Origin of the sequence: Aeromonas sp. R2-3, from assembly GCF_040908375.1 — a bacterium.
GTDB classification, from domain to species: Bacteria; Pseudomonadota; Gammaproteobacteria; order Enterobacterales; family Aeromonadaceae; genus Aeromonas; species Aeromonas veronii.
Map to the genome: position 1 here is coordinate 56,312 of NZ_JBFODP010000019.1, position 55,505 is coordinate 111,816.

General features: G+C 59.2%; 53 protein-coding genes and 7 tRNA genes (2 of these 60 running past the window's edge). 31 read left to right on the forward strand and 29 right to left on the reverse strand.

What is annotated here, in order from left to right; all coding sequences use genetic code 11:
* From AB5Z02_RS08615 to AB5Z02_RS08625, 3 genes are all read left to right on the forward strand, one after another.
* Positions 1–572: the 3' portion of a luciferase-like monooxygenase gene (locus AB5Z02_RS08615; RefSeq protein ID WP_368215862.1), read on the forward strand. 418 nt of this gene lie to the left of the window's left edge; only the last 572 of its 990 coding nucleotides appear in the window; its start codon lies off the left edge, out of view; the stop codon is at positions 570–572.
* 3 nt (positions 573–575) lie between these two features.
* The gene (locus AB5Z02_RS08620) at positions 576–1,022 is read left to right on the forward strand and encodes a bleomycin resistance protein (RefSeq protein ID WP_368215863.1); all 447 of its coding nucleotides are present in this window, start codon (positions 576–578) and stop codon (positions 1,020–1,022) included.
* Between the two features lie 123 nt (positions 1,023–1,145).
* On the forward strand, positions 1,146–1,646 hold the full coding sequence (locus tag AB5Z02_RS08625; RefSeq protein ID WP_021231934.1) for a 2TM domain-containing protein: 501 nt from the start codon (positions 1,146–1,148) through the stop codon (positions 1,644–1,646).
* A 119-nt stretch (positions 1,647–1,765) separates the two neighbouring features.
* On the opposite strand, the gene AB5Z02_RS08630 is transcribed toward AB5Z02_RS08625, so the two are convergent.
* The 6 genes from AB5Z02_RS08630 to lptD are packed head-to-tail and all read right to left on the reverse strand — an operon-like array spanning position 1,766 to position 8,527.
* Positions 1,766–2,587 carry a symmetrical bis(5'-nucleosyl)-tetraphosphatase gene (locus AB5Z02_RS08630; protein ID WP_042031768.1) on the reverse strand — a complete coding sequence of 274 codons (822 nt, stop codon included), beginning with the start codon at positions 2,585–2,587 and terminating at the stop codon, positions 1,766–1,768.
* 6 nt (positions 2,588–2,593) lie between these two features.
* Positions 2,594–2,956 (reverse strand): Co2+/Mg2+ efflux protein ApaG, encoded by a 363-nt coding sequence (gene apaG, locus AB5Z02_RS08635; RefSeq protein ID WP_335831408.1) that lies wholly within the window; start codon positions 2,954–2,956, stop codon positions 2,594–2,596.
* 4 nt (positions 2,957–2,960) lie between these two features.
* Entirely contained in the window at positions 2,961–3,773 is an 813-nt protein-coding gene (gene rsmA, locus AB5Z02_RS08640; RefSeq protein WP_005339016.1) for a 16S rRNA (adenine(1518)-N(6)/adenine(1519)-N(6))-dimethyltransferase RsmA, read from the reverse strand.
* Positions 3,763–4,758 carry a 4-hydroxythreonine-4-phosphate dehydrogenase PdxA gene (pdxA, locus tag AB5Z02_RS08645; RefSeq protein ID WP_368215864.1) on the reverse strand — a complete coding sequence of 332 codons (996 nt, stop codon included), beginning with the start codon at positions 4,756–4,758 and terminating at the stop codon, positions 3,763–3,765. The genes rsmA and pdxA overlap by 11 nt, the downstream gene beginning before the upstream one ends.
* Positions 4,758–6,056 (reverse strand): peptidylprolyl isomerase SurA, encoded by a 1,299-nt coding sequence (gene surA, locus AB5Z02_RS08650; protein ID WP_042054946.1) that lies wholly within the window; start codon positions 6,054–6,056, stop codon positions 4,758–4,760. Before surA ends, pdxA begins: the two co-directional genes overlap by 1 nt.
* A 26-nt stretch (positions 6,057–6,082) precedes the next feature.
* Positions 6,083–8,527: an LPS assembly protein LptD gene (gene lptD / locus AB5Z02_RS08655; RefSeq protein WP_106842269.1), complete on the reverse strand. Its 2,445-nt coding sequence runs from the start codon at positions 8,525–8,527 to the stop codon at positions 6,083–6,085.
* Between the two features lie 174 nt (positions 8,528–8,701).
* On the opposite strand from lptD, the gene AB5Z02_RS08660 reads away from it, so the two are divergent.
* Genes AB5Z02_RS08660 through djlA form a run of 3 tightly spaced genes read left to right on the forward strand, consistent with a single transcriptional unit; the run spans position 8,702 to position 11,230 of the window.
* Positions 8,702–9,712 (forward strand): aminoglycoside phosphotransferase family protein, encoded by a 1,011-nt coding sequence (locus tag AB5Z02_RS08660; RefSeq protein ID WP_144713741.1) that lies wholly within the window; start codon positions 8,702–8,704, stop codon positions 9,710–9,712.
* Positions 9,709–10,377, forward strand: coding sequence for an N-acetylmuramate alpha-1-phosphate uridylyltransferase MurU (gene murU, locus AB5Z02_RS08665; protein ID WP_368215865.1), 669 nt, complete (start codon positions 9,709–9,711; stop codon positions 10,375–10,377). The genes AB5Z02_RS08660 and murU overlap by 4 nt, the downstream gene beginning before the upstream one ends.
* A 19-nt stretch (positions 10,378–10,396) precedes the next feature.
* A complete protein-coding gene (djlA, locus tag AB5Z02_RS08670) occupies positions 10,397–11,230 on the forward strand; it encodes a co-chaperone DjlA (protein WP_167557721.1) in 834 nt (277 codons plus the stop codon).
* 81 nt (positions 11,231–11,311) lie between these two features.
* On the opposite strand, the gene AB5Z02_RS08675 is transcribed toward djlA, so the two are convergent.
* Complete coding sequence (locus AB5Z02_RS08675) at positions 11,312–12,763, reverse strand: aminoacyl-histidine dipeptidase (RefSeq protein WP_167557720.1); 1,452 nt, start codon at positions 12,761–12,763, stop codon at positions 11,312–11,314.
* A 947-nt stretch (positions 12,764–13,710) separates the two neighbouring features.
* Between AB5Z02_RS08675 and gpt the strand changes: the two genes are divergently transcribed.
* The 5 genes from gpt to AB5Z02_RS08700 all read left to right on the forward strand — a co-directional run bounded on the left by gpt (position 13,711) and on the right by AB5Z02_RS08700 (position 18,644).
* Positions 13,711–14,178: a xanthine phosphoribosyltransferase gene (gpt, locus tag AB5Z02_RS08680; RefSeq protein ID WP_005339007.1), complete on the forward strand. Its 468-nt coding sequence runs from the start codon at positions 13,711–13,713 to the stop codon at positions 14,176–14,178.
* Positions 14,179–14,350: 172 nt separating this feature from the next.
* Entirely contained in the window at positions 14,351–15,619 is a 1,269-nt protein-coding gene (gene frsA / locus AB5Z02_RS08685) for an esterase FrsA (RefSeq protein ID WP_005349360.1), read from the forward strand.
* A gap of 62 nt (positions 15,620–15,681) precedes the next feature.
* On the forward strand, positions 15,682–16,074 hold the full coding sequence (gene crl / locus AB5Z02_RS08690; protein WP_088870066.1) for a sigma factor-binding protein Crl: 393 nt from the start codon (positions 15,682–15,684) through the stop codon (positions 16,072–16,074).
* A 178-nt stretch (positions 16,075–16,252) separates the two neighbouring features.
* Positions 16,253–17,356 (forward strand): glutamate 5-kinase, encoded by a 1,104-nt coding sequence (gene proB / locus AB5Z02_RS08695; RefSeq protein ID WP_368215866.1) that lies wholly within the window; start codon positions 16,253–16,255, stop codon positions 17,354–17,356.
* 34 nt (positions 17,357–17,390) lie between these two features.
* Positions 17,391–18,644, forward strand: a complete 1,254-nt coding sequence (locus AB5Z02_RS08700; protein ID WP_368215867.1) for a glutamate-5-semialdehyde dehydrogenase — start codon at positions 17,391–17,393, stop codon at positions 18,642–18,644.
* A gap of 85 nt (positions 18,645–18,729) precedes the next feature.
* On the opposite strand, the gene AB5Z02_RS08705 is transcribed toward AB5Z02_RS08700, so the two are convergent.
* The 5 genes from AB5Z02_RS08705 to rsgA are packed head-to-tail and all read right to left on the reverse strand — an operon-like array spanning position 18,730 to position 21,564.
* Positions 18,730–19,119, reverse strand: a complete 390-nt coding sequence (locus AB5Z02_RS08705) for a hypothetical protein (RefSeq protein ID WP_368215868.1) — start codon at positions 19,117–19,119, stop codon at positions 18,730–18,732.
* 2 nt (positions 19,120–19,121) lie between these two features.
* The gene (locus AB5Z02_RS08710; RefSeq protein ID WP_005338984.1) at positions 19,122–19,373 is read right to left on the reverse strand and encodes a DUF2960 domain-containing protein; all 252 of its coding nucleotides are present in this window, start codon (positions 19,371–19,373) and stop codon (positions 19,122–19,124) included.
* Positions 19,363–19,632: a VF530 family DNA-binding protein gene (locus tag AB5Z02_RS08715; RefSeq protein ID WP_005349372.1), complete on the reverse strand. Its 270-nt coding sequence runs from the start codon at positions 19,630–19,632 to the stop codon at positions 19,363–19,365. Before AB5Z02_RS08715 ends, AB5Z02_RS08710 begins: the two co-directional genes overlap by 11 nt.
* On the reverse strand, positions 19,629–20,501 hold the full coding sequence (gene asd, locus AB5Z02_RS08720; protein WP_026034874.1) for an archaetidylserine decarboxylase: 873 nt from the start codon (positions 20,499–20,501) through the stop codon (positions 19,629–19,631). The genes AB5Z02_RS08715 and asd overlap by 4 nt, the downstream gene beginning before the upstream one ends.
* Positions 20,502–20,529: 28 nt before the next feature.
* Complete coding sequence (gene rsgA / locus AB5Z02_RS08725; protein WP_368215869.1) at positions 20,530–21,564, reverse strand: small ribosomal subunit biogenesis GTPase RsgA; 1,035 nt, start codon at positions 21,562–21,564, stop codon at positions 20,530–20,532.
* Positions 21,565–21,655: 91 nt separating this feature from the next.
* Here rsgA and orn point away from each other — a divergent pair, with 91 nt between their 5' ends.
* From orn to AB5Z02_RS08765, 8 genes are all read left to right on the forward strand, one after another.
* On the forward strand, positions 21,656–22,201 hold the full coding sequence (orn, locus tag AB5Z02_RS08730; protein WP_368215870.1) for an oligoribonuclease: 546 nt from the start codon (positions 21,656–21,658) through the stop codon (positions 22,199–22,201).
* A gap of 178 nt (positions 22,202–22,379) precedes the next feature.
* A tRNA-Gly gene (locus tag AB5Z02_RS08735) sits at positions 22,380–22,455 on the forward strand.
* Positions 22,456–22,492: 37 nt separating this feature from the next.
* Positions 22,493–22,568: transfer RNA gene (locus tag AB5Z02_RS08740), tRNA-Gly, on the forward strand.
* 33 nt (positions 22,569–22,601) lie between these two features.
* Positions 22,602–22,677: transfer RNA gene (locus AB5Z02_RS08745), tRNA-Gly, on the forward strand.
* A gap of 25 nt (positions 22,678–22,702) precedes the next feature.
* Positions 22,703–22,778 (forward strand) — tRNA-Gly (locus AB5Z02_RS08750).
* A gap of 24 nt (positions 22,779–22,802) precedes the next feature.
* Positions 22,803–22,878: transfer RNA gene (locus AB5Z02_RS08755), tRNA-Gly, on the forward strand.
* 24 nt (positions 22,879–22,902) lie between these two features.
* Positions 22,903–22,978: transfer RNA gene (locus AB5Z02_RS08760), tRNA-Gly, on the forward strand.
* A gap of 24 nt (positions 22,979–23,002) precedes the next feature.
* Positions 23,003–23,078: transfer RNA gene (locus AB5Z02_RS08765), tRNA-Gly, on the forward strand.
* 382 nt (positions 23,079–23,460) lie between these two features.
* On the opposite strand, the gene AB5Z02_RS08770 is transcribed toward AB5Z02_RS08765, so the two are convergent.
* From AB5Z02_RS08770 to AB5Z02_RS08780, 3 genes are all read right to left on the reverse strand, one after another.
* Positions 23,461–23,670, reverse strand: a complete 210-nt coding sequence (locus AB5Z02_RS08770; protein ID WP_005338972.1) for a cold-shock protein — start codon at positions 23,668–23,670, stop codon at positions 23,461–23,463.
* 274 nt (positions 23,671–23,944) lie between these two features.
* Positions 23,945–24,613 (reverse strand): LysM-like peptidoglycan-binding domain-containing protein, encoded by a 669-nt coding sequence (locus AB5Z02_RS08775; RefSeq protein ID WP_005349384.1) that lies wholly within the window; start codon positions 24,611–24,613, stop codon positions 23,945–23,947.
* A gap of 99 nt (positions 24,614–24,712) precedes the next feature.
* Entirely contained in the window at positions 24,713–26,815 is a 2,103-nt protein-coding gene (locus AB5Z02_RS08780; protein ID WP_368215871.1) for a methyl-accepting chemotaxis protein, read from the reverse strand.
* 274 nt (positions 26,816–27,089) lie between these two features.
* On the opposite strand from AB5Z02_RS08780, the gene gltX reads away from it, so the two are divergent.
* Positions 27,090–28,505 carry a glutamate--tRNA ligase gene (gene gltX, locus AB5Z02_RS08785; RefSeq protein ID WP_368215872.1) on the forward strand — a complete coding sequence of 472 codons (1,416 nt, stop codon included), beginning with the start codon at positions 27,090–27,092 and terminating at the stop codon, positions 28,503–28,505.
* A 174-nt stretch (positions 28,506–28,679) separates the two neighbouring features.
* Here the strand turns inward: gltX and AB5Z02_RS08790 are convergent, their stop codons facing one another.
* From AB5Z02_RS08790 to ettA, 3 genes are all read right to left on the reverse strand, one after another.
* Positions 28,680–30,023, reverse strand: a complete 1,344-nt coding sequence (locus AB5Z02_RS08790; protein WP_368215873.1) for an NCS2 family permease — start codon at positions 30,021–30,023, stop codon at positions 28,680–28,682.
* Positions 30,024–30,284: 261 nt separating this feature from the next.
* A complete protein-coding gene (locus AB5Z02_RS08795; RefSeq protein WP_021230418.1) occupies positions 30,285–30,614 on the reverse strand; it encodes a hypothetical protein in 330 nt (109 codons plus the stop codon).
* Positions 30,615–30,707: 93 nt separating this feature from the next.
* The gene (gene ettA, locus AB5Z02_RS08800) at positions 30,708–32,375 is read right to left on the reverse strand and encodes an energy-dependent translational throttle protein EttA (RefSeq protein WP_005338959.1); all 1,668 of its coding nucleotides are present in this window, start codon (positions 32,373–32,375) and stop codon (positions 30,708–30,710) included.
* A 242-nt stretch (positions 32,376–32,617) separates the two neighbouring features.
* Between ettA and AB5Z02_RS08805 the strand changes: the two genes are divergently transcribed.
* Positions 32,618–33,193, forward strand: coding sequence for a Crp/Fnr family transcriptional regulator (locus tag AB5Z02_RS08805; RefSeq protein ID WP_368215874.1), 576 nt, complete (start codon positions 32,618–32,620; stop codon positions 33,191–33,193).
* 57 nt (positions 33,194–33,250) lie between these two features.
* Positions 33,251–33,814: a YgjV family protein gene (locus AB5Z02_RS08810; protein WP_368215875.1), complete on the forward strand. Its 564-nt coding sequence runs from the start codon at positions 33,251–33,253 to the stop codon at positions 33,812–33,814.
* 8 nt (positions 33,815–33,822) lie between these two features.
* On the opposite strand, the gene AB5Z02_RS08815 is transcribed toward AB5Z02_RS08810, so the two are convergent.
* The 5 genes from AB5Z02_RS08815 to AB5Z02_RS08835 form a co-directional block, all read right to left on the reverse strand.
* Positions 33,823–34,677, reverse strand: a complete 855-nt coding sequence (locus tag AB5Z02_RS08815) for a lytic transglycosylase domain-containing protein (protein ID WP_258720804.1) — start codon at positions 34,675–34,677, stop codon at positions 33,823–33,825.
* A 155-nt stretch (positions 34,678–34,832) separates the two neighbouring features.
* Positions 34,833–35,021, reverse strand: coding sequence for a hypothetical protein (locus AB5Z02_RS08820; RefSeq protein ID WP_042054915.1), 189 nt, complete (start codon positions 35,019–35,021; stop codon positions 34,833–34,835).
* A gap of 204 nt (positions 35,022–35,225) precedes the next feature.
* Positions 35,226–35,831 (reverse strand): DUF2076 domain-containing protein, encoded by a 606-nt coding sequence (locus tag AB5Z02_RS08825; RefSeq protein WP_368215876.1) that lies wholly within the window; start codon positions 35,829–35,831, stop codon positions 35,226–35,228.
* Positions 35,832–35,941: 110 nt separating this feature from the next.
* A complete protein-coding gene (locus AB5Z02_RS08830) occupies positions 35,942–36,955 on the reverse strand; it encodes an NAD-dependent epimerase (RefSeq protein WP_368215877.1) in 1,014 nt (337 codons plus the stop codon).
* On the reverse strand, positions 36,952–38,331 hold the full coding sequence (locus AB5Z02_RS08835) for a UDP-glucose/GDP-mannose dehydrogenase family protein (RefSeq protein WP_110303409.1): 1,380 nt from the start codon (positions 38,329–38,331) through the stop codon (positions 36,952–36,954). Before AB5Z02_RS08835 ends, AB5Z02_RS08830 begins: the two co-directional genes overlap by 4 nt.
* Positions 38,332–38,574: 243 nt before the next feature.
* On the opposite strand from AB5Z02_RS08835, the gene AB5Z02_RS08840 reads away from it, so the two are divergent.
* Positions 38,575–39,186, forward strand: coding sequence for a YitT family protein (locus tag AB5Z02_RS08840; RefSeq protein ID WP_005349421.1), 612 nt, complete (start codon positions 38,575–38,577; stop codon positions 39,184–39,186).
* A gap of 120 nt (positions 39,187–39,306) precedes the next feature.
* Here AB5Z02_RS08840 and AB5Z02_RS08845 read toward each other — a convergent pair whose 3' ends face one another.
* The 5 genes from AB5Z02_RS08845 to AB5Z02_RS08865 all read right to left on the reverse strand — a co-directional run bounded on the left by AB5Z02_RS08845 (position 39,307) and on the right by AB5Z02_RS08865 (position 45,463).
* Positions 39,307–40,338: an ABC transporter ATP-binding protein gene (locus tag AB5Z02_RS08845; protein WP_110303408.1), complete on the reverse strand. Its 1,032-nt coding sequence runs from the start codon at positions 40,336–40,338 to the stop codon at positions 39,307–39,309.
* On the reverse strand, positions 40,335–41,393 hold the full coding sequence (locus AB5Z02_RS08850; protein ID WP_236340973.1) for an ABC transporter ATP-binding protein: 1,059 nt from the start codon (positions 41,391–41,393) through the stop codon (positions 40,335–40,337). Before AB5Z02_RS08850 ends, AB5Z02_RS08845 begins: the two co-directional genes overlap by 4 nt.
* 31 nt (positions 41,394–41,424) lie before the next feature.
* Complete coding sequence (locus tag AB5Z02_RS08855) at positions 41,425–43,242, reverse strand: extracellular solute-binding protein (protein WP_064338688.1); 1,818 nt, start codon at positions 43,240–43,242, stop codon at positions 41,425–41,427.
* 149 nt (positions 43,243–43,391) lie between these two features.
* On the reverse strand, positions 43,392–44,435 hold the full coding sequence (locus AB5Z02_RS08860; RefSeq protein ID WP_013724081.1) for an ABC transporter permease: 1,044 nt from the start codon (positions 44,433–44,435) through the stop codon (positions 43,392–43,394).
* Between the two features lie 2 nt (positions 44,436–44,437).
* The gene (locus tag AB5Z02_RS08865; protein WP_005349436.1) at positions 44,438–45,463 is read right to left on the reverse strand and encodes an ABC transporter permease subunit; all 1,026 of its coding nucleotides are present in this window, start codon (positions 45,461–45,463) and stop codon (positions 44,438–44,440) included.
* A 739-nt stretch (positions 45,464–46,202) separates the two neighbouring features.
* On the opposite strand from AB5Z02_RS08865, the gene AB5Z02_RS08870 reads away from it, so the two are divergent.
* From AB5Z02_RS08870 to AB5Z02_RS08905, 8 genes are all read left to right on the forward strand, one after another.
* Complete coding sequence (locus tag AB5Z02_RS08870) at positions 46,203–48,728, forward strand: TonB-dependent receptor (protein ID WP_058057271.1); 2,526 nt, start codon at positions 46,203–46,205, stop codon at positions 48,726–48,728.
* A gap of 108 nt (positions 48,729–48,836) precedes the next feature.
* A complete protein-coding gene (locus AB5Z02_RS08875; RefSeq protein ID WP_231719500.1) occupies positions 48,837–49,601 on the forward strand; it encodes a DUF3450 domain-containing protein in 765 nt (254 codons plus the stop codon).
* Positions 49,598–50,971 (forward strand): MotA/TolQ/ExbB proton channel family protein, encoded by a 1,374-nt coding sequence (locus AB5Z02_RS08880; protein ID WP_107682561.1) that lies wholly within the window; start codon positions 49,598–49,600, stop codon positions 50,969–50,971. The genes AB5Z02_RS08875 and AB5Z02_RS08880 overlap by 4 nt, the downstream gene beginning before the upstream one ends.
* A 10-nt stretch (positions 50,972–50,981) precedes the next feature.
* The gene (locus AB5Z02_RS08885) at positions 50,982–51,509 is read left to right on the forward strand and encodes a MotA/TolQ/ExbB proton channel family protein (protein ID WP_040068665.1); all 528 of its coding nucleotides are present in this window, start codon (positions 50,982–50,984) and stop codon (positions 51,507–51,509) included.
* Between the two features lie 67 nt (positions 51,510–51,576).
* Positions 51,577–51,984, forward strand: a complete 408-nt coding sequence (locus AB5Z02_RS08890; RefSeq protein WP_005338933.1) for a biopolymer transporter ExbD — start codon at positions 51,577–51,579, stop codon at positions 51,982–51,984.
* Positions 51,985–52,000: 16 nt separating this feature from the next.
* Positions 52,001–52,636 (forward strand): energy transducer TonB, encoded by a 636-nt coding sequence (locus tag AB5Z02_RS08895; protein ID WP_005343441.1) that lies wholly within the window; start codon positions 52,001–52,003, stop codon positions 52,634–52,636.
* An 11-nt stretch (positions 52,637–52,647) separates the two neighbouring features.
* Positions 52,648–53,889: a lipopolysaccharide assembly protein LapB gene (locus AB5Z02_RS08900; protein WP_042054930.1), complete on the forward strand. Its 1,242-nt coding sequence runs from the start codon at positions 52,648–52,650 to the stop codon at positions 53,887–53,889.
* A 511-nt stretch (positions 53,890–54,400) separates the two neighbouring features.
* Positions 54,401–55,321 (forward strand): L,D-transpeptidase family protein, encoded by a 921-nt coding sequence (locus tag AB5Z02_RS08905; protein ID WP_005338927.1) that lies wholly within the window; start codon positions 54,401–54,403, stop codon positions 55,319–55,321.
* A gap of 92 nt (positions 55,322–55,413) precedes the next feature.
* Here AB5Z02_RS08905 and sppA read toward each other — a convergent pair whose 3' ends face one another.
* A protein-coding gene (sppA, locus tag AB5Z02_RS08910; protein WP_368215878.1) for a signal peptide peptidase SppA crosses the window boundary here: on the reverse strand, positions 55,414–55,505 show its 3' portion. Its footprint extends 1,753 nt past the window's final position; only the last 92 of its 1,845 coding nucleotides appear in the window; the start codon falls outside the window, past its right edge; the stop codon is at positions 55,414–55,416.

Sequence of the window (55,505 nt, forward strand, 5' to 3'; positions counted from 1 at the left end):
TGATGAGCTATTTTGGCGACGAGATCGGCGCGGTGCAGGCGGTGCCCGGCCAGGGGCTGCATCTGCCCATCTGGCTGCTGGGTTCCAGCCTTTACAGCGCGCAACTTGCGGCGGCGATGGGTTTGCCGTTCGGGTTTGCCTCCCATTTTGCGCCCGCCATGTTGCTGCAGGCGCTGGAGATCTATCGTAGCCAGTATCGCCCCTCTGCTCGTTGGCCCAAGCCCCATGCGGTGGTCTGCATCAACATGACCGCCGCCGACAGCGAGCGGGAGGCCCGCTTCCAGTTCACTACCGTGCAGCAGCAATTCTTGCGCCTCCATCGCGGTGATGCGGGCAAGCTGCCCGCGCCGGTCGTCCAGCTTGGCGACGAGTGGGCGCCCCGTGAGCTGATGGCGATGGAGCAGACCCTTGCGCGCTCTCTGGTTGGTGACCCTGAACAGGTTCGTCATGGCCTCAAGGCGCTGCTGGCGGAAACCCGTGCCGATGAGCTGATGTTCAATGGCCCCATCGTCGATCATCAGGCCCGACTGCGCTCCTTTGAAATTGCCGCCGAGCTGATGCAGAGCCTGTAAGCCATGACGAACCCTACTGTCGCGGTGGATGAGGTGTATTGGAACCCCATGGTGCCGGAGCTGTCTGTCACCGATCTGGCTCGCTCTCTGGCGTTCTACACCGGTTTGCTGGGCTTCTCAGTTCGCTATCGGCGCGATGACCCTCCTTTTGTTTATCTGGAGCAGCAACAGGTACAGCTGATGCTGGAACAGGTTCATCCGGCGGGTTGGCTGGTCGGGACGTTGGAGCCACCGTTCGGTCGGGGGATCAATCTGCAGATGGAGCTGACCGATATCCAGCCGCTACTCGACCGATTGCTGGCCGCCGGGATTGCACTTTTCCGGCAGCCCACTGAGGTCTGGTATCCAGTGGGCGAGATGCTGGCCGGGCAGCGCGAATTTTTGCTGCAGGATCCCGATGGTTATCTGTTACGGTTTGTGCAATATCTGGGGGAACGAGCGGCTGACTGACAAGATCAAAATCTTAACCATCTGATTTTAAAGGACTGTCAGATGTATGTCGGCTATCTGTCGTGTCACCTTTCGCGGCGTAAGCCCTATGCTGGCCCTGTCAATTACCACAAGGAGTTCGAGATGATCGTCAGGAAGTTGAGATTGCAACGGGGTTGGTCTCAGGATCAGTTGGCAACGTTGACTGGTTTGAGTGTCCGCACTATCCAGCGGATCGAGCAGGGGCAGCAACCCGGACTGGAATCTCTCAAGGCCCTGGCTGCCGTCTTTGAACTCGATGTGGCTCAACTGGATGGATCAGAGCAACAGGAGCGCGAGATGAGAGGAAGTGACACTATGGGGCAGGATGCGGTGCAGGTATCGGCAGAGGAGCGGGCGGCAATGCGCTATGTGGAGGAGCTCAAGGGCTTCTATCACCATGTCGCCAGCTACGTGGTGGTGATCTGCGGGCTGTTTGTTATCAACTACCTGAGCAATCCGGAGTACATCTGGGCATGGTGGCCAACCCTGGGCTGGGGATTGGGGCTTGCCTCCCATGCTGTTCGGGTGTTTCAGCCCTTCAAGCTGTTTGGCCCCGAGTGGGAGAGGCGCCAGATCGAGAAGCGGCTGGGGCGCAAGTTGTAACTTCATTCGCCGGAAAACAGGGAACCTAAAACAGCAAGCCCGGCAACCAGCCGGGCTTTGTTATTGGAGCGGGTTGTGGCAATCCGTGCGGCAGCGACCGCCAGATTGCTGTGTTCCCCCTAGCTGGCGTGAGTGGGGCAGGGGGTGGCAAAGAGGGCATCATCCTCGTAGCGCCACAGAGTGAGGCTGTTGCCCCAGACACAGCCGGTATCGAGCGCCTTGATATCGCTCTTGCCGGTGTTGCCCATCAGGGCCGCCCAGTGGCCGAATACCAGAATGGGATCATCCACGTGATGCTCGCGCTGCTCGAACCAGGGACGCAGGCCCGGGGTCGACTCCTTGGGGCCCTTCTTGCATTTGAAGTCGAGCCGGCCATCGAAGTAGCAGAAGCGCATCCGGGTGAAGGTGTTGATGATGTAGCGGTAGCGGTCGATCCCGACCAGATCATCTTTCCAGCCATCCGGCTGATCGCCATACATGTTGTGCAGTAGCCACAGGTACTGATCGCCACGCAGCAGGCTCTCTACCTCGCGGGCGCAGTTGCGGGCGGTGCGGGCATCCCACGCCGGAGAGATACCGGCATGCACCATCATGATGGGCAGGTCGGGGTGTTCGGCCAGTAGCGGGCGGTGGCGCAGCCACTCCAGCAGTTCGTCCCGATCCGGCGCATCCATCAGGCTCTGCAGCTTGTCTTTCTTCTTGAGCGGTGCAACGCCGTTGGCCACCGCCAACAGGTGCAGGTCGTGGTTACCGAGCACGGTAACGGCACGGTTGCCCAGATCCTTGACGAATCGCAATGTGTTGAGCGAGTCCGGGCCGCGGGCGACCAGATCGCCGCAGAGCCAGAGCACGTCATTTTCGGGATCGAACTTGGCAAGATCCAGCAGACGGCGCAAGTCGTCGTAACAGCCCTGGATGTCACCGACAAAACAGTTCGCCATGAAACCTCAGTTGATAATGTTGGGGATGGCCAGCGTGAAGGGGGCGACGGGCGCCTCAAACTGCTGGCCAGAGCCATCTTGCAGGGTGTAACTCCCCTCCATCACTCCGAGCGGTGTCGCCAGCGGCACGCCGCTCTGGTAGCAGTAGGTCTCTCCCTCGGCAATAAGGGGTTGCTCCCCGACCACGCCGGGGCCTGAGACTTCCTGCATCTTGCCATTGGCATCGGTGATGAGCCAGCGCCGATGCAGCAACTGCACCGGGCCGGGCCCCAGATTCTCAATCTCGATAAGATAGTGAAACTGGTAGGGGTCTTTGCTATCCGCCACATACGAGGGGGATGGGCGGACAACGATGTGCGGGAGTGCCACAGGATCAGGCCTGTTGCTGATCTGCCAGCCAGTTGGCGATCATGACAAACTGCTCGAGGGAGAGATTCTCCGGGCGCAGGTTGCCATCGATACCAAGCTCGGTCAGCTGGGCGTCGGTGATGAAGTTGGAGAAGCTGTTGCGGATGGTCTTGCGACGCTGGCCAAAGCCCTCGGTACAGACGCGATTCAGACAACGAATGTCTTTGGCGACTATGGTCGGATTCTTGTGCGGGATCAGGCGAACTACGGCAGAGTCCACCTTTGGCGCCGGTTTGAAGGCACCCGGGCCCACTTCCAGCACAGGCACCACCTGGCAGTAGTACTGGGTCATCACGCTCAGACGGCCATAAGCCTTGCTGCCCGGACCGGCGGCCAGACGCAACACCACTTCTTTTTGCAGCATGAAGTGCATGTCTTCTACCCGATCAGCGAACTCGCACAGGTGGAAGATGAGCGGGGTGGAGATGTTGTAGGGCAGGTTGCCGAAGATCCGCAGCGGCCCCTTGCCTTCACCCATCAGGGTGCCGAAGTCGAAACGCATGGCGTCCGCTTCGATGACGGTCAGCTTGTCTTTGAGAGTCGGGTGCTCGCGCAGGCGCGCAGCCAGGTCCCGGTCAAGCTCGACCACGGTCATTTTGTCCATCTGGGCGGCGACCGGCTCGGTCAGCGCGGCCAGACCCGGACCGATCTCCACCAGATTCTGACCCGGCTGCGGGTTGATGGCGGCGACGATTTGATCGATCACATACCGGTCGTGCAAGAAGTTCTGACCGAAACGCTTACGGGCCGTGTGGCCCATGTGCACCTTACTGCTCATATCTTTTTTTCTCTACCATCTTGATGGCGTGGTTAATCGCGGTGACAAGGCTGCCCGAATCCGCCAGGCCCTTGCCTGCCAGATCCAGCGCGGTGCCGTGATCCACCGAAGTGCGGATGAAGGGAAGCCCCAGGGTGATATTGACCGAACTGCCGAAGCCCTTGTATTTGAGCACAGGCAGCCCCTGGTCGTGGTACATGGCGAGTACCGCATCCGCATCCTTGAGGTATTTCTCCTGGAACAGGGTGTCGGCCGGCAACGGGCCGACCAGATCGATCCCCTCTTGGCGTAGGGTGGCCAGGGCGGGTTCGATCACGTCAATTTCTTCACGTCCGAGATGGCCACCTTCCCCTGCATGGGGGTTGAGGCCGCAGACGTAAATACGGGGTTTGGCGATGCCAAACTTGGTGGAGAGATCCTCGTTGAGGATCCGGATCACCTTGCCGAGGCGATCCTCGGTGATGGCCATCGCTACATAGGCCAGCGGAATATGGGTAGTCGCCAGTGCGACCCGCAGCCCCTCGGTTGCCAGCATCATCACCACATCGGCGGTGTTGGATTGCTGGGCAAAGAACTCGGTGTGGCCGCTGAATGAGACCCCGGCCTGGTTGATGATCCCCTTGTGCACCGGTCCGGTCACCACGGCGGCAAATTCGCCGCTCATGTTACCATCACAGGCGCGCTGCAGGGTTGCCAGCACATAGGCGCCATTGCCTTCGTTCAGCTCGCCCGGCACCACGGGGGCGCCGAGGGTGACCGGACAGACGGTCAGGGTGCCCGCCCGCTGGGGGCGGGCAGGGGCGGAGGCATCGTAGGGCTCAAGCTCGATGGGCAGCCCAAGCAGGGTTGCCCGCTCGCGCAGCAGCGCCGGATCGGCGATCACCACCAACTGGTGGGGCCAATCCTGCCGGGCAATCTGCAGCACCAGATCCGGGCCGATCCCGGCCGGTTCGCCCGGGGTAACGGCAAGGCGACGGCAGCTCATCAGCTACCGGCTCCTTCGATCTGGATGTAGGCCTCGTCACGCAGCTCATCCAGCCACGCCTGGGACTCTTCCACGAAGCGACGATTGTAGATCAGCTGGTAGGCGCGCTGCTCCTGAGCCTTGTCGGTCGCATCCTGGCTGCGGCGATCTTCCACCTGCACGATGTGCCAGCCGTGGCTGGTACGGAACGGGGCACTGATCTGGCCCGGTTGCAGACGGTTGACCATGTCGCGGAACTCGGGGACATAGACGTTGGGATCAGACCAGCCCAGTTCGCCACCCTGCACCGCAGAGCCCGGATCTTCGGAGTACTTCTCCGCCATGCTGGCGAAGCTGGCCTTGCCGCTCTTGATGTCGTGCAGAATGCCATCCAGCATCCCCTTGGCTTTCTCTTCGCTCAGGATAATGGACGGCTTGATCAGGATGTGGCGGGCCTTCACCTCGGTCTGCATCACTTGCTGCTGACCCTTGGTGTCGAACACCTTGACGATGTGCAGGCCGGCACCGGAGCGCAGTGGGCCGACGATATCGCCCTTCTGGGCACCCTGTACCGCTTCGGCCATCAGGGTCGGCATCTCTTGCGGGCTCATCCAGCCCCAGTCACCCCCTTCCAGCGCCTTGGGACCATTACTCTCGGCAATGGCCAGTTTGCGGAAGTCGGCACCCTGCTTGAGGGCGGCCAGAATGCGCTCGATCTTGCTCTTGGCGGCATCCAGCTGGGCGGCAGTGGGGTTGTCCGGCAGGGCAATCTGGATATGGCCGACGTGGTATTCGTTCTGCTGTTGACCCTGTTTCTTCAGGATCTCCACCACCTGCTTCACCTCCTGCTCGGAGATGTTGATACGGCGGCGCACCTGGTTGCGGCGCACCTCGTTCATCAGGATCTCGCGGCGAACCTCTTCCCGATACTGGGCATAGGTCATCCCTTCACGGGCGAGCTGGGCGCGCAGCTGATCCAGGGTCATCTTGTTGTCGGCGGCGATGCCCTGAATAGCCTGTTCCAGCTGGGTATCGCTAATCTTCAGCCCCTGGCGCTCTGCCAGTTGCAGTTGCAGGCTCTCCTGGATCAGGCGATCCAGCGCCTGTTTGCGCAGGGTGGCATCGTCAGGCAGGGACTGGCCGCTCTCCTGGGCGGAGAGTTTTACCTTGTTGACCAGTGCGTCCTGTTGGCTAGACAGCACCACGTCCTTGTTGACCACGGCCAGAACCTTGTCCATCAGCTCGGGCGCAGCCAGTGCGGCCTGGCTCATGGCACCGAACATTCCCGCGGTCAGCAGGGCAATCAGGGTCTTTTTCATATCCATCTCTCAAGGCTGGGCCAGCATCATTGCTGGCCTTTCAGATTAAACGGGCGAACATAGGGCAACAGCTCGGTATCCAGGGTGACGCTGCGGCCACCGGTACCCACGCTGCCAAGTCCCTTCATTTCAAACTGCAGACCAATGACTTTTTCCGAAGTAGGCTTCAGGGTGACGTTGTCCGGCTGATTGTGCCACTCCAGGCTCATGTTGATGCTCCAGCAGCAGGAGTCGTATTTGACACCGATCTTGCGGTCAATGTTCACATCCTGCTTGATGTCACGGTAGTAACCGCCATACATCTGCCACTGATCGGCGATCGGCGCCATCATCACCAGACCCGCCTGGCTCAGATCTTCTGCCAGCGCCGTGTTGGTCGGATAGCGATAGTCCAGGTTGCCATCCTTGATGTAGCGGTAGTTGACCTGAGTGGTCAGCTTGCCGGTCCGGTACTCGACTGCACCGTTGCCAGCCGTAAATTCACCCTCGGAGGTATCGTACTGGGTTCCTGCATGGGCAAACCACTCATCGGTGATCCGGGCATCCCCCTCGAACGAGAGCAGGGAGCGGGCGTTGGTGCTTTCCGGATTTGAAGGGTAGAGGCGCACCTTGGGTGGCGTCATCTCAAAGGCCTGGGCTACCGCCAGACGCAACCGTTCATCACCCACATTGTCATAGACCCGGCTGGTCAGGCCAACGGTGACCCGGTTGGCATCGCTGATGCGGTCGAGACCGGCAAAGCGGCGGTCACTGAACAGGCTGTAGTAGTCCTGACGGGTGGTGGTGGAGTCGTAGATCCCGATCTCGTCCTGATTTTTGTAAGGGATATAGAGGTACTGGAACTCGGGCTCCAGGGTCTGGGTGCCCTTGCCATCATACCAGTCGAGCGGCCGATCGAAGTTGACGCCCCCCTTGAGGCGGAAGGAGGGCAGAGTACGGGTAATGGTGCCCTCTTTCAGGGTCAGCTGTTTGCTGTCTGCATCGGTGAAGCGGCTGCGGTCCTGGCTAACCAGATTATCGGGTACCTCCTGGTTGTAGGAGGTAAACATCAGCTTGTACTGACTGGTCAGGTAGTAACCCGGTGCATCCACCAGGGGCACGGTCAGGGTTGGCGCCAGATGCAGGCGGGTAGCGGTATAGCGCTCACCTGCTTGCAGAGTGGCGGCACTGCCACTGTCATAGCCAAACTTGGTCAGTTCACTGTTCCAGGCCAGATCGAACCACTTGCCTTGCTGATAGTAGTTGTAGTCGATACGCGGCAGCATCTCGTGGGGCAGCAACGCATATGGGCTCAGGATCTGGTAGCGGCGCACCTCGGAGGTGAGGTTCCAGTTGTGCTGGTAGTAGCCGGCGGTAAAGGATTGCTGCAACTGACTGTCGACCTGAGTGCCCACTTGCGGGCTGAAGTCGTTGAAGTAGTTGTAGTCCTTGTCGCGCACCTGGGTGTAGTCGATACCAAAACGCAGGCTGCCATCCATCAGGGCGGAGCCGTGACGGACGTTCATCAGGTAGCGATGGCCATCGGACAAGCCAGCCAGACTCGGATTGCTCGGGCTGTACTGCTTGTCATCAGCCAGATTTTCAAAATAGAGGGTGCCGGTGTGGGCGGGGTCCGGCATGTAGCGAAACTCCACCTGCTCCATCAGGCCACGTTTGTCCATAAAACGGGAGGTGATGGTGGCATCATAGTTGGGGGCAATGTTCCAGTAGAAGGGCTGGGTGATATCCATGCCGTTGCTGGAGCTTTGCTTGTAACCCGGGTAGAGCAGGCCGGTCTTCCGCTCATCCTTGATGGGGAAGTTGATATAGGGGAAGTAGAACACCGGGTAATCATAGAGCCAGAGGCTGGCATTCCAGGCTTCGCCGAACACCTCTTTCTGGTCGATGTCGATGCTGCCCGCCTTGAGGGTCCACACTTCCTGACCGGGGGGACAGGTGGTGTACTGGGCCCCCTCCATGGTGATGTTCTGGTTGTTGTTGGTCATCACCACGCGCTTGGCAAAGCCGCGCACCGGTGAGCCATGCACCTGATACTTGCCCTCTTCCAGTTCGGAGTTCTTGGTATCCAGGTTGGATTTGAGGGTCTTGTCGCTGGTGACGGTCACCTGACCGTCGTTGTAATAGATGTTGCCGATGGCGATGACATCCCGGCTCTTCTGGTCGAGCTGGGCATAGTCGGAGTCAAACTTGCGAACACCCTGACGAACCTTGACGTCACCTTCATAGACGGCGGTGCCGCCCTGTTTGGCCTCGAGACGGTCGGCATCGACCTCGACCGGCTGTGCGTTGGCATCCTGATCCGATGCAGGCTTCTCTATCTTGGGAACATAGTCATAGCAGAGACTATCGAGAATGCCGGTGGCTGGCGGCGCTTCGAACGGGGCCGCCTGCACCATCATAGAGGTGAGTGCGGGGGCCAGGCTGATAGTCAGGGCGATGGGATAGCGGTACCCCAGTGTCCATTTTGTCATGTGAAAGACTCGTGCAATCCGTGATAGATACGGTTGATCCAAGGCATGCATTTTACGACAGGTTTCATCGAGTTGACATTGCATGTCATTGCTTTATGTTAGCCGGCAATGATAAAGCATTATTGCGGCCAGGGCTAACAGCCAAGTGCTGCTTTCCACCTTGGTCCTCTACTTATGCACGATCGCGATTCCCTGCTATTGCAGTGGGCACGCCGTATTTCCGGTGATGCCAGTCTTCAGTTGACCCTCATTTCCGGTGATGCCAGCTTCCGCCGCTACTCTCGTGGTGGTGGTCTGGTGTGGGTGGATGCCAATCCGAAAACCGAAAAAAATCATGAATTTGTTCGTAACGCGGCGGCCTTGCAGGCGCGTCAGCTGTTGGCGCCAGAGGTGAAGGCGGTGGACTACGAACAGGGGCTGCTGGCGGTCAGTGATCTGGGCGATACCCAGCTGATCAGCTGCCTGAACGAGCACAACGTGCTGGCCTGGTATGGCAAGGCGATTGATTTGCTGCCCCGCCTGGGGGCGGTTGAACTGGCGCTTGAGCCCTTCGATGCCGCCTTTATGGCGCGGGAGAACAGCATTTTCCCCGAGTGGCTGCTTGGCCATCATCTGCAACTGACCCTGAGCGACGAAGAGCAGCAGTTGCTCGATGAGACTTTTGCCTGTCTCACTGCCTGTAATCTGTCTCAGCCACAAGGGGTGATGCACCGTGACTTCCACAGTCGCAACCTGATGGTGTGCGGTGGAGATACTCCTGATAGCAGCGAACTCGCCATCATCGATTTTCAGGATATGGTCATCGGGCCGCTTACCTATGACTTGGTTTCCCTGCTGAAAGATTGCTACGTGCGCTGGCCGGACGAGGTGATCGATGAAGGGATGCGTCACGGCTTTGCCACCCTGCAACAGGCGGGTCTGCTTGGCGAGCTCGATTATGCCAGTTTCCGGCGTGATGCCGACCTGACCGGCATGCAGCGACACCTCAAAGCGGCCGGAATCTTCACCCGGCTCTATCATCGCGACGGCAAGTCCGGCTATCTCAAGGATATTCCCCGTACCCTTGGCTACGTGGTGGATGTCTGTCGCACTCACGGTAGCGCCTATCCGGTATTGGCCCGTTTTGGTCAGTGGCTGGAGCAGGTGGTGTTGCCGGGGATCGCCAACGCTGGGGTTAAACCATGAAGGCGATGATCCTGGCCGCTGGCCGTGGCGAGCGGATGCGCCCGCTGACCGACCTGTTGCCCAAGCCGCTGCTAGCGGTGGGGGGCAAGCCGCTCATCGTTCATCACATCGAAAAACTCAAAGCCGCTGGCGTGACCGAGCTGGTGATCAACCACGCCTGGCTTGGCCACAAGCTGGTCGAGAGCCTTGGTGATGGCAGTGCGCTTGGTGTGACCATCCACTGGTCAGCCGAGGAGAGCGCACTGGAGACCGCGGGCGGCATTGTGCAGGCGCTGCCGCTGCTGGGGGCAGACCCTTTTCTGGTGATCAACGGCGATACCTGGCTCGATCTCGATTATCACACACTGGTCAGCCAGCCCCTTGGCGATGATCTGGCCCACCTTTGGCTGGTGCCCAATCCGCCCCAGCACCCGAGCGGGGACTTTGCCCTGCAAGAAGGGCGAGTCATGGATACGCCAGCGTTTACCTTCAGCGGGGTCGGACTATATGATCCGGCGGCCTTTGCCGGTCTCGCGGGCGGTGCCCGCAAGCTGGCGCCCCTGCTCCGTGACTGGATGGCTCAAGGGCGAGTGGGCGGCAGCCTGCTCGCTGGCGAGTGGCGCGATATCGGCACGGTCGATCGACTGCGCGAGCTGGATGACCAGCTCCAGGCCCGCACTCATTAACTTCAAGAGGTCTTGAACCATGCGTATTTGGGGTAAGGTGCTGGGCGCCTTCTTCGGTTTTCTGCTCGGCAATATCATTGGTGCCCTGATTGGCCTCTGGATCGGCCACCGTTTCGACCGTGGCATGGGGTTGCAGGGGGCGTTTCGTCGCGGCCCGAGTCAGGAGCAGCAAGCCGTCTTTTTCCATGCCACCTTCTCGGTGATGGGTCACATCGCCAAGTCCAGCGGTCAGGTGACCGAGCAGGAGATCCGCGTTGCCTCTAACCTGATGGATCGGATGCGGCTGGCGGGCGAACAGCGTGCCCGGGCGCAGGAGTCGTTTCGTCTCGGTAAAGAGGCCGACTTCCCGCTGCGCGAGACCCTGGCCGAGTTCCGCCGTGCCAGTCTGGGGCAGCGCGATATCCTGCGCTTCTTCCTCGAGGTACAACTGCAGGCGGCCTTTGCAGATGGTCGGGTAGAGGAGGGCGAGCGCGCCATTCTGCACACCATTGCCGACGAGCTGGGTTTCAGCCGTATCGAGCTGGCCCGCATTCTGGCGATGGCCGAAGCGCAGATGAACTTCTTCAATCAGGCCCATGGCCAGTATCAGGGGAGCGGTGCGGGTGGCCAGCAGTATCGGCAGGCGCCTCCCTCGGCGGATCGCCTCAAGAATGCCTACCAGCTGCTGGGGGTGAGCGAGAGCGACAGCGATCAGGATATCAAGCGCGCCTACCGCAAGGAGATGAGCAAGCATCACCCGGACAAGCTGGCCGCCAAGGGGTTGCCGCCGGAGATGATGGAGATGGCCAAGGAGAAGACCCAGGAGATCCAGCAAGCCTGGGAGTGGATCCGCGAGGCCCGCGGCATCCGTTAAGCGCCAAAATCTGGCTGTAACAGACAATAAAAAGCCCCGCAGCAGTGCGGGGCTTTGTTTTGCCGTGTGGCGCAGGCCGGGTTATTTGGCCGGAATCGCTTCCAGCACGTGCACCAGCAGTTGCCAGAAACGTTCGACCGCCGGGATATGTACCTTCTCGTCAGGGGAGTGGGCACCGCGGATGGTCGGGCCGAAGGAGACCATGTCCCACTCCGGATAGGCGCTCTTGAACAGACCGCACTCGAGGCCGGCGTGGATCACCATGACGTTGGGCATGGTGCCAAACAGGGTCTGGTAGCTGTTGCGTACCAGCGCCATGACGGGGGAGTCCACGTTCGGCGCCCAACCCGGATAGGCACCGGTGAATTCGCAGCTGGCGCCTGCCAGGGTGAACAGGGAGCGGGTCATCTGCTCGATGCTCTCGCGGCCGGAGTCAATCAGGGAGCGGATCAGGCACTGGACGTACACTTCGCCATCCTGAGTCTTGATGACCCCCAGGTTGGTAGAGGTTTCGGTCACGCCGGGCATAGCATCGCTCATGCGCATCACGCCGTTCGGGCAGGCCATCAGGGCATCCAGCAGGCGCTGCTGCAGGGAGACGCTCATCAACTTGGCCGGTTTGGCGGCGCTGTTAACCAGCACGGTCAGGTTCGGCTCGGTGGCGGCCAGTTCGGTCTGGTAGATCCCGGTGTAGCGGTCAACCAGCGCCTTGAACTCGTTCACGCTGGCAGCGGGCACCTGCAGGGTGGCACGGGCTTCGCGCGGGATGGCGTTGCGCAGAGTGCCGCCGTGGATCTCGGCCAGACGAACACCCAGCGGCTCGGCTGCTTTGAGCAGACGCACCAGCAGCTTGTTGGCATTGCCACGACCGCGATGGATATCGCAACCGGAGTGACCGCCACGCAGCCCTTTTACGGCCAGTTCGAACGCTTCACCTTCAGCAGCATCAACCAGCTCGAGCGGGAAGCGGATATTGGCATCCACACCGCCAGCGCAGCCCATATAGACTTCGCCATCCTCTTCGGAGTCGGTGTTGAGCAGAATTTCGCCCTCCAGCCAGCCCGCTTCCAGACCGAAGGCGCCGGTCATACCGGTCTCTTCGTCTGTGGTCAGCAGCACTTCCAGCGGACCATGCTTGATGGTCTTGTCAGCCAGCACAGCCAGGCAACCGGCCATGCCGATGCCGTTGTCGGCACCCAGAGTGGTGCCACGGGCAGTGACCCACTCGCCATCGACATAGGCATCGATGGGATCGTTGGCGAAGTCGTGTTTGGTGTCGGCGTTGGCCTGCGGCACCATGTCGATGTGGGCCTGCAGTACCACGGCTTTGCGGTTTTCCATCCCCGGGGTGGCCGGTTTCTTGATGATGATGTTGCCGACCTTGTCCTGCTTGACCGCCAGACCTTCCCCTTGAGCCCATTGGATGATCCAGGCGCTCAGTTTGGCTTCATGTTTGGAAGGGTGGGGAATGGAGCAGATCTGTTCGAAGAAATGCCAAATCAGTTTGGGAGAGAGAGAGCTAAGCTGTGCCACGTCGGGACTCCTTACCAGCACGGAATTAACAGGGCCCCATCAGCGGGCCGGGGAAGAGGATAACGATAATACAGTCAATCACACAAAAATGTGAGCAATCAGCGCAAATCGCAGGCAGCTTGTGCTGGCTGATGGCAACCAGGCAGTACGATCGTCAGGTTCGGACGACGCTGACCGATAGAAAAGAAAATGTGTGACCAATCTCACAAAAATATTGAATTTAACGCACCGACTGGTAAATTAGCTCCCGTGGTTCGCCACCCGTCAGGATGACGATGAAAGCCTCCAGGGAACCGAAGCAAAGCAAGTGCGCCTCCATGGAACCGAGTGTTCGTTCAAGGATTTGAGCCCGCATTAAAGGTACGTAACTTGTTAAGCAATCAGGAGTTTCAATATGCCAGGCAGCAACTCAACCTATTGGTTTGCCCCCTCTTTGTATACCCAGGGTTTCAGCTACCCTAACCCCTTCGTCACTCGTCGCTAAGACGAGCTGCCCAACCAGGCAGAGGCGAGAAAGCAGCAGGTGCGTGAGGTAAATCCTCCCCCTGCTATTTTTTTATCTGCGATTTGCCGCACAGCCCATTAGGACTCGGCAGCAGGGACGGCAGGTTAGTCGTTTGGAGCTCTAGATGTGCCGAATGGAGAGGGTGATGCCGATTTTTCCTGTTTTTGGCATACGTTTGCCAGGCATTTTCTCTGCAAACGGTGCTATCATATCGGCCCAACAGCCTGTCCGCGGTTTGGACACATCATCTAACCGATCGCCGGATAAGCCCATCTTGCTTCCATTGTTATCAGATTTGCTGCCGAGGCTTAGCCCTGAGGCAGCCGAAGTGCAATCTGAATTCAGTCGGGCAAGGACCGCCATTTACTGGCATCCGCAGGGATAATTGCGGGTGTTGTTATTTTAAGTGATTGTTTTTAAATAACTATTCGAGATCGATAACATGCCGAAAAAGTTCTATGTGTCGTGGGACAACCTGCAACGTGAAGCTCGCCGTCTGGCCCGTCGTCAGCTGCCTGTCAGCCAGTGGAAAGGTATCATCGCGGTCAGCCGTGGTGGTCTGGTGCCCGCAGCCCTGATGGCCCGTGAACTTGGCATTCGTAATGTGGAAACCCTCTGCATCTCCAGCTATGACCATGACAGCCAGCGCGAGCTGGTGGTCGTGAAGGCTGCCACCACCGCCGGTGACGGCGAAGGCTGGCTGGTGGTGGAAGATCTGGTGGACACCGGCACTACCGCCAAGGCGATCCGCGAGCTCTACCCGAAAGCCAAGTTCATCGCGATTTTCGCCAAGCCGATGGGCGAAGCGCTGCTGGACGATTTCGAAGTGGCGATCCCGCAGGATACCTGGATCGAACAGCCGTGGGATATGGCACTGGAGTTCGCCACACCGATCTGCGATGAAAAGTAACGGGATCGGGATGTGACGCTCGCTGCGTCCATTGGTCGCAACCGGCAATAATGGTTTCACAGGGCTCCAATTTGGAGCCCTGTTTTTTTGTGTATCAATCTGTTGCAGGGTGGCTGATGGGCAGTAAAAGTGGTTAAGATGGGCTATTGCCTGATATGAATGGGATACTATCTTGGACTTGAACGAAGACCTAAACCTGACCGAACAGCTCTTTACCCGCGTCAAGAAGGTATTGGAAACATCCGAGATCTCCAACTCCAGTGCGGCTGATCTGGCGCAAGCCGAGTCAGACGAGATGTTTATCGACGGCTCCATGTCAAAGAGCTGGTATCGCTTGCTGCGTCGCCCCTCCTGGACCTGGCAGGGTGCTGATCCCATCGAAGTGGAGCAGACCCTGGCCCGTATCGCCATGGCGACCGGCGAGCGCACCCACGATTGCTATCTCGATACCATCAAGGGCTATGTGCCTGGCAACTGGATCTACGAGTGGAGCCAGGTGGCTGGCAACTATTTCAAGCAGGGCCGCGAACTGCGCGAGAAGGGTGATCCTTCTGGCGCCTTGAAACAGCTGCTCAAGGCGGTGCGCTACTACTCCATCGCCAGCTATCCCCATCTCAAGGATGACGAGCTGGCGGATCAGGCCCAGCTGCTCGGTAACATGGCCTATCGCGAGGCGGGTCGCCTGTTCAAGGTGCCGCTCAAAGAGATCCAGGTGCCTTTTCGCGGCAAGCATATTCAGGGTTATCTCCACCTGCCGACGACCGAAAAACCAGTGCCGCTGGTGATCATCAGCGGCGGGATCGACTCCTTGCAGCTCGATTTCCTCAACTTCTATCTCAAACGGCTCGAGCCCAACGGTATCGGCATGCTCTCCCTCGATATGCCCGGGGTTGGCTATGCCGAGCATTGGCCGCTGGTGCAGGATACCAGCCGTCTCCATCAGGCGGTGCTCCATTATCTCTCCGAAGTGGCCTGGGTCGATCATCAGCGTATCGCCATGGTGGGGATGCGTCTGGCGGGCAATATCGCAGCCAGACTGGCCTTTATCGAACCCTTTAAGCTGCGCACCGTGGTTTGTGTCGGCGCCGGGGTCAATCAGGTGTTTACCAATCAGGAGCTGTTTGCCAAGTGTCCGCGCATGATGCGGGATAGTCTGGCCAACCGGTTGGGGGCTGATGCGGCGCAGTGGGACGGCATGCGTACCAAGTGCCAGGTATTTTCACTTAAAACACAAGGATTACTGGGGACTCGCACCTCTGTGCCGATATTGAGTATTGGACACAAGCGAGATTTTATTTGTCCCGAGCAGGATGTACGGGCATTGGCGGCGGCCAGTCGTAACGGCAAGGCCATCGTATTCGACAAACAGCCTTTGCTGGAGGTGTATGACAAGGCGCTGGACGAAATCGTCGAGTGGCTGAAACAGCATTTGTGTACCTGACATTGCGCTAAAGAACTGACGCCATCCCGAGGTGGCGCGGCTTGTTTAACAGGGAGGTTAACATGTCTGAAAGAGTGACCTACAAGCGACTGCTGAGGCAGTTTGCTGCCATTGGCCCCTATTTGCGCGAAGATCTCTGCGAAGAGGGGCGTTATCGTTTCGACTGCCTGTCGGTCTGTGTCAGCGCCAAGCCGGCGCCGGACAAGCGGGAGTTCTGGGGCTGGTGGCTGGTGCTGGAGCAGGACGATCACCATTTCCGTTACCACTATCAGCTCGGTTTCTACAATGCTGATGGTGAGTGGCTGGACAAGCCGATCCCCAAGAAGCACCAGGTAGAAGTGGAGCGGACCCTCAACCGTTTCTACAAGCTCATCAGCGACAAACTGGCGGCACTGGAGTGCCAGTTAGCGCCAGCGGATCAGGTCACCAATGAGTTGACCGTGACCGCTGCTTGATCCCTGATGCCCGGTGAGCAGTATCCCGCTGTTTGCCGGGCCATCAGTCAGCTATCCCCCCTTCCGACCGCAATCATCCGGGCTTTGCCCCATCTCCTCACCCCGGCGTTAATTGCCTTGCAGGGCACCATGGCCGTGGGTATAAAGATATTCCTTACTTTTTAGCCTTTATGCTCCCATGGAAAACAGAACCATAGTTGTCAAGTTGGGCACCAGCGTGCTCACAGGGGGGTCTTCCCAGCTCAATCGTGCCCATATGGTCGAGCTGGTCAGACAGTGTGCGGCCTTGCACCGTCACGGCCATCGGGTCGTGGTCGTCACATCAGGGGCTATCGCCGCCGGGCGTGAACATCTGGGTCACCCGCCACTGGCGCCAACCCTTCCCAACAAGCAGATGCTGGCGGCGGTTGGTCAGACCCAGCTGATTCGGGTATGGCATGATCTGTTCAACCTTTACGGTCTGCATATCGGCCAGATGCTGCTGACCCGCGCCGATCTGGAAGATCGGGAACGCTACCTCAACGCCCGCGACACCATGCGCACCCTGCTCGATCACCGCATTATTCCGGTGATCAACGAAAACGATGCGGTGGCGACCGCCGAGATCAAGGTGGGCGACAACGACAACCTCTCCGCGCGGGCCGCCATTCTGGCGGATGCGGATCTGCTGATCCTGCTAACCGACCAGAAGGGGCTCTTTACCGCCGATCCGCGCACCAATCCCGACGCCCAGCTCATTGAAGAGGTGCAGACCATCGACGATACCCTGCGCTCGTTGGCGGGTGACAGTGTCAGTGGCCTCGGTACCGGCGGCATGGCCACCAAGCTGCAGGCGGCCGATGTGGCACGCCGGGCCGGTGTCAATGTGGTGATCGCGACCGGCCAGATGCCGGAGGTGATCGGCCGTCTCGCCAAGGGCGAGCGTATCGGTACCCTGTTCCCGGCGCTGGCCTCCCCGCTGGAAGGGCGCAAGAGCTGGATCCTGGCAGGCCCGCCCCCTCACGGCGAAGTCCATGTGGATCAGGGGGCTGTCGCCGCCATGAAGGATAAAGGCTCCAGCCTGCTGCCCAAGGGGATTGTCGCCGTCAAGGGCGACTTTATTCGAGGCGATGTGGTGCGGATCCTCGATCCCAAAGGCGCCGAGTTGGCGCGCGGTATCTGCCGTTACGACCATCTGGAGCTGGACAGGCTGCGCGGCGTCCACTCTGATCAGATTGAACAGGTATTGGGCTATGGCTACGGCTCTGTGGCCATCCATCGAGACGACATGGTGCTGCTCTAATCAGGGCGGCACGGCATGAACAAAGGGAAATGAGATGAGTCTGGAGAAAATGGGGCAGGCGGCCCGAGAAGCCGCCTATCAGCTGGCTACCATCAGCACGGCGCAGAAAAATCGGGCGCTGGCCGCCATCGCCGACGAGCTTGAGGCGCGCAGTGAGCAGATCCTCGCGGCCAACGACAAGGATATCGCGGCAGGGCGTGAGGCTGGCTTGTCAGAAGCCATGCTGGATCGCCTGCTGCTCAATCCGGCCCGGCTGGCCGGGATTGTGGCGGATGTGCGCAAGGTGATCACGCTGGATGATCCGGTCGGTGCTGAAATGGATAGCCGGGTGCTGGAAAATGGCCTGCGGCTCTCTCGTCGTCGGGTGCCCATCGGGGTTATCGGCGTCATCTACGAGGCGCGTCCCAACGTCACCATCGACATCGCCAGCCTCTGCCTCAAGACCGGCAACGCCAGCATACTGCGCGGCGGGCGCGAGACCTTCCACTCCAATCTGGAGTTGGTGCGGGTGATCCAGCATGCCTTGGCGGCCTCCGGTCTGCCCGAGGCGGCAGTACAGTACATCGACAACCCGGATCGGGCGCTGGTGGCCGAGCTGCTGCGCCTCGACCGCTACGTGGACATGATCATTCCCCGCGGCGGTGCCGGCCTGCACAAGATGTGCAAGGAGAACAGCTCCATTCCGGTCATCATCGGCGGGTTCGGTATCAGCCATATTTTCGTCGACGAGAGTGCCGATTTGGCGCGCTCTCTGGCGGTCATCGACAACGCCAAGGTGCAACGCCCCTCCGCCTGCAATGCCCTCGATACCCTGCTGGTACACGAGAAGGTGGCAGCCACCTTCCTGCCGCAACTGGTGACGCTGATGAACGAGCGCAAGGTGACGCTGGTGGCCGCGCCCAACGCCATGACGCAGTTGGCGGGTGCCGACAATCTGTGCGAGGCTGGGCCGGAGGATTTCGATACCGAGTGGCTCGGGCTGACCCTGGGGGTCAAGTTAGTGGCGGATGTGAACGAGGCGCTGGCCCATATGCGCGAGCACAACGCCGGCCACTCCGATGCCATCCTGACCAACGATCTGGCCAACGCCGAGCGTTTCGTCAATGGCGCCGGTTCGGCGGCTGTCTATGTCAACGCCTCCACCCGTTTCACTGATGGTGGCCAGTTTGGTCTGGGCGCTGAAGTGGCGGTGTCGACCCAGATGCTGCACGCCCGTGGCCCCATGGGGCTGACCGAGCTTACCAGCTACAAGTGGGTAGGGCAGGCCGATTACCTCAGCCGTGCCTGATAACCTGTTGTGTCAGATACAAAAATGCCGACTCTTGGGTCGGCATTTTATTTGGTGGATATCGTGAAGATATCAGGCGCTCGGGTTATTCCCCGTGATAGAGCGCCTTGTCACCGTGCTTGAGCACATAACCCTTCCAGATAAAGAGGGTGTAGCCGCTGCCCTGCCACGACCAGTTGCCTTCCATGCCCTGACGGGCAAGCTGGTGCTGCTCGCCGGTCGGCAGGGTCAGTTCGGCCTTGCTCTGATCGGTATTGAACAGCACGAAGGCGCTGCTGGTCTGGCTGGCATCGGTCGGATTGAGCCGGATACCCTGCTCAAACAGGCGCACACATTTGCCCGTCAGCGCTGACCACTGATAGCCCGCACTGCCGATACAGCCGTGGCTGTCGCGACCGCTGCCAACCAGATGTTGTTCCGGTGTACTGCATGCCGCCAGCAGCAGAGAAGCGGCCATCAGGGTCAAGGTGCGCATGGTTACTCCTGAAGATCCCGTTCGATGACGATGTTGGAGAATCCCAACTCTTTGAAGTAGTTCTCCTGGTAATCCTTCACGCTTTTCTTGTCGCGGCGACAAACCTGAGCCAGCTGGGCCTCCATGGCGTGAAAACTGGTGAGATCCAGCCCTTCGGCAGCAGCGATGGCATCGTAGATGCTGCGGAACTTGTCGTTCGCGTAGCCGATCTCTTTGGCCTGTTTTTTATAGGTGTACGTAATCTTAAAGGCCATCTTGCCCTTCCTTCTTCGATTTGGCTTGCTTGCGCTGGACGTAGAGGTAGAGGCTTTCGACCTTCTCCCGAGCCCAGGGGGTCTTGCGCAAGAACTTCAGGCTGGACTTGATGCTGGGATTATCGGTGAAGCAGCGGATATTGATCTGCTGCCCCAGCTCTTCCCAGCCATAGTGCTCGACCAGTGCGGTGACGATGGCTTCCAGCGTCAGCCCGTGCAGCGGGTTGTTCTTCTGCGAGGCGTTCGGTTGCTCGCTCATGCCTGCTCCGCCAGCTTGGCAAAGGGCTGGCCCATGCGGGTGGTGACCCCGTTGGCCAGATGGGGTTCGAAACCGGCCAGCATGCCCGGTCCAAACAGGCAGACCACGGTGCTGCCCAGCTTGAACAGGCCCATCTCGGCACCTTTTTGCAGGGTAATGGCTTCGTCGCCGGTGTAGTCCCAGCGCACCACCTTCTTCTCTTTGGTCGGCGCAATGTTGCCGGCCCAGATGGTCTCGATGCTGGCCACGATCGTGGCACCGACCAGCACCAGCGCCATGGGGCCGTGCGGGGTGCGGAAGGTGGCCACCACCCGCTCGTTGCGGGCAAACAGGTTCGGCACGTTCTCGGCGGTGAGCGGGTTGACGGAGAAAAGGTCCCCCGGCACGAACACCATGCTCTCCAGCACGCCATCCAGCGGCATGTGGATGCGGTGGTAATCCTTGGGCGCCAGATAGATGGTGGCGAAGTCGCCATCCTTGAACGGCGCCACCAGATCCTCATAGCCGCCCAGCAGCTCGCGGGCGCTGTAGTCGTGGCCCTTGGCCTGAATGATGCGACCCTGCTGGATCGGGCCGAGCTGGCTGACGGTGCCATCGACCGGCAGTGCCAGAGTCATGGCATCTTCTACCACGGGGCGGATACCGGGCTTGAGCTCGCGGGTGAAGAACTCGTTGAAGCTCTTGTAGTGGGCCGGGCTCTCGTGCAGCGCCTCGCTCATGTCGACCTGGTACTGCTTGATAAAGGCCTCGATCACCTTGGTGGTGATGTTGCCCGCTTCGGCGGCGGCAAACTTGCCGATCAGACGGGAGAGGGCGTGCTTGGGCAGACAGTATTGACCGGCAATTTTCAGGTTGTCAGTAATGCTCATGTTCATCATCAACGTAGGTTAAACAGGGTCACAGGCGCGCCTGTTGGCGACCGTGACGGGCTTCCTGCATGGTTTCCAGGATGCGGTGATAGTTGTGGAAGCGATCGGCGCTGATAGCGCCACTGTCGACTGCTGCCCGTAGGGCACAGCCGGGATCGTCCTTGTGGGTACAGTCGCGGAACTTGCAGCCACCCAGATAGTCGCGAAACTCGACGAAGCACCAGGTGATGCGGTCGGCTTCCAGATGCCAGAGGGCGAACTCGCGGATCCCGGGGGAGTCGATGAGATCGCCACCGCTCGGGAAGTGGTAGAGCCGAGCCGTGGTGGTGGTGTGCTGGCCGAGCCCCGAGTTTTCGGAGATCTCGCCGGTGAGCACATCCAGCCCCGGCATCAGGGCATTGGTGAGCGAGGATTTGCCCACCCCGGACTGGCCGACGAAGATGCTGATCTTGTCGGTGAGCTTGGCTTTCAGCTCATCTAGCCCTTCACCGCTCTCGCAGCTCACCAGCAGCACCTCGTAATTGAGTTTGCGGTAGGTTTCGAGCTGGCGTTCGATGCGCGCTCTGGCGGCATCATCGAGCATATCGACCTTGTTCAGCACGATGAGGGGGCGGATCTCCACATCCTCGGCGGCCACCAGATAGCGGTCGACGATGTTGGTGGAGAACTCGGGCATCACCGCCGAGACGATGATTATCTGGTCGATGTTGGCGGCGATGGGTTTGACCCCGTCGTAGAAGTCCGGCCGGGTCAGAACCGAGTGGCGCGGATGCACCGCCTCGATGACGCCGGCGATGGCGGCATTGAGGCCGGGACGCCACACCACCTTGTCGCCGCACACCAGACTGCTGATGCTGCTGCGCCGCAGGTTGCTGCGGTGAATGGTGCCATCGCTCGCTTCCACGTCCGCGTGCTGACCAAAACGGCTGATCACCACCCCTTCGATGGCCGGGCCAAACAGGGTGTCATCCACCACTGTGGTGTGATCTTTTTGCAGCCGCCGTTCGCGGTTGGCCTGGACGCGCCTTTGTTGACCCAGATTGAGTTTTGCTTTCTTTGCCACTCGATTCGCCAGTTTATGAACAGATCCAAAGCCAGTATGATACATGCAAATTGGCAAAATTCCGCCATTCCTCCCAATAGAGAGAGCAATCATGACAGTCAGCGCGCAGAACCTGGTATGGATCGACATGGAGATGACGGGTCTCGACCCCGAAGAGAACGTGGTACTGGAGATTGCCACCATCGTCACCGACAAGGATCTGAACGTACTGGCCGAAGGGCCGGTCATCGCCATTCATCAGAGTGATGAAGAGCTGGCCAAGATGGACGAGTGGAACGTCAACACCCATACCAAGAGCGGTCTGGTGGCACGGGTCAAGGCGAGCCAGCACGACGAGGCGAAAGCCATTGCCGAGACCCTCGAGTTCATTCGCCAGTGGGTGCCGGAGCGAACCAGCCCGCTGTGCGGCAACAGTATCGGTCAGGATCGCCGCTTCATGGTCAAGCACTTGGCCGAGCTGGAAGCTTTCTTCCACTACCGCAACGTCGACGTCAGCACCATCAAGGAGCTGGTACGCCGCTGGCAGCCGGAACTGCTGGATCAGTTCAAGAAGAGCGGCACCCATCAGGCGCTGGATGATATCCGCGAATCCATCGCCGAGCTGCAGTTCTATCGCAGCCACGTCTTCAAGATCTGATTCTCCGGCAAGGGGTTGTCATACTCTGGCTGCTAAAATCGACAGTTCGGCCAGCTTTTGAGCGAACGCGCGCAACCAGACAAAAAAGCCCTTGCAATTGGAATGACTGCTCTTATAATTCGGCTCCCGTACAGTAGCGCAAGCAACCAAATGCTGTACGGCCTGTTTTAAGGTAGTTGCGGGAATAGCTCAGTTGGTAGAGCACGACCTTGCCAAGGTCGGGGTCGCGAGTTCGAGTCTCGTTTCCCGCTCCAAAAATCTGATGATGACACTGGTGCAAACCAGCCCGATGCGGGAATAGCTCAGTTGGTAGAGCACGACCTTGCCAAGGTCGGGGTCGCGAGTTCGAGTCTCGTTTCCCGCTCCAATCATCAGCCAGCCTCAAGACAACCAAATTGTTGCGGGAATAGCTCAGTTGGTAGAGCACGACCTTGCCAAGGTCGGGGTCGCGAGTTCGAGTCTCGTTTCCCGCTCCAAAAAATTTGTAAGTGATATTCCGATGCGGGAATAGCTCAGTTGGTAGAGCACGACCTTGCCAAGGTCGGGGTCGCGAGTTCGAGTCTCGTTTCCCGCTCCAATCACTTGCAGATGACATTCTGTTGCGGGAATAGCTCAGTTGGTAGAGCACGACCTTGCCAAGGTCGGGGTCGCGAGTTCGAGTCTCGTTTCCCGCTCCAAACATTTGTAAGTGACATTCCGTTGCGGGAATAGCTCAGTTGGTAGAGCACGACCTTGCCAAGGTCGGGGTCGCGAGTTCGAGTCTCGTTTCCCGCTCCAATCACTTGTAAATGACATTCTGTTGCGGGAATAGCTCAGTTGGTAGAGCACGACCTTGCCAAGGTCGGGGTCGCGAGTTCGAGTCTCGTTTCCCGCTCCAATCTCTCTTCAAATTCAGTATCTTTCCCCCCCAAGCTCACGAATTCAGTTTCTCCATACAATCGCAGCCACATTCAGTTGGTAGAGCATGATCCGCGCTTGCCAAGGCTGGGGTCGCGAGTTCGAGTCTCGTTTCCCGCTCCAATCTCTCTTCGAAGTTTTCATAATCCCTTTGAATTGCCCTTCACATCGCGCAGCGATGCTTTGTCGTATCTGGCGTTTACTAGGCGCGTATCTACCACCTCCTGCCAACAGGAAGGGGATGTGGGCTCATGGTGCGGATTGTACGAGGCAAGCGGTTGCGACAGGTGGTGGGAGGCGAGAACTGCGGGCAAAAAAGAGGAGGGGCCTTGGCTCCTCCTGCATGATTCACTGGCGCGGGCTTAGACCAGAGTAACGTTTTCAGCCTGAGGGCCTTTTTTGCCCTGGGTCACAGTGAACTGGACTTTTTGACCTTCAGCCAGGGTTTTGAAACCGGTGCTCTGGATGGAGGAGAAGTGAACGAATACGTCCGGACCCTGGGATTGTTCAATAAAGCCAAAACCCTTGGTTTCGTTGAACCATTTTACCTGGCCGGTGCGAATGTCAGACATGTGCTAAATCCTATCAATAACAAAATGAAACTAAGCCCGTGCTGGGCTGCATTTGCCTTGCAAGCAGGGGTTGGCTCATGACTGACCACGTCTCTTTGTCCCAGTAGCACGTAGAACAATCCCTGTCTAAAGCACAAACGATTGTACGTTAGCGCCGATCCTTGTCAATTTGACCCCTTTCGTTTTTTGAACAAGCTAAAAATATTGTGAAGTCAGTAGCTTATTTGAAGATATTTGACTGAAAAAAACGGGAGGCCAGCGCCTCCCGTTTTTGTTATTCCTTGAGGGCGAACCCTTCGCCCTGCCGGTCGTAGCGGTAAACCGCCTGACCGTAGGAGCGGATCTCCACCCGCTGGATGCGGCGGGTGTCGTCCACCAGGATGAAGATAGAACGGCCCGATTGCAGGCGGGTCAGGGGGCGATCCGGCCCCTCGATGGCGATCAGGCGGCTCAGCTCGGCACCCGGCAACTCGAATTTACGCCAGATGGAGTAGAGGGTCTCACCCGCCTGCACATCGTGTTGCAGCCAGGTACCGTTGACCTTCTCTTCGACTGGTTTAGCTGCCGCGGGGGCACTGCCTGCCGCGCCATTACCGACAGTTAGAGCTTGAGCAGGTACGGCCAGCGGCACTTCCAGCGAGCCGGAAGGGGCTGCTTTGGGAACGGATGGTGCCGGCTCCCAGGCCAGTACCAGCAACCAGAGCGGGATCAGGATCAGCAGACCTATGGTGTTTTTGCGGGGCAGCGGGCTGGACAGCTTGAATTTGCCTGCTTTGGCATCCTGGCGGCGTTGGCCGAGGTTGCTCATCCCTTGGCCAAAACGTTGGCGCAGGGACAGGGTCGCGGCATTGATGCGATGGAGCAGGGATCCTTGTGATTCGTCTTGGCGACGTTGCTGGGCTCGTCTGTTATGGCCTCGTGGGCGACGGTCCGGGGTGGGCACGGCATTTACCTCTCACTACATTGCCTGCCATCAGGCAAATTCGTCGCCTATGGTAAACGGACTCGCCCCCGAGGGGGAGAGTCCTGATGCGGAAAATTATCAGCTGAGACGAAATTGACCCAATAATTGCTGCAATTTGTCGGCCGCCTGACGCAATGCCTGACTGGCTTTGGCCGTTTCGGTCGCATCCTGAGCAATGTCGTTGGCCAGTGCGTTGGTTTTTGACAGGTTGCCGGAGACGGTTTCTGAGACCGAGCTCTGCTCTTCGGCGGCGGAGGCGATCTGATAGGTCATGTCGTTGATGGTGGAGATGGCCTGGTAGATGCTGCCGAGCGCCTCTTCCGCCAGATCCGCCTCGCTCACCGCCTGATGGGTCAGCTGCTGGCTCTGGGTGATGGCGTTGACTGCATTGGTGGAGCTGAGGCGGATCTTCTCGATCAACTCCTGGGTGTTCTGCACCGCCTGCTGGGTATTGCCCGCCAGTTTGCGCACCTCGTCGGCCACCACCGCAAAGCCGCGGCCCTGTTCGCCAGCCCGGGCAGCCTCGATGGCGGCGTTGAGGGCCAGCAGGTTGGTCTGGTCGGCAATCCCCTGAATGACGGTGAGTATGCTGGTGATCTGGGCGCTGTCGTGAGCCAGCCCTTCCACCACTTCGGCCCCTTTACCGGCTTCTGCCGCGACCTTGTGCATCGACTGGATCACCTGCTGGAAGCGCTCCTTGCCCTGATCCGCCGCGCTTTGTGCCTGTTTGGCCGAGTCTGCGGTATTGTTGGCGTGGGTGGCGACCTCCTGACTGACGTAGGACATCTCCTGCACCGCGGTCAGCATCTGCTCCATCTCCGCCTGATGGTGCTGCAGGTTGGTGTCGGTCTGACCGGCGATGCGATCGGTGTCACCGGCGTAACGGTTCACCTCGCTGGCCGTCTTGAGCACATCCCCGAGCAGCCCTTGCAGCTTGTCGATAAAGCGGTTGATCCCCTTGGCGAGATCCCCCAGCTCATCCACCGAGCGGGTCGTGAGGCGTTTGGTGAGATCCCCTTCACCATCGGCGATGTCATCCACCAGGCTGACCATCTGACGGATAGGGCCGGTGATGCTGCGGGCAATCACCAGCATGGTGGCCAGCGCCAGTACCAGTACGATAAAGGCACCCACCAATTGCTGGGTCACCGCGGCCCGGTTCATCTCATTGAGCTGGCTCTCCAGCTGATCGGCCTCCGCCAGTACCACCTTGTAGGGCAGGGTGACGATGATGGCCCAGTTGCGGCTCATTCCCGGCACCATGATGGGGACGGAAATGCGGAATGACTCGTCCAGCTCCTGACGCTGAACTTCCGGTTTCAGGTACTGTTGCCACTGGTTGCCCAGCACCTTACTTGCGCTGCTGCCGAGCAGGCTGGCATCACCGCTGGTGCCTGTGATGACACCGGCGGCGCTGACGATCAGGGTTTCGCCCTTGCCGTCATAGATATTGCTGTTGAGGCTCTTTGCCTGACGGCTGATGGAGTCCACCGCGAGATCCAGCGCGGCGATCCCCTTGAACTGACCATCCACCATGATGGGGGTGGTGATGGTGCTCACCAGCACCTGCTGGCCGTTGATATCCACCTTGAAGGGATCGATCAGGCAAGAGCGCCCTTCCCGCTTCGGGCAGGCGTAGTAGTCGTTGGCGGGATTGCCGAATTCGTCCGGATCGGTTTTTTCGATGGAGAGCAGCAGATCGGTACCGATTTGATCCTTGTCGCGATAGAAGTAGGGCACGAAGCGCCCCTTGTCATCACTGCCCAGCGCACTCTGGCCAGCAAAGCTGGCATCCTGACCGTCGAAACCGTTGGGCTCGAAGCCGGCGAAGGCGCCATAAAGCTGGGGCTCCAGCGCCAGTTGTGCCTTGAGCAGGTCGGTGGCCTGCTGGCGATCCAGCGGCAGTTTGCCCTGTTGTTGCAGGGCGAGGGCGCTGGCCATCTGCTGGGTGTAGGAGAGCCCTTTTTGCAGCAGTTGGGTGATGGTGGCCGCCTCGGCGCGGGCATTGGCGCTGACCTTCTGCCATGCCTCCTGCTGCAGCGCTTCACGGCTGGAGCTGATGGTGAGTTGTTGGGTCTGTTGGCCGGAGTATTGGTTGAGCAGGATCAGGATGACCAGGGCTGCGGTCATGGCGATCCCGGCCATCACTAGAATGCGATTCTGGATAGAACGGAACTGCATCGTCTCTTCCTTGTTCGTGAGAAGTGTGGTGAGCGTTATTTGGGTATCGACCGGAGGAGGCAGCTCTCCAGCATTGTGCATAGCAAATCGGAAACGGGGCTTCGGTTTTGCGATCCTCTTCAAATATCGGGCTACAGATGCAAATGGCGACAGATTTAATCCCCTACTTTAGCCCGCAATGGCGTCATGGTTTTCCCATCCGTGATTGTCGGTGCTAAAATGCGACGGTTTTTTCTAACGAATTGGCCCAAGGCCCTCTACACAAGGCTTAAAGATGAAAGTCAAAACCCGTTTTGCTCCCAGCCCGACCGGCTTTTTGCATGTCGGCGGTGCCCGTACCGCACTCTATTCCTGGTTGTTTGCAAAGAACCAGGGCGGTGAGTTCGTGCTGCGTATTGAGGATACCGACCTGGAACGTTCCACTCAGGAGGCGATCGACGCCATCATTGAGGGCATGGAATGGCTGGAGCTGAACTGGGATGAGGGCCCCTACTACCAGACCAAGCGCTTCGATCGCTACAACGGTCTGATCGACGAGATGCTGGCTGATGGCCGCGCCTACAAGTGCTTCTGCTCCAAAGAGCGTCTGGAAGCACTGCGCGAAGGCCAGATGGCCAACGGCGAGAAGCCCCGTTACGACGGCAAGTGCCGCGACCACGCCCACGATCACCCGGCCGATGCGCCGCACGTCATCCGCTTCCGCAACCCGACCGAAGGTTCCGTGGTGTTCGATGACCATGTCCGTGGCCGCATCGAGTTCGCCAACACCGAGCTGGATGACCTGATCATCCGCCGTACCGACGGTGCCCCGACCTACAACTTCTGCGTAGTGGTCGATGACTGGGATATGGAGATCACCCACGTGGTGCGTGGCGAAGACCACATCAATAACACCCCGCGTCAGATCAACATCTACAAGGCGCTGAACGCGCCGGTGCCGGAGTTTGCCCACGTCTCCATGATCCTGGGTGACGACGGTGCCAAGCTCTCCAAGCGCCACGGTGCAGTCTCCGTGATGCAGTACCGCGATGACGGCTACCTGCCGGAAGCGCTGCTGAACTATCTGGTGCGTCTGGGCTGGTCCCACGGCGATCAGGAGATCTTCAGCCTGGAAGAGATGATCAAGCTGTTCAGCCTGGATGCCATCTCCAAGTCCGCCTCTGCCTTCAACACCGACAAGCTGCTGTGGTTGAACAACCACTACATGCGCAGCCTGGATCCGGCTTATGTTGCCAAGCATCTGGCATGGCACATGGAAAACCAGAAGATCGACACCAGCAATGGCCCGGCGCTGGCCGACGTGGTCACCCTGCTGGCCGAGCGCTGCAACACCCTGGTCGAGATGGCTGCCCAGAGCCGCTACCTGTTCGAAGAGTACGAAGCGATCGACGAAGCAGCTGCCAAGAAGCACCTGCGTGGCGTCGCTGCCGAGCCGCTGGCTCTGGCCAAGACCAAGCTGGCCGCACTGGATAGCTGGACCACTGAAGCGCTGCACGAGTTGATTGAAGCGACCGCTGCCGAGCTGGGTCAGGGTATGGGCAAGGTTGGTATGCCGCTGCGCGTGGCCGTCACCGGTCTGGGCCAATCCCCTGCCATCGACGCCGTGATGGCGCTGGTGGGCAAGGAGCGTGTACTTGCTCGTATCGATCGCGCGCTGGCTTACATCGAAGCCCGTATGGCTGCCGAGTAAGTGCTGCCGATGTGGCAGGTGAGGGGATAACCCTGCTCTGCCACATGCTGAATAGAAAAAATCCGAAACCGCTGGTTTCGGATTTTTTTATGGCCAGCGCACAGGCCGATAGCAAATCGGGGATAAAAAAATGCCAGTCAGCTGACTGGCATTTTTATTGGGACAGAGTGCCGCTTAGTGGCTGTCGACCCAGACGAACTTCAGGACGAACAGCAGGGCTACCACGAGTACGCAGGGGTTGATCTCGCGCCAGCGGCCGGTGCCCGCCTTCATCACGCAGTAGGAGATAAAGCCCACGGCGATCCCCTCGGTGATGGAGAAGCTGAACGGCATCATGACGGCGGTCATAAAGGCCGGTACTGCTTCGGTCAGATCTTCCCACTTCACCCGGGTCAGCTCGGAGCACATCAGCACGCCCACATAGATAAGGGCGCCAGCGGCGGCGTAGGCCGGCACCATGGCGGCGACCGGAGAGAAGAAGATCGCCAGCAGGAACAGGATGCCGACCACGATGGCGGTCAGACCGGTACGGCCGCCGACGGCGACGCCGGAGCTGCTCTCGATAAAGGCGGTAACCGAGGAGGTGCCCATAAAGGCGCCGCCGACGGAGCTCACGCTATCCACCATCAGCGCCTGTTTCATGCGTGGGAAGTGGCCCTTGTCATCGGCCAGCTTGGCGCGGTTGGTGACGCCGATCAGGGTGCCGGAAGAGTCGAACAGGTTGACCAGCATAAAGGAGAAGATGATCCCGGCGAGGCTGATATCGAGCGAGCCCATCAGATCCAGCTGGCCGAACACCGGTTCGATGCTGGGGGGCATGGAGACAAAGCCCTTGAAGGTGACATCGCCAAACAGCCAGCCCAGACCCGTGGTGACCACAATGGCGATCAGCACGGCGGAGTGGACGCCGCGGGCGGAGAAGATGCAGATCAGGAAGAAACCGAGCAGACCCAGCAGGCAGGGCAGGGAGGTGAGGTTGCCCACGGTCACCATAGTCGCGGGGCTGGCCACGACGATCCCGGCGTTGTGCAGGCCGAGCAGGGCGATCAGCAGACCGATACCGGCGGTGATGCCGACCCGCAGGGTGAGCGGAATGTTGCCGATCAGCCAATAGCGCACTCGAAGCAGGGTGAGGATCAACAGACCCATGGCGCCCCAGAAGATAGTGCCCATACCCACTTGCCAGGAGTAGCCCATACCAGCCACGACCACGAAGGCGAAGAAGGCGTTGAGGCCCATGGCGGGAGCCAGCGCGATGGGCAGGTTGGCCAAGAGGCCCATCAGGATGCTGCCGATACCGGCGATGAGGCAGGTGGTGACAAAGACTGCCTGGGTGTCCATGCCGGCCGCAGAGAGGATCTGCGGGTTGACGAACACGATATAGACCATGGTCAGGAAGGTGGTGATGCCGGCGATCAGTTCGGTGCGGGCGTTGGTGCCATGGCCCTTCAGGGCAAACAGACGCTCAAGCAATCCTTGCCCGGCAGCCTGTGTGGGGGCCTGTTGTGGTTGATTCATGTTGGATTCCAATAGGTGACGTGAAATAAGCAGCAGGCGAGCGGGCTCCCATCCGTGCGGGAGTGATGGCCCTGTTTCTGGTGGAGAAGTAACCAGACTCGTCCTGATACCGTGACAGCGCGCACATTTTTACACAGGCGGCGCCGTTTACAAACCCCGGATATGCGAAGCAGATCAATGAATAGAGTAAAAATTCAAACGTTTGCTTTTTGAGCGTGAAAAAAGGTTCTCAGCAGAGAACCTTTTATCGAAAATTGGGGCTTAAAGGGTCTTGAAGTAGCGCTCGACCAACTGGGCCAGCACCGAGTCGAGCCGGTCTTGAACCTCACCCAGTTCACGGCCGAAGCGGCGCAGAAAGAGGCTTGCCTGCTCTTCGGTCAGCTTGCGCCCCTCGATAAAGAACTCCTGCTCAGGCAGTTGCTTGTCGTAGCGGGGGAGCAGCACCCAGCTCACCAGCTCGGGCTCCACGGCGGCAAAAATCTTGGCGGCAGCTGCACAGAAGGTCTCTATGTGCTCCTTGCCATCCGGCCCGAGGCAACCCGGTTCAACCCGGATCTGGATGGTGAGTTTTTTCTCTATGGGGGTCGTCATCGTGCTACATCCATGCAAAGGCATCCGTCTAGGATTGTAAGTCAAAAGGCAAGAGAAAGGGGAGCCGAAGCTCCCCTCAACACGCAGTCAGCCTTATTTGGCGATGCGCTTGTACTTGGCGCGATGGGGCTGGATCGCCTCGGCGCCGTAGGTCTTCTTCTTCCACTCTTCGTATTCGGTAAAGTTACCTTCGAAGAACTCGATCTTGCCCTCATCCTGATAGTCGAGGATGTGAGTGGCGATACGGTCGAGGAACCAGCGGTCGTGGGAGATGACCATGGCACAACCCGGGAACTCCAGCAGAGCGTTCTCGAGGGCGCGCAGGGTTTCGATATCCAGATCGTTGGTCGGTTCATCCAGCAGCAGCACGTTGCCGCCGGTCTGCAGCAGCTTGGCCAGGTGCAGACGACCGCGCTCACCACCGGAGAGCTCGCCAACCCGTTTTTGCTGGTCGGAACCCTTGAAGTTGAAGCGGCCGATATAGGCGCGGCTCGGGAACTCGTAGTTGCCGATGCGCAGGATATCCTGACCGTCAGCGACCTCTTCGAATACCGTCTTCTTGTCATCCATGCTGTCGCGGAACTGATCGACAGAGGCCAGCACCACGGTTTCACCCAGAGTGATGGCGCCGGAATCCGGCTGCTCCTGACCCGACATCATGCGGAACAGGGTCGACTTACCGGCACCGTTCGGGCCGATGATGCCGACGATGGCACCCTTCGGAATGGCAAACGACAGATCGTCGATCAGCACCCGATCACCGTAGGATTTGCGCAGGTTGGCCACTTCCACCACCTTGTCGCCGAGGCGCGGTCCGGGCGGAATGAACAGCTCGTTGGTCTCGTTGCGCTTCTGGTAGTCGTTGGTGTTGAGCTCTTCGAAGCGAGCCATACGGGCCTTGGACTTGGCCTGACGCCCTTTCGGGTTTTGACGAACCCACTCCAGCTCTTTCTCGATGGACTTGCGACGGGCCGCTTCGGAACTTGCTTCCTGCGCCAGACGGGCGTCCTTCTGCTCCAGCCAGGAGGAGTAGTTGCCTTCCCATGGGATACCCTCGCCGCGGTCCAGTTCCAGGATCCAGCCTGCCACGTTGTCGAGGAAGTAACGGTCGTGGGTGATGGCCACAACAGTGCCTTCGTAGTCGTGCAGGAAGCGCTCCAGCCAGGCCACGGATTCTGCATCCAGGTGGTTGGTTGGTTCGTCCAGCAGCAGCATGTCCGGCTTTTCCAGCAGCAGACGGCAGAGCGCCACACGGCGGCGCTCACCACCGGAGAGGTGCTTGATCTTGGCATCCCAGGCCGGCAGGCGCAGGGCATCGGCCGCGCGCTCCAGCTGGTTTTCCATGTTGTGACCGCCTTGGGCCTGGATGATGGCCTCCAGCTCGCCCTGTTCGCGGGCCAGCTTGTCAAAGTCGGCATCCGGGTCGGCGTAGGCCGCATAGACCTCGTCCAGACGAGCCATTGCGCGCTTCACCTCGCCAACGGCCTCTTCGACCGCTTCGCGTACGGTCTGCTCCGGCTCCAGCTTCGGCTCCTGCGGCAGGTAGCCAATCTTGATGCCGGGCTGCGGACGGGCTTCCCCTTCGATCTCGGTGTCGATGCCCGCCATGATGCGCAGCAGGGTCGATTTACCGGCGCCGTTCAGACCCAGCACGCCGATCTTGGCGCCCGGGAAGAAGCTCAAGGAGATGTTCTTGAGAATATGACGCTTGGGCGGCACTACCTTGCCGACCCGGTTCATGGTGTAAATAAATTGAGCCATTGGCTAATTCTCTTCCTTTTCAGCAGGTTAATGTCTTGGCATTAACAGACTGATGTCGTGGTGGGGCCAGGTCGACACAGGTCAACCGGGTTCCAAAAAACCCGTCGATTGTAAACCAACGGACGAGGGGGGGCAAAGGTGGCACCCGGCTATGTCCCCCCTTTGCCGCAGCGGTCACGCCTTGCTGCATCAGTCGTGCAATTTGGGCATGATGTGGGCTGCCGTTTTGTCCCGGAGCCGTCATGAACCCCTCTCCTCAAGCCCCCTCACTGGCCGCCTTTCTCAACGCAATGGGATTGGACGCCGCGCTGAGCGAAGCCATCAGCCTACGCTTGCCACGGCAGACGCTGCGCGCCGGTCAGGCACTGTTGGCGCAAGGGGCAGAGCAGGAAGCTGCCTTCTATATCGAAGCGGGCATCACTCGCGCCTGCCACTACACCCGGGACGGACAGGAGCGCTGCAAGGAGTTCTACTTCGAGGGGGAACTCTGCCTGCTCTATGACAGCTGGCTCACGGGATCGATCGCCCGCTACCAACTGGAGGCGCTGACGGAGCTGCAGGTGGTGCGGGTGCCGCTCGCCCTGCTGGATGAGCCCATCTGGCAGCCGGTCTGCATGGCCCTGCTGCGTCAGCAGCTCGGTTACAAGGAGCGCAAGGAGGCGTTTTTGCTGCTCCATTCCCCCGAAGAGCGTTATCGGGAGCTCTGCCACACCTTCCCCCACTGGCCTGCGCGACTGACCCAAGTGCAGCTCGCCAACTATATCGGCATCAGCCCGGTCACCCTGTCACGGATCCGCAGGCGCATTAACACGGGTTAATGCTGCTCTCCGACCATCCCCTCATGCTGCGCCATCCAAATGACGGATGAGGAGTGGATGATGTCGCTGTTTCTGTGGTCGCAGCTGGTGGTGAGCCTGGCCTTGTTGCTCGATCTGTTGTCGTTTCAGTTGCGGGATCGCCGCAGGATCCTGGCCTGTCTGGCCCTCTCATGCGCCCTCAATGCCGGTCACTTTGCCCTGCTCGGGCAGTGGTCGGCCGCCAGCCTGTTGCTGCTGGCCAGCATGCGCTTTCTGGTCAGCATCTGGCTGGTTCGCCGCATCTTGATGTGGTTTTTCATGGGGTTGGCCTGTGCGGCGGCGCTGGCGACCTATCAGGGCCTGCTCTCATGGATCGGGCTGCTGGCGAGCTTGCTGCAAACCCGGGCCGCGTTTTGCCCGGATGATCGCCTGTTGCGGCGCTGGATGCTGCTCGGCACCCTCTGCTGGCTGGGTAACAACTTGCTGGTGGGCTCACCGGTGGCCGTGCTGATGGAGGGGCTGTTTCTGATCAGCAATTTGGTGGGTTACTACCGCCACTATGGCTTCGATTATTGGGGGCGTGGCCGCCACCGTGGCCGCAGAAAGAGGTGTGTGCCTCCTTCCAAGCGGGCGAGCTCCTGACCTCCCGCTCAGGGCTGCTTGTGGCCAGCGAAGTAGAGCACCCGTTTCACATACTCCTGCGTCTCGTCATAGGGTGGGATCCCGCCATAGCGTTCCACCGCTTTTTCCCCGGCATTGTAGGCCGCCGAGATCAGTACCCAGTCGCCATCGAAGCGGCGATCCAGCCATTTGAGATAACTGACGCCACCCTTGATGTTCTGGGCCGGATCGAATGGCCGGGTTACCCCGAACCGTTGCTGGGTTTCGGGGATCAGCTGCATCAGCCCCTGAGCATTCTTGGGTGAAACGGCGCGGCTGTTGAGATTGGATTCGGCGATGGCAATCGCCAGTACCAGCCGGGCATCCACCTTATGGTGTTTGGCGGCGTGACGCAGCATGGTGACCAGCTTCTGTTTGCCCGGTGACTGGCGTGCCAGATATGCCTCGACATTGAACGGTGTGCTGGGCAAGGCGGAATAACTCCCTTGTCCGCCGCGCATGCCGACACCGCACTGATCGCCCATGGGGGCATTGCCGACCCGCGGGTTGTAGTAGCGGCTGGCCTGCTGGTTGCCAAGACGCATTGCCATGGCGAGATAACTGTTAGCCAGCTTGGCGCTGCGAACCGAGGCGGGGCCGGTGGCGAGCAGGCGACCGATCCGGAAATATCCTTCCGGGTTGCCGGTACTGGCGGCCACGCAATAGAGGGCGATGGCTTTTTGCAGATGACCGTGTTGCTGGGCAACTTGACCCTGCTTGATCGCTGTTAGCGCCTTGGGAGCCTGTCTGAAATCCCTGCCTTGTGCCATCGCCCGCGGCGTACCTGCCAGTAACAACGACAAAAAAAGCAGCAAAAACAGTCCGTTTTCGCTGATGTGCCTCATGGGTTATCTCCTGTTTGAGTACAGAAGATATAGAGGAACATGGCTGCTATCGCCACGAACCCAGTGGATCCTGTTGTTATAGCCGGTTGATTTCAGAGAGCAAAACGGTATGGAACTAACGGCATCTCGACAGTTTCACACCATTTTTCATCCGGTTAGAAGTCGTGGTGATACTCCTGCTCATCCAGCACGGCGGGAGGAAGCGTGCGATAGAAGCTGCCAATTTCACTGACAACCCAGAGCGAAAGCAGGGCCAGCAGGCTGAGCAGGGGAAGCAGAGAGTGGCTCTGGGTCAGGGCATAGGCCGCAATGGCGGCACCGGTCAAAAGCAGGGTTCGGATCATGAGGTGGCTCCTTGTCGTCATGGGGGTGTTGCGTGGCCACGGACAGAGCGCCTGGGGTCGGGAGTTGTTCCCGGGTGGCACGAAGCGCGCTGAGTATATCGCGTCATGCCGCTGCCGATCCGTGGTGTCATCACACTTTCCATAGTCATGGGTTTCGTATCGAGTTGAGCCCCGCCAGATGCGGGGCCAGTAATGGTTTGACGGTCAGAAGAAACCGCCGTTGTTATCGTCACTGTCGGCCCAGCCGCCACTCAGGTTATCGTCGTCGAGAAAATTGCTGCCAGCATCGGGAGGTGAATCCCAGCCGTCCCAGCGTACCGGTTCCGCATCGACCGGATTGGCAATGGCCGCCGGTTCAATGATATCGATGATCTCCTCGGGCCGATTGTTGTGAAACAGTCCGCCGATCATATCGGCCAGCATCACGCCACCGGCAACCCCAGCTGCTGTTTGCAGGGCGCCGCCCAAAAAGGAGCTGGCACGGGACGCGGGCTGGGCAGGCGCGGATGCCGGTGGCGGCGTAAAGCGCGGAGGCGGGCTGCTTTCGCTACCAAACAGGCCGGAGAGAAAACTGCCACCACTTGGGGCGCTCTGGCTGGCTTCCAGCTCCTTGACCCGCTCGTTGAGGCGAGTAAGGGCAGCCTGCTGAAGCAGCAGCGCCTGGGCCATGTAGTAGGGGGCATCGGGCTGCTGGGCCAGATGCTGGCGGATCAGCTGATCCGCTTGTTGGTCTCGCTTGCTATCCCTGGCTTGCGCTTGCTTGAGGCGGTCGAACAGTCCATCGATCAGACCCTGTTCCTGTGATTGCATCTCAAATCCTCGCTATGGTGCGCAGACAGTGCGTTTAGCCATCCTAAAACCCGCGGGGCATCAGTGGTATCTGATTAACTCATCAATGACCGAGGGGCTACCCGCGCTCGTCAGCGGGCGGGCCGGTAGTAGTCGAGATACCAGCGGACAAACTCGACAACCCCCTGCTTGAGGGGCGTGGCGGGGCGCAGGCCGGTGAGGGTGTGCAGCGGCTCGCTGTCGGCCCAGGTGGCGTGCATGTCACCTGCCTGCATCGGCAGCATCCGCTTGATGGCGGGTTTGCCTATGGCCTTTTCCAGCGCCTCGATAAAGTCGAGCAGCCGTACTGGCTGGCCGTTGCCGATATTGAGGATGCGGTAGGGAGCTGCGCTCTCGGCCGCGCTCTGCTCGCTGGCGTGCCAATCGGAATTGGGGCGGGGCGGCAGATCGGCGACGGCAAGGATCCCAGCGACGATGTCGTCTATGTAGGTGAAGTCGCGGCTGAGATCGCCGTTGTTATAGACGTCGATAGGCTCTCCCGCGAGGATGGCGCGGGTGAACTTGATGATGGCCATGTCGGGGCGGCCCCAGGGGCCGTAGACGGTAAAGAAGCGCAGCCCTGTGGTGGGCAGGCCATAGAGCGCCGAATAGGCGTGGGCCATCAGCTCGCCACTCTTCTTGGTGGCGGCGTAGAGGGAGACCGGGTGATCTACCTGCTGCGCGGTGGAGTAGGGCATCTGATCCCCCATGCCATAGACCGAGCTGGAGGAGGCGTAGATGAGGTGCTGGATCCCGTGGTGACGACACCCCTCCAGCACCGTCAGCATGCCGGTGAGGTTGCTGTCGGCATAGGCGAACGGATTGTCGATGGAGTAGCGCACCCCCGCTTGCGCCCCCAGATGGATCACCCGCTCGAAGCCATGACGGGCAAAGAGATCAGCCATCGCTTCGCGATCCGCCAGATCGACGCGCTCGAAATGAAAATCGGGGAAACTGGCCAGTTGGGCCAGCCGCGCCTCTTTCAGACTCACCTCGTAGTAGTCATTGAGGTTGTCGATCCCCACCACCTGATGGCCTGCGGCGCACAGTTGGCTGGCCACATGAAAACCGATAAAACCGGCGACGCCGGTGACCAGATAGATCATGGTTGAGTCTCCGGGTTGCAGCTGGTGTTGGCAGGCGGCTTTTTGGCGGGAAGATGTGGTCGCCCGATGGCGTGATAGTCAAACCCGAGTTCGCTGAGCTGGCGCGGGTCATAGAGGTTGCGGCCATCGATGATGACAGGCTGGTTGAGCAGTGCTTTCAACTGTTGGAAATCGGGGGCGCGAAACGCCTGCCATTCGGTACAGATCAGCAGGGCATCAGCCCCTTCCAGCGCAGATTCCTGAGTGGGGCAGAGCAGCAGATCCGGCCGCTGGCCGTAGATCTGGCGGGCGCGCTCCATCGCCTTGGGATCAAAGGCCTGCACCCGGCCACCGGCAGCCCAGATGGCGGCCAGCAGCGGGCGGCTCGGCGCATCGCGCATGTCGTCGGTGCCGGGTTTGAACGCCAGCCCCCACAGGGCGAAGGTGCGGCCGCGCAGATCCGGGCCGAAGCGGGTCAGCAGGGTTTGCGCCATCTTCTGTTGCTGGCGCTGGTTGACCTGCTCGACCGCCGCTAAAAGCGGGGCGTCGCAGCCGACACTCGCCGCGGTATGGCGCAACGATTTGATATCCTTGGGGAAGCAGGAGCCTCCGTAGCCGCAGCCCGGGTAGATAAAGTGGTAACCGATGCGGGGATCGGCTCCCATCCCCTGACGCACCGCCTCGATATCGGCCCCCAGCTGCTCGGCGAGGGCCGCCATCTCGTTCATAAAGGAGATCTTGGTGGCCAGCATGGCGTTGGCGGCGTATTTGGTGAGCTCGGCGCTGCGCAGATCCATCACCACGATCCGGTCGTGATTGCGGTTGAAGGGGGCGTAGAGGGCGCGCAACTGCTCAAGTGCCCGCTCGCTGTCACAGCCGATGATGATGCGATCTGGCCGCATGCAGTCGTTGACCGCCGCTCCCTCCTTGAGAAACTCGGGATTGGCGGCCACCTCGCAGGCGAGGTCCAGCCCACGCTCGGCCAACTGCTGCTCAATGTGTTCTCTTACTTGCTGCGCCGTGCCGACCGGCACAGTGCTTTTGGTCACCACCAGCTTGGGGCGGCTCATCAGTCGGCCTATGGTGTCGGCCACCGCCAGCACATGTTGCAGATCGGCCGAGCCATCCTCGTCAGCCGGGGTACCCACGGCGATCAGCAGCAGGTCGGCGTGTGCCACGCCAATGGCGGGATCGACCGTGAAGCTCAGGCGGCCGCTGGCCAGATGGCTCTCGACCAGCGGGGCCAGCCCCGGCTCATAGAAGGGGATCTGCCCCAGCCTGAGGGTGGCGATCCGTTCATCATCCACATCCACGCAACAGACCTGATGGCCCACCTCGGCCAGAACGGCGGCCTGCACCAGCCCGACATAGCCTGTGCCAAAAATGGTGACCTTCATGAAAAGTGCCTCGTGTTGTGAATGGGGTGATGGTGCGCTTAAACCGCGGCATGCTGCATCTTGGTGCAGCGGGTGTCAATGCCAGATGACAGGCACCAGAATGGGGCGTTCAGCCTGACTGTTGTGATCCTTTTCACAAAAAATAGACTGGACCCCATAACGAAGCCCTGTGGACAGGGCTCGCAGCCCGCCCGCAACGGCAGGCGACAGACACTCTCTCTTTACTTCGCTTGGATACAGGTTATGGACAACACCTCGATTCGCACTGCTCATCCTATTTATGAGGATGTGCTGGCCCTGCTGACGGCGGCCGGCTTTGTTTCCCTCGGCATCTTTCTGTTTCATCAGGTTGGTCTGCTCACTGGCGGCACCGCCGGGCTGGCGCTGTTGTTGCAAAAGGTGACCGGTATCAGCTTCGGCCTGCTGTTTTTCGGCATCAACCTGCCCTTCTATGCGCTGGCATGGTTGCGAATGGGGCCACGTTTTACCTTCAACACCTTTGTCTCGGTGGCGGCGGTCTCCTACATGACCGATCACCTCAACGGGGTACTGCAGATCGGCAAGATAGAGCCGCTCTATGCGGCGCTGATCGGCGGCACCCTGATTGGTATGGGGCTGCTCATCATGTTCCGTCACAAGTCGAGTCTGGGAGGCTTCAACATTCTGGCGCTCTTTATTCAGGATCGCTTTGGCATTCGGGCGGGCAAGCTGCAGATGGGGCTCGATTGCGCCATTGTTGTCGCCTCGTTTTTCGTGGTGCAGCCCTGGATCCTGGCGCTCTCCATCGTGGCGGCGGTTATCTGTAATCTGGTGTTGACACTCAACCACAAGCCGGGCCGTTACCAGATTGCCTGACGAGCAGCTGCCGTGGCTCGATAAGACAAGCGTGACGCGATAAGACAATAGTGACCCGATAGCACGAGGCGGCCTGATGGCCGCCTCGTCTGTTTCTACCCTGGCGTTTGTTCGCTGCGCCTAGCTTGCCTGTTCCAGCCTGCTGTCGCTGCTTATAGCGTTGTCACTGATGGCGTGACCACCGATGGCGAGCGGAGTGTGACAGGCCACCTGATGATGGGCCTCATCACACGCCTCAAGCCTTGGCGCCTTGCTTTTGCACAGCTCGGTCGCATGGGGGCAGCGCTGGTGGAAGTGGCAGCCGCTTGGCGGCGAGATGGGGGAGGGCACATCGCCGGTCAGCAGAATGCGCTGGCTGCGCCTGCGCGGGTCCGGTACCGGAATGGCGGAGATCAGCGCCTGGGTGTAAGGGTGGCGCGGTGCCAGATAAAGCGACTGGGCATCCGCCAGTTCGACGATCCGTCCCAGATACATCACCGCGATCCGATCCGAGATGTGTTTGACCACCGACAGATCGTGGGCGATGAAGATGATGGAGAGGTTCATCTCCCGCTGCAGGCTGAGCAGCAGGTTGACGATCTGCGACTGCACCGAGACATCGAGGGCCGAGACTGCCTCGTCGCACACCAGCAGCTTGGGCTTGAGGGCGATGGCGCGGGCGATGCCGATCCGCTGGCGCTGACCGCCGGAAAACTCGTGGGGGTAGCGATCCACCGCACTTCCCGGCAGGCCCACTTTTGCCAGCAGCTCCTGCACCCAGCCGCGGCGCTGCTCAGTGTTGCCTTTACCGTGGATGATAAAGGGCTCCTCCAGGATCTGGCCCACGGTGTGGCGGCTGTTGAGAGATTCTGCAGGATCCTGAAACACCATCTGCATCTCCTGGCGCAGGGAGCGCATCTCCTTCGGGCTGAGGGCGGTGATATCGCGCCCCTCGAAGGTGATGGTGCCTGCGGTCGGCTCGAACAGCTTGAGCAGGCTGCGCCCGAGGGTGGACTTGCCGCAGCCCGACTCACCCACCAGCCCCAGCGTCTCCCCCTGCTTGAGATCGAAGCTGATGCCATCCACCGCATGAACCGTATATTGCTTGCGCAGGAAGCCGCCTCCCAGCCGGAAGTGCTGTTTCAGATCCCTGACCGATAACAGAGTGCTCATGGGGTCAACTCCTTCCAGTAGTGACAGGCGACATGGTGGCGCGGATTGAGTTGCTCCACCGCCGGAATGGCGCTGATGCAGAGATCGGTCGCATGGGGGCAGCGGTTGGAGAAGCGGCAGCCAGCGGGCATCTCGTGCAGGGCTGGCACCTGTCCCTTGATGGTCTTGAGCAGGCTCTTGGGCTCATCCTCGAGGCGCGGGATCGAGCTCATCAAGCCGTGGGTATAGGGGTGACGGGGGTGGTCAAACAGCTCGAACACATCGGCCTGCTCTACCGCCCGCCCGGCGTACATCACCACCACTTCGTCGCACAGCTCTGCAACCACCCCCAGATCGTGGGTGATAAAGATGATGGCCATCCCGGTCTGGGCTTGCAGCTCTTTCATCAGTTCGAGGATCTGGGCCTGAATGGTGACATCCAGCGCCGTGGTCGGCTCGTCGCAGATAAGCAGGTCTGGCTCGCAGGAGAGCGCCATGGCGATCATCACCCGCTGGCGCATACCGCCGGAGAGGTTGTGGGGATAGACCGCAAAGCGCTGAGCCGGTTCCGGGATCCCCACCTTCTGCAGCATGGCGATGGCCGCGGCTTTACGCTGGGCCTTGTCATACTCGGGGCGATGGAGGCGAAACACCTCCATCAGCTGCTCACCGACCGTCTGCACCGGGTTGAGGGCCGTCATCGGCTCCTGAAAGATCATCGAGATGCGGTTGCCGCGCACCTTGTACATCTGATCCGGTGCAAGCGACAACAGCTCCTCCCCCTGAAAGCGGATGGAACCGGCGACTACCTGACCGTGGGGCTTGGGCAAGAGCCCCATGATGGCGAGTGAAGTGACACTCTTGCCACAGCCGGACTCGCCGACGATCCCCAGCGTCTGACCCGGGGCCACCTTGAAGCTGACCCCGTCGAGCACCTTGATCTTGCCGTCATCGACGGCGAACTCCACCTCAAGATCGCGTACTTCGAGGATTGGGGCCTGGTGCTGGCCGTTATCAGCGGCGAACTCCCCCCCGTTATCCGGTACGTCAAGAATGGGGGCCTGAGTGTTGGGCATAACGGCTGCTCCCTTCGCAATGGCCTGAATATCAATGACGTGCATAGGTCTTGTCGAGCAGGTTGATGGGCGCCAGCGCCTCCCCTGCCTCCTTGGCGTTGCGGGTCTCTTCCTTCACCTTGGGATCGAGCCAGAGCAGACCGCCACTACTGTGAGGATAACCGTCCATCGGCCAGTAGAGCAGATCCGGCGTGTTCTTGGTGGCAGGAACTTCCGGCAGCATCACATAACGCCAGCTGCTGGCCCGCACATAGTTGAGCTGCACCCCGGGCACGAAGATGGCGAGGTCATAGATGCGCTGCTGGATCTGCTGGGAGAGCTTGGCCCGCTTGGCCATGTCGAATTCGACGTTGTAGGCATCGATCAGCGCGTCCAGCTCCTTGTCAGCCACGTTGAACAGGTTGTTGGTCTGCGGTTTGTTGGCGTTGGCGGAGTGGAAAAACTCCCAATATTGCGGATAGAGACCGCCGCCGCCCCAACCGAGCCAGGCCGCCTCGTGTTTCTTCTCCAGCATCACCTTGAAGCCGGTGGCGCCATCCACCAGGTTAAGCTCCAGATCCAGACCCGCCTTCTTGGCCTCCTCTTTCAGCACGGTCAGTCGCTTGGAGTGCTCCTGACTGGTGTAGGTGAGTGCCAGCGTCAGCCGCTCCCCCTTCTCATTTTGCAGGATGCCGTCCGGCCCCGGCTTGTTGTAGCCGCCCTTGGCAAAGTACTCCCGCGCCTTGCCAATGTCATAAGCCCGCTCAGGCAGCGTGATGTCAGTGAACTCGCCAAAGCCCGAGTCGAAGGTGGTGGCTCTGTCGTAGTCGCCGCGCAGCACGGTCTCGATCATCTTGTCGATATTGAAGGCGTGCTGGATGCCGAGGCGCACGTTTACGTCCGCCAGCTTGGGGTTGGCCACATTGAGGTGAACCCCCTGACCGCCCTGTTTGGTATCGGTCATGGCCATTACCTTCTGCACGTAGCCTTTTTTGTACTCTGGGGTGACCGCTTTTTCATGCCACCAGTTGGGCAGGATCATCTCGAAGGTATCGATCTCCCCTTTCAGGAAGTGGCGGAAGGCGATGTTGTGATCGCGGATCACCTGCACCTTGATGGTGTCGATGTTGAATCTGTGCTGGTTATAGCGATCGTCTTTTGCCCACCAATCCTTCTGTTTGCTGAAGGTGACCGACTTGCCCTTCTTGACGTCGCTGATCACGTAGGGACCTGTGGTGGGCACCACGGCCCAGTTGTACTGCTTCACCCAGTTGGGGGTCAGCTTGTAGTAGTGCTTGGGTTGGGGCCACAGCTCGGTGGTGTTGAGCAGGTCCATCTTGGCCTTGCGGTTGCCCGCTTTGACCATAATGGTGTGATCATCGATCTTCTCTACCGCCACTACTTCAGTGGTGTAGTAGTTGTTGAACCAGGGCCCCTTGATGTGTTTGGAGCGCATCATCTCGTAGCCGAAGGTGTAGTCATCGGCATTGACCGGCTTGCCATCCGACCATTTGGCTCGCGGATCCAGCTTGAAGTAGACGGTCTGGCTGTCTGGCGCTATGGCCCAGTGGGTCGCCAGCGAGGGGATGGGGTTGCCGGTATTGGGGTGGAAGCTGATGAGTCGCAACTGGTTATCGAGAATAAAGGAGCGGAACGATCCGTTGGAGTCAGGCCCCACGGTGCGAAACGTCAGCGGAAAGCTCTCCACAAACATATTGAGGCTGCCGCCCGACAGCGCCTTGGGGGAGGCGAACACAGGATCCGTGTCGTTGGTCTCCCATTTGAGATCCGCGGGCAGGCTGGCCGCCCAGACCCAGGATCCGTTTACCAGCACAAAGAGAGCACCTATCCATTTGATTTTATTTTTCATGTTTGACTTCCAGGTCTGGCCCCTGCACTGGGGGTCTTGATTGATAACGGGATTATCCCTTGCTCCCGGGACCGCCGATGGCGGCTGCCCGTCCTTCATTAATCACTGTTCGTTACCCGACGCCTGCTGATGCGCTGGCATCGGCTGGCTTACTGGTAACGGGTAAATTTGCGCGGATCGAACGCCTCGCGGATCGCCTCGCCGATAAAGGAGACCATGATCAGCACCAGACTCACCGCTGCCACCACCGAGCTGACGATCCAGATGGCATCCAGATTGTTGATGCCCTGGGAGAGCAGCTCCCCCCAGCTCGGGGTCGGCGGTGCCAGCCCGAAGCCCAGATAGTCGAGTGCCGTCAGGGTGGAGATATTGCCCACCACGGCGAACGGCGCCAGGGTGACGATCATCATCAGGGTGTTGGGCAGGATGTGGTTGAAGATGATCCGCCCGGTGGTCGCCCCTTGCGCCCGCGCTGCCATCACATAGTCCCGCGCCCGCTCCTTGTAGGTGAGGGTGCGCATATACCAGGTGATCCCCATCCAGCCGAACAGCACGTTGATGGCGACAAACAGGCCGAAGTTGGGCTTAGCCAGCGACACCAGGATCATGATGACGTAGAGAAACGGCACCTGGGACCAGATCTCGATAAAGCGTTGCAGGATGAGGTCAAAGCGGCCGCCGAGAAAGCCCATCAGACAGCCGATGGTGACCCCGATGGCGTAACTGGCCGCCAGCGCGATAAAGGCAAAGCCGATGGCGATGCGAAAGCCGTAAACAAGTCGCGCCAGTACGTCGCGGCCGCTGGTGTCGGTGCCGAGGAAGTGGCGCTCGGCCGCGCTGGGGGCGTAAGGCGGGTAGGCATCCTCCTTGAAATCCTGCTCGTAGGGGTTCCAGGGTACCGGCGGCAGCAACACCCAGTCGCCCTGGCCCTCTGCGGCAAACTTGGCCTTGAGCTGGCGGTAGTTGGTTTCGTACTCGTAATCGAGCCCGAACTGCTGACCGGGGATCACATCGCCATAGGTGGGGAAATGCAGCTGGCCCTGATAGCTCACCATCAGTGCCCGGCTGTTGACCAGCAGCTCCGCCAGCAGGGAGAGCAGCACCAGGGTGGTGAAGATGATGAAGGAGTAGTAACCGCGCTTGATCGACTTGAAGCGCTTGAGTTTTTTCAAGGTAACCGGATTGAGCTTCATGGTCAGTCTCCAAACCGCACGCGGGGATCAACAAGGGCAACACAGATATCGGAGACGATATTGCCTATCAGCATCAGCATGGAGGTGATGGCCAGAATGCCCATGACGGTGGGGTAATCCCGCTCGACGATAGCCTCGTAACCGAGCAGGCCGATGCCGTCGATGTTGAAGATGGTCTCGATGAGGAAAGAGCCGCCAAAGAAAACGGTGAGCACAGACCCCAGGTGGCTGGCGATGGGGATCAGGCTGTTGCGCATGGCGTGGTCGGTGACCGCCTTGCGAAATGGCAACCCCTTGGCCACGGCGGTGCGCACGTAATCCGCCGACAGGTTCTCCATCAGGCTGTTTTTCATGGTCATGGTGAGGATGGCGAAATCGCCGATGGCGTAGGCGATAAGCGGCAGCAGGGCGTGGGCAAAGACAGTGCGGATCTGATCCCAGCTGCTCTCCATATACTCAAAATCATCCCCCGGAAAACCGCCCATCGGCAGCCACTCCAGATGGAAGGCGAAGACGGTGATGAGGAAGATCCCCACCACGTAGGCGGGCAGGGCATAGGCCATGTAGATAAGCATGGAGCTCAACGAGTCGAAGCGGCTGTTGTGCCTGAGCGCCTTCGCCACACCTAGCGGAATGGAGACCGCATAGCTCAGCAGAAAGGTCGCCAGCCCGAAGAAGGCGGTGACCGGGAGCCGATCCTTGATGAGATCCCACACCGGCTCGTAGTAGCGGGTTGATTCGCCCAGATCCAGCACCGCCAGCTTCTGCAGCCACTCCCAATAGGCGACCAGCATCGGCTTGTCGAGCCCATAGAAGGCCTTGAGCTCCTCGATCTGTTCATCGGAGAGGGCCTGTGCCCCCTTGCTGCCACTGGAGCGGCCAGATTCATTCTGGGAAACCTGGGCTTGCAGCAGCATGCGTTCGACCGGACCGCCCGGCACGAAACGGGTGATGGTGAAGACGAGCAGGGTGATACCGAGAAACGTCGGGATGATCAAAAGCATCCGGCGTAGGAAATACGACAGCATGGTGGAACCTCGTCCTTGTTGTTCTTTTTTGCGGCCAGTCAAATCCGGTGACGGGCCTGTCCTTCCTGGCATTACGCGCTGGATTGGTTGCCAAACAGCAGACAATCCGCTTGGCCACTGTAAAAGCTCTGCAACAAAAATCAAGTACAAGGAAATGGAAAACTGGGACAAATGACCCGCTGAGACCAAAAGCACCGAAAAATGACGTTTTTTATCTGAAAAGTGAAAATCAAAACAAAACGCTACTGCTCAACATTATTTTAAAAAATATAAACAGCTGTTTATTTGAGTTTTAAGTGATTTTAACATGTTGATTTATAATGTTTTTGTTTGTGGTGTGAAATTGAAGGAAAACGATGTCATCTCGACAATTTTATCTGTTATCCCCATGAGAACTGTCAGGTGCAACCCTCATGAAGTTAGTGTTTTATTCTTATTAATGCCAATAAATCAAAATAAGATATAAACGGACAGCACGTTAACTAATAAGTTCATCAATTTTTAATTCAGCGCTATTTATGCCATTTAACAATGTTTTTACATTGTGTGGGTTGTTTTTGGCAGAATTATTCACTAATTATGCCGGTCAAAATTAATACACTCCGCTTATTCTACGCCTGACTTCGCCATACCCCTGCTCCATTGACGTCGCTAGTCAAAGATTGATAAGCCTTACACATCGCTCCAAAGAGGGCGGTATCAGGAAGCAAACAATAAACAACCAGGAAGGATATAAGCGATGCTTAGGAAGAGCAGAATCTCTGCTGCGATTGCGTTCGCCTTGGCGAGCCTTGCAGCGGCCCCATCCGTATCTGCCGAAGAAGGGCAGAACGTCGAAAAACTGCAGAAAATCAAAGTCACTGGCTCCCGTATCTCCCGTGTTGATGTTGAGGGGGCGACTCCGGTTGTCTCTGTCAGCAAGGCTCAAATTGAACAGTCTGGTCAGCAGACTGTGGCCGATTATCTGAAACAGGCCTCCTACAACTCCTTTGGTGGTTTCTCCCCATCCTCCGGTAGTTCTGCCCAGTCACAAGCCACAGTAGGGCTGCGTGGCTTGGGCTCAGAACGTACCCTGGTGCTTCTCAATGGCAAACGTGTTGCTGGATCCCCCTCCATGGGGGGCACTTCCATCAACCTTAACACCATCCCCATGGCTGCTGTTGAGCGGGTGGAAGTTAACCTGGACGGCGGCTCCGCACTCTATGGTTCTGATGCCATCGGCGGTGTTATCAACGTGATCCTCAAGGAGGGTTTCGAAGGGTTGACATTCCAAGGGCGTCTTGGCTCACCAACCGAAGAGGGCGGTGATGAGAAGAGTGGCTCTGTGGTTGCGGGCGTCAATGGGGAGAAAGGGTCCCTGATGATGGTTTACGAGCACGATGAGAAGGACGTGATCTACTATCGTGACCGTGACTATCTGGCTTTACAAGGTGCAATGTCCCCCAGCGTTGCTGGCCGTAACATCATGGATTTAGATACAGGTGATCTGAAGCAGCTTGCAGGTATCAACTGTGCCAATGTCGGGACCGGCTTTGTTGAGCAGGATGGTTTGTGCAACTTTGATTTCGCCAAGGTCGCAGCTAAAACAGCCTCTCGTTCTCGCGATACTGTCTATGTGAATGGTCGCTATCACATCAATGACAGCGTGGATTTTGTTCCTCAGTTTATCGGCTCTCGGGTGACCAGTTTTGGCCGCTTTGCCCCTGCTGCGGGCTCATTTGTGAGTGATGATCCTGCGTTGTTGGCTGCGAACGGAATCACTGGCGGTCAGGCTGCAATTTTCTATCGATTCAACAATATTGGTCCCCGTGATAACGATGTGACTGACTTTACCGGCAGCATGAACCTGGGCTTTGACGGTGTACTACCTACCGAGGCCGTTGGGGATGTTGAATGGAACGCCGGTTACATGTACTCCAAGACTGACAATACCAGCGATGGTAGCGGTTATATCCTCAAAAGTGCTGCCCGTAATGCAATAAAAGATGGCAAGTTCACCAATGGTGAGTTTGATAAGTCAGTAAATGACCTGTTGTCCTACGATACCTCGCGTACTTCCAAGATGGACTTTTTCCAGTGGTATGGCGGTTTGGGTTGGGAAATGGGCGAACTGCCTGCCGGTCCAATCGGTTGGTACTGGGGCTCCGAGTATAACGACTGGACTTACTCCGATACCTATGACAGTCAGTCTGAAGCAGGCAACGTAATAGGTTCGTCCGGCAACTCCGGTGGTGGTGTACGCGATGTGTTTGCCACCTATATCGAGAGCCTGATCCCCATCACCGAGCAAGTCGAGTTGAACCTGGCGGGTCGTTATGACAAGTACAGCGACTTTGGCAGCGCCTTCTCACCCAAAGCGAGCCTGCGTTACCAGCCGCTAGACAACCTGATGTTCCGGACCTCCTGGTCCCAGTCGTTCCGGGCGCCGGGGCTGGATGATCTCTATGCCGCAGACTCATTCTCTGCTGACTATGCCAAGGACTATGTACGCTGCAATGCTACCGGCACAGCTAACTGTCCTGAGAAACAGTATGACGTTACCCGTCAGTCCAATAAAAATCTGAAGGAGGAGACGGCTGATACCTTCACTATCGGGGCTGCTTACAACCCGCTGGACAACTTGAATCTGTCACTCGATTACTACTACATCAAGATTGATGATGTGATCCAGCTAGCCACGGCACAGACCCAGATTTATCAGGAGCTGAACAGTGGCAGCAACCCGAACGTAATTCGTCTCCCCAACGGTACCATCAAGGAGATCAAGGCTGGCATGGTCAATTTGGGGCAACTCAAGACCAGTGGTGTAGATTTTAAAGCCGATTACAAGTACGACTTCAACACCTTCACCCTGCGTTATGACTTCGGTGGTACTTACATCCTGCAGTACGAAGAGGGGCTGTTTGCCGGTGGTCCGATGATCGACAAGAAGGGCTGGAATGGTAAACCCGACTTGCGCCTTAACTCCGGGATCGGTGCCAACTTCCCGCAGCTGTGGAATCTGGATACCTACCTGAGCGCCAACTATATCGATTCCCAGAGCCAGGACTATGTTGATGGTCAGGAAGAGGGTCATATCGCTTCCAACACCGTCTGGAACCTGAACGTGGCGGTCGATACCAGCTGGAATGGCAAGATCCAGACCGGTGTGAAGAACATGTTCAACCGTGGCCCCTCCCTGTCCAACGATGGCTTCACTTACGATGAAGACCTCTACAGCATCGACGGTCGCATCTACTACATCGATTACACACAGAAGTTCTAATCAACCCCGTTGATATACAACCTCAGCCGGCCCGGTCGGGCCGGCTGTGCCCAACGTCCAAGGAAGTTACGGAGATAGGGTAATCCTATGAAGACAAGGACCATTACAATGAAGAAAGCGCTCCTTGGCAGCCTGGTTTCGGCCGCCTTGTTGACCAGCTTCAATCTGAGTGCCGCCACTGCCGGTCAGGCCGTGGACGCTCAAGCCGCCACCGACAACGCATCCAAAGTTTCCCAGCAGAAGATCGACAGCTATGCCGAATCTGCCGAATCCGCATTGGCCCAGTACAAGGCCGCCCTGCGTCAGGTCGACAGTCTGCGCACCTACAACGAGCAGGTGAGCAAGATGGTCGAGTCCCAGAGCGCCGAGCTGGCGTCGATGCAAAAGCAGATCGCCCAGATTGATCAGACCAGCACCGAAGTCGTCCCCCTGATGCTCAAGATGATCGACTCCCTCGAGCAGTTTGTGGCGCTGGATCTGCCGTTCCAGAAGGTCGAGCGGGAGGACCGCGTGGCTGCCCTGACCGACCTGATGAACCGTGCCGATGTCACCATCTCCGAGAAGTACCGCAAGATCCTGGAGGCCTACCAGATCGAGGAGGGCTTCAGCCGCACCATCGAATCCTACAAGGCGAGCCTGGACAAGGATGGCGGCGAGAAGACCTACGAGTTCCTGCGGGTTGGCCGCATCGCGCTGCTTTATCAATCCCCGGATGGCAATGAGACCGGGATGTGGAACAAGAAGACTCGCCAGTGGGAAGAGTTGCCCCAGGAGTATCGCAGTGCGGTTGAACAGGGCCTTCGCATCGCCAAGAAGCAGGCGCCTCCCGCGCTGATCAAGCTGCCGGTTCAAACTGCGGAGAAAGCATCATGAAAGGAATCAAACTTGCGATTGCCTCCCTGATTGCGGGAGCAACCCTGGTCACCCTGCCGGTGACCGCCGCCGAAAAACCGGTGGATCTCAATGCGCTGCTGAATCAGGTCAAGGCCTCCAGCCTGAGCGAATCCCAACTCAACAAGGAGCGGGAAGCCCGCTTCCTGGCTGACAAGAACGAGCAGGGGGCGCTGCTGGCCAAGGCCAAGGCCGAGCTGGCTGCCGAAACCGCCAAGGGCGAGCAGCTCAAGGCGACCTTCGATGCCAATGACAAGCAGCTGACCGAGCTGACTGAAACCCTGCGCCAGCGTTCCGGCAACATGGGCGAGATGTTCGGCGTACTGCGTCAGTTCGCCGGTGAGTTCAAGGGGATCTTTAACGCCTCCGCCCGTCGGGTCGAGCATCCGGAACAGACCGCGCTGCTGACCCGTCTGGCCGAGAGTAAAGAGCTCCCCTCCAGCGACGATCTGGAAGCGTTCTGGACCACCACCCTCAGCCGCATGGTGGACGGTGGCAAGGTGAGCCAGATCCCGGCGACCGTGGTCTACGGCGAAGGCAACCAGGCCGAGAAGACGGTCACCCAGATCGGTGAGTTCAACACGGTCTCCGAAGGCAAGTACCTCACCTTCGTGCCGGAGACCGGCAAGTTCGAGCAGCTTTCCCGTCAACCTGACAAGGGGGTGCTGGAACCGATCGCCGAGTTTGAACAGGGTGGTGACGGGGTCAAGCCCATCTTCATCGACCCGTCTCGCGGCGTGATCCTCTCCCTGCTGGTGCAGTCACCGACTCTCAAGGAGCGGATCGATCAGGGTGGTGAAGTGGGTTACGTCATCATGGTGCTCGGTGTGCTCGGTACCCTGCTGGCCATCTTCTGCGGTATCCGGCTGTCGCTGATCGGCTCGTCCATGCGCAAGCAGCTGAAATCCGATCAGATCATCAAGGGCAACCCCATTGGTGACATGCTGGGAGCCTACCAGAGCCATCGCGGTGACAACATCGAGGATCTGGAGTCCAAGCTCGACGAGATCATCCTGCGCAACGTGCCCAAGTTCGAGAAGGGTATCAGCATCATCAAGCTGATCGCCTCGGTCGCGCCTCTGCTGGGCCTGCTCGGTACCGTAGTGGGGATGATTGCCACCTTCCAGGCCATCACATTGTTCGGTACCGGCGATCCCAAGCTGATGGCGGGCGGTATCTCCGAGGCGCTGGTGACCACCATGCAGGGTCTGGTCGTCGCGGTGCCCATGCTGTTCCTCTACACCATTGTGCAGACCCAGAGCCGTCGTCTGATCCAGGTGCTGGAAGAGCAGAGCGCCGGTTTCGTTGCCCGTTATCAGGAACGTCTGCACGCCTCCAAAGCCGCAGCGTAAGGAGTCACCCATGTGGTTCTGGTTGATTGAAGAAGTCGAGTCGGTCCGCCGGTTTTTGGGATTGGGGGGCGATGTACTGGTCGCCCTGTTCTTCCTGACCCTGATGATGTGGGCCCTGTTGCTGGAGCGCTGGTTCTACTTCATGGCGGTCTACCCCAAGCAGGTGAGGCAGACCAAGGCCACCTGGCTGGCTCGCACCGATCATCTCTCCTGGTCTGCCAAGCAGATCCGGCGCGAGCTGGTCTCACGGGTTGCCATGGCGGTGGACAAGGGGATGCCGGTCATCAAGGTGCTGATCGCTCTCTGCCCGTTGATGGGGCTGCTCGGCACCGTGGTGGGGATGGTGCAGGTGTTTGACACTTTGGCCATCACCGGCACCGGTTCGCCGCGGGCGATGGCATCGGGGATCTCCAAGGCAACGGTACCGACCATGGCGGGCATGATCGCCGCCCTTTCCGGCCTGTTTTTTGTCAACCAGCTCGATCACAAGGCCAAACTGGCGGTGCAAAAGCTGGAAGACAACCTGAAACACGGTTGATGCAGGATGCATACCCCCGGCGAGGCATGGCCTGCCGGGGGCACAGAACAAGCAAGGAGTTTCTGCTATGAGAAAACGTTACAGCGACAGCGGTGCTGACGAGGCGGCTATCGATTTGACCCCCATGCTGGACATAGTGTTCATCATGCTGATCTTCTTCATCGTCACCACCTCCTTCGTCAAGGAGTCCGGTGTCGAGATCAACCGTCCCAGTGCCAGCACGGCCGAGACGGTGAAGAAGGGTAATATCATGGTCGCGGTGCGCGAAAACGGTCAGGTCTGGGTCGACAAGCGGGTGGTCGAGGTGGGGGCGGTGCGCGCCAACATCGAGCGGCTGCGGGCCGAGAACCCGGAGAGTGCCGTGGTGATCCAGGCCGATAACGAATCCCGTTCCGGTCTGGTGGTGCAGGTCATGGATCAGATCCGCATGGCCGGTGTCCAGAACATCTCCATCGCGGCAGACAAGAGCAGCTGATGCCGGAGAGAGACCTATGAGATACCTGATATCGTTGGCGGTCTCCTGTGTGGTGGTGTTCTTTCTGTTTCTGGGAATGAACAAGCTGATCACACCGGATCACCGGGAGCTGGTGGAGAAGGATGACGTCACCATGACCGATTTCATCCGCCTCAAGCCCCAGGAGACCCTGCAAGAGAAACAGCGGGAGCTGCCCAAACCGCCGCCGCCCAAGCGTCCGCCACCGCCTCCCGAGATGGAGGTGGCCAGCACGGATCGGCCGAAGATGGAGAGCGCGCCGATGGACATGCCCAAACTCGACATCCCGGTCAACATCGGTGGTGGCAATGCGCTGGGTGCTTACAGCACCGGCGGCGGTGGTGGCGGCGTCGGTGGCAATAATGGCGCCATTCCGCTGGCGACCTTTGAGCCCATGATGCCCCGCAAGGCGGCACTGGCGGGGCTGGCCTCCGGCAAGGTGCTGGTGGAGTTCACCGTCACCGAGCGCGGCACCGTCAGCAACGTGCGGATCGTCAAGGAAGAGCCGCGCAGCTATGACCTTGGCAAAGAGGCGCGCAAAACCATCGCCAAGTGGACGTTCAAACCGGCCATGGTGGATGGCAAGCCGCAGGCGAGCCGGATGCAACAAGAGATCGAGTTTGCGGTCAACTAAGGAAGGTGGCGATGAACAAGTTACAGAAGATGATCCTCGCCCCGGTCGCCATGGCGGTGCTGCTCAGCACCGCCAGTTGGGCCGCCGAGCAGCCGGCCCTGTCGGATCGGGCCTATCGGGCGGTCAACAAGGCGCAGGAGCTGATCACCGAGAAGAAATACGGTGAGGCCAATGCCAAGCTGCAAGACGCGCTCTCCGGCGCGGGCGAGCGGGTCTACGACAAGGGGGTCATATTGCAGACCCTCGGTTTCGTGGCCGCCCAGCAGGAGAAATACGGTCAGGCGACCAAGTACTTTGCCGATGCCATCGCGACAGGCGGCCTGCCGCCACCGGTGGCCCAGCAGGTGCGCTACAACCTGGCCCAGCTCTATATGGCTGAGGGTAATTATCAGGGCTCGATCAAGACCATGAAGGAGTGGTTTGCCAACCAGGGCAAGGATGACAAGCCCAACTCCCATGCCTATATCACGCTGGCCAACGCCCACGTGCAGCTCAAGCAGTACCGTGACGCAATCCCGGCAGTGGATCAGGCGATCAAGCTGTCGGCAGGTAAAGCGCCGGAGTCCTGGTATCTGCTGAAGATGGGCGCTCACTACGAGCTGAAACAGTACAAACCGGCGACCGAGGTGCTGACCTCTCTGGTCAACATGTTCCCGGAGAAGAAGAAGTACTGGACCCAGCTGTCGGCCATGCATATGCAGGCAGGCAACGATGCCAAGGCGCTGGCTGCGCTGGAGTCGGCCTATAACCTCGGCATGTTGACCGAGGCCGCCGAGCTGCAGCGCCTCGCCAACTACCTCGCCTTCACCGGCATTCCCCATCGCGCCGCACGGGTGATGGAGAAGGGGATGAAGGATGGGGTGATTGAGCAGAGCGCCAGCAACTACAAGACCCTGGCCAACTACTGGCATCAGGCCAAGGAGCTGGATCCGGCCATCGACACCCTGGCCAAATCCTACCAGCTGGCCCCGAGCGCCGAATTGCAGCTGAAAATGGCGCGCATGATGATCCAGAGCAAACGCTATCAGGATCTGGTGGCGCTGGCCGCCAAACCGGCAGCCAATGCAAATGGTGAACAGCGGGCGGATCTCAAGTTCCTGACCGGGGTCGCCTATTTTGAGCAACAAAAGCCGAAGGAGGCCCTCAACGCCTTCACCCAGGCGGCTCAGAATGGCAACGTCAGCGGTCGGGCATCTCCGTGGATCAGCTTCCTCAAGGAGCAGAGTGGCACCGGGGAGGCAGCCGTCCAGTAATTCCAATGACAACTACCTGTAGTCCCTTTTATGGTTGCCTGGTGGCTCCATTAACCGCTCTTCGGAGCGGTTTTTTTATGGTGGCTGCCAGCACTGGCGGGTGGCCGACGCACGGTTTTATCCCTCTTCATACCAATAAAGAGCCTACGTCGACATTGGTTTATCTCCCCGGATGCGACAAACGTTTTAGCTAGGGCTGCAACCGTGAAGCAAGGTGGCGCTGCGCTGTGGTTGACTAGGGCTCGGGTGGCTCGCTGCCAGGCGGGCCGTGCCATTCATCTTTTACTCAGCTGCGACTTGCTAGTGTGGCTTTTGCCCTGTTGATAAGTGTCACATCGAAAACGGCTACTTTTAACAAGAAAAGCAACATATGGAAGTTGAAATTTTGGCCGACTCAGGAAAGAATGCGCGCTCGGTTATTGGCGTCGTGGGGCAGGTTGACCCGCCACCGGCAGACCGAGGATGAGACGGCCCCCGGCCCATTTGGTACAGGAAACCACACAGGAATTTTATGAATCCCCTTCGCACTGCCGCTTCGGCCCTTTTATGCACATTTGCGCTGGTCAGCCAGCAGGCTGCCGCCGTCGAGTACCGTCTGCCTGCGGCCAACAGCCGCCTGATCGGTGAAAACCAGGAATACGTGGTGCCTGCGGACAACCGTCCGCTGGAGCAGATCGCTGCTGACTTCCAGCTGGGTCTGACCAACATCATGGAAGCCAACCCGGGCGTTGATCCCTATCTGCCGAAAGCGGGTAGCACCCTGATCATCCCTCACCAGCTGATCCTGCCCAACGCGCCCCGCGAAGGGATCGTCATCAACGTTGCCGAGATGCGTCTCTACTACTACCCGAAAGGGAAGAACGTGGTGGAAGTACTGCCCATCGGCATCGGTCAGCTGGGGGTAAACACCCCGGAGAACTGGATCACCAAGGTAGAGCGCAAGCGCGCCAACCCGACCTGGACCCCGACCGAGAACATCCGTCGCCGCTATGCCGCCCAGGGCAAGACTCTGCCGGCAGTATGGCCAGCCGGTCCGGATAACCCCATGGGTCTGCACGCCCTCTACATTGGCAACCTCTATGCCATCCACGGCACCAACGCCACCTTCGGTATCGGTCTGCGGGTGAGCAGCGGTTGCGTGCGTCTGCGCGCTGACGACATCAAGTATCTGTTCGACAACGTGCCGGTCGGCACCCGCGTCCAGTTCGTCAACCAGCCGGTCAAGACCACGGTCGAGCCGGATGGCGGTCGCTACATGGAAGTACATGAGCCGCTGTCGCGTACCGAGGAGGAGTTCAACTCCACCGCCTCCGTGCCGCTCCCGATGACACCGGCCATCACCCGCTTCATTGCTCACGCCGAGTCTGACTCCAACGTGGTCAAGCAGGTGCTGGAACAGCGTACCGGTATGCCAACCCGCCTCAATCCCTGATTGGGCAAATTGGCAGTGCCGCGCGCACTGGCTGAATAAAGAAAACGGCGACCAGATGGTCGCCGTTTTTTTATGGGGGAGTCACCGCTTGCTTACTGCACGCAGACCGGGCAGAAGGCGTAGGTGCCTTGCGGATCGTTGAAGCGGGTGAGCGGGTCGAGACTGCGGTTCACTTCCACCAATG

Excerpts from the sequence above, each read along its gene's own strand:
- AB5Z02_RS08620 (WP_368215863.1), top strand. The coding sequence starts at position 576 with ATGACGAACCCTACTGTCGCGGTGGATGAGGTGTATTGGAACCCCATG.
- AB5Z02_RS08625 (WP_021231934.1), top strand. The coding sequence starts at position 1,146 with ATGATCGTCAGGAAGTTGAGATTGCAACGGGGTTGGTCTCAGGATCAG.
- AB5Z02_RS08630 (WP_042031768.1), bottom strand. The coding sequence starts at position 2,587 with ATGGCGAACTGTTTTGTCGGTGACATCCAGGGCTGTTACGACGACTTG.
- rsmA (WP_005339016.1), bottom strand. The coding sequence starts at position 3,773 with ATGAGCAGTAAGGTGCACATGGGCCACACGGCCCGTAAGCGTTTCGGT.
- pdxA (WP_368215864.1), bottom strand. The coding sequence starts at position 4,758 with ATGAGCTGCCGTCGCCTTGCCGTTACCCCGGGCGAACCGGCCGGGATC.
- surA (WP_042054946.1), bottom strand. The coding sequence starts at position 6,056 with ATGAAAAAGACCCTGATTGCCCTGCTGACCGCGGGAATGTTCGGTGCC.
- lptD (WP_106842269.1), bottom strand. The coding sequence starts at position 8,527 with ATGACAAAATGGACACTGGGGTACCGCTATCCCATCGCCCTGACTATC.
- AB5Z02_RS08660 (WP_144713741.1), top strand. The coding sequence starts at position 8,702 with ATGCACGATCGCGATTCCCTGCTATTGCAGTGGGCACGCCGTATTTCC.
- murU (WP_368215865.1), top strand. The coding sequence starts at position 9,709 with ATGAAGGCGATGATCCTGGCCGCTGGCCGTGGCGAGCGGATGCGCCCG.
- djlA (WP_167557721.1), top strand. The coding sequence starts at position 10,397 with ATGCGTATTTGGGGTAAGGTGCTGGGCGCCTTCTTCGGTTTTCTGCTC.
- gpt (WP_005339007.1), top strand. The coding sequence starts at position 13,711 with ATGCCGAAAAAGTTCTATGTGTCGTGGGACAACCTGCAACGTGAAGCT.
- crl (WP_088870066.1), top strand. The coding sequence starts at position 15,682 with ATGTCTGAAAGAGTGACCTACAAGCGACTGCTGAGGCAGTTTGCTGCC.
- proB (WP_368215866.1), top strand. The coding sequence starts at position 16,253 with ATGGAAAACAGAACCATAGTTGTCAAGTTGGGCACCAGCGTGCTCACA.
- AB5Z02_RS08700 (WP_368215867.1), top strand. The coding sequence starts at position 17,391 with ATGAGTCTGGAGAAAATGGGGCAGGCGGCCCGAGAAGCCGCCTATCAG.
- AB5Z02_RS08705 (WP_368215868.1), bottom strand. The coding sequence starts at position 19,119 with ATGCGCACCTTGACCCTGATGGCCGCTTCTCTGCTGCTGGCGGCATGC.
- AB5Z02_RS08710 (WP_005338984.1), bottom strand. The coding sequence starts at position 19,373 with ATGGCCTTTAAGATTACGTACACCTATAAAAAACAGGCCAAAGAGATC.
- AB5Z02_RS08715 (WP_005349372.1), bottom strand. The coding sequence starts at position 19,632 with ATGAGCGAGCAACCGAACGCCTCGCAGAAGAACAACCCGCTGCACGGG.
- asd (WP_026034874.1), bottom strand. The coding sequence starts at position 20,501 with ATGAGCATTACTGACAACCTGAAAATTGCCGGTCAATACTGTCTGCCC.
- orn (WP_368215870.1), top strand. The coding sequence starts at position 21,656 with ATGACAGTCAGCGCGCAGAACCTGGTATGGATCGACATGGAGATGACG.
- AB5Z02_RS08770 (WP_005338972.1), bottom strand. The coding sequence starts at position 23,670 with ATGTCTGACATTCGCACCGGCCAGGTAAAATGGTTCAACGAAACCAAG.
- AB5Z02_RS08780 (WP_368215871.1), bottom strand. The coding sequence starts at position 26,815 with ATGCAGTTCCGTTCTATCCAGAATCGCATTCTAGTGATGGCCGGGATC.
- gltX (WP_368215872.1), top strand. The coding sequence starts at position 27,090 with ATGAAAGTCAAAACCCGTTTTGCTCCCAGCCCGACCGGCTTTTTGCAT.
- AB5Z02_RS08790 (WP_368215873.1), bottom strand. The coding sequence starts at position 30,023 with ATGAATCAACCACAACAGGCCCCCACACAGGCTGCCGGGCAAGGATTG.
- AB5Z02_RS08795 (WP_021230418.1), bottom strand. The coding sequence starts at position 30,614 with ATGACGACCCCCATAGAGAAAAAACTCACCATCCAGATCCGGGTTGAA.
- ettA (WP_005338959.1), bottom strand. The coding sequence starts at position 32,375 with ATGGCTCAATTTATTTACACCATGAACCGGGTCGGCAAGGTAGTGCCG.
- AB5Z02_RS08805 (WP_368215874.1), top strand. The coding sequence starts at position 32,618 with ATGAACCCCTCTCCTCAAGCCCCCTCACTGGCCGCCTTTCTCAACGCA.
- AB5Z02_RS08810 (WP_368215875.1), top strand. The coding sequence starts at position 33,251 with ATGATGTCGCTGTTTCTGTGGTCGCAGCTGGTGGTGAGCCTGGCCTTG.
- AB5Z02_RS08815 (WP_258720804.1), bottom strand. The coding sequence starts at position 34,677 with ATGAGGCACATCAGCGAAAACGGACTGTTTTTGCTGCTTTTTTTGTCG.
- AB5Z02_RS08820 (WP_042054915.1), bottom strand. The coding sequence starts at position 35,021 with ATGATCCGAACCCTGCTTTTGACCGGTGCCGCCATTGCGGCCTATGCC.
- AB5Z02_RS08825 (WP_368215876.1), bottom strand. The coding sequence starts at position 35,831 with ATGCAATCACAGGAACAGGGTCTGATCGATGGACTGTTCGACCGCCTC.
- AB5Z02_RS08830 (WP_368215877.1), bottom strand. The coding sequence starts at position 36,955 with ATGATCTATCTGGTCACCGGCGTCGCCGGTTTTATCGGTTTTCATGTG.
- AB5Z02_RS08835 (WP_110303409.1), bottom strand. The coding sequence starts at position 38,331 with ATGAAGGTCACCATTTTTGGCACAGGCTATGTCGGGCTGGTGCAGGCC.
- AB5Z02_RS08840 (WP_005349421.1), top strand. The coding sequence starts at position 38,575 with ATGGACAACACCTCGATTCGCACTGCTCATCCTATTTATGAGGATGTG.
- AB5Z02_RS08845 (WP_110303408.1), bottom strand. The coding sequence starts at position 40,338 with ATGAGCACTCTGTTATCGGTCAGGGATCTGAAACAGCACTTCCGGCTG.
- AB5Z02_RS08850 (WP_236340973.1), bottom strand. The coding sequence starts at position 41,393 with ATGCCCAACACTCAGGCCCCCATTCTTGACGTACCGGATAACGGGGGG.
- AB5Z02_RS08855 (WP_064338688.1), bottom strand. The coding sequence starts at position 43,242 with ATGAAAAATAAAATCAAATGGATAGGTGCTCTCTTTGTGCTGGTAAAC.
- AB5Z02_RS08860 (WP_013724081.1), bottom strand. The coding sequence starts at position 44,435 with ATGAAGCTCAATCCGGTTACCTTGAAAAAACTCAAGCGCTTCAAGTCG.
- AB5Z02_RS08865 (WP_005349436.1), bottom strand. The coding sequence starts at position 45,463 with ATGCTGTCGTATTTCCTACGCCGGATGCTTTTGATCATCCCGACGTTT.
- AB5Z02_RS08870 (WP_058057271.1), top strand. The coding sequence starts at position 46,203 with ATGCTTAGGAAGAGCAGAATCTCTGCTGCGATTGCGTTCGCCTTGGCG.
- AB5Z02_RS08875 (WP_231719500.1), top strand. The coding sequence starts at position 48,837 with ATGAAGAAAGCGCTCCTTGGCAGCCTGGTTTCGGCCGCCTTGTTGACC.
- AB5Z02_RS08880 (WP_107682561.1), top strand. The coding sequence starts at position 49,598 with ATGAAAGGAATCAAACTTGCGATTGCCTCCCTGATTGCGGGAGCAACC.
- AB5Z02_RS08885 (WP_040068665.1), top strand. The coding sequence starts at position 50,982 with ATGTGGTTCTGGTTGATTGAAGAAGTCGAGTCGGTCCGCCGGTTTTTG.
- AB5Z02_RS08890 (WP_005338933.1), top strand. The coding sequence starts at position 51,577 with ATGAGAAAACGTTACAGCGACAGCGGTGCTGACGAGGCGGCTATCGAT.
- AB5Z02_RS08895 (WP_005343441.1), top strand. The coding sequence starts at position 52,001 with ATGAGATACCTGATATCGTTGGCGGTCTCCTGTGTGGTGGTGTTCTTT.
- AB5Z02_RS08900 (WP_042054930.1), top strand. The coding sequence starts at position 52,648 with ATGAACAAGTTACAGAAGATGATCCTCGCCCCGGTCGCCATGGCGGTG.
- AB5Z02_RS08905 (WP_005338927.1), top strand. The coding sequence starts at position 54,401 with ATGAATCCCCTTCGCACTGCCGCTTCGGCCCTTTTATGCACATTTGCG.